Source organism: Terribacillus saccharophilus, from assembly GCF_002272745.1.
Lineage (GTDB): Bacteria > Bacillota > Bacilli > Bacillales > Amphibacillaceae > Terribacillus > Terribacillus saccharophilus_B.
Genome location: NZ_NPBD01000006.1, coordinates 1 through 57,671, shown reverse-complemented (window position 1 = coordinate 57,671; position 57,671 = coordinate 1). Strand labels below are relative to the sequence as shown.

Annotated in this window: 52 protein-coding genes, 1 pseudogene and 1 other annotated feature (1 of these 54 running past the window's edge); of the genes and pseudogenes, 43 read left to right on the top strand and 10 right to left on the bottom strand. The window is 43.4% G+C overall.

What is annotated here, in order from left to right; genetic code table 11:
* Positions 1–1,148, bottom strand: the 5' portion of a protein-coding gene (locus CHH58_RS07250; RefSeq protein ID WP_095262261.1) for a methyl-accepting chemotaxis protein. 1,015 nt of this gene lie to the left of the window's left edge; only the first 1,148 of its 2,163 coding nucleotides appear in the window; the start codon lies at positions 1,146–1,148; its stop codon lies beyond the left edge, outside the window.
* Between the two features lie 246 nt (positions 1,149–1,394).
* Between CHH58_RS07250 and CHH58_RS07245 the strand changes: the two genes are divergently transcribed.
* From CHH58_RS07245 to CHH58_RS18350, 9 genes and pseudogenes are all read left to right on the top strand, one after another.
* On the top strand, positions 1,395–1,712 hold the full coding sequence (locus CHH58_RS07245) for a thioredoxin family protein (protein ID WP_038562318.1): 318 nt from the start codon (positions 1,395–1,397) through the stop codon (positions 1,710–1,712).
* An 18-nt stretch (positions 1,713–1,730) separates the two neighbouring features.
* Complete coding sequence (locus CHH58_RS07240; RefSeq protein WP_095226565.1) at positions 1,731–2,552, top strand: DUF1444 domain-containing protein; 822 nt, start codon at positions 1,731–1,733, stop codon at positions 2,550–2,552.
* A gap of 1 nt (position 2,553) precedes the next feature.
* Positions 2,554–3,153: a YtpR family tRNA-binding protein gene (gene ytpR / locus CHH58_RS07235; protein WP_095226566.1), complete on the top strand. Its 600-nt coding sequence runs from the start codon at positions 2,554–2,556 to the stop codon at positions 3,151–3,153.
* A 178-nt stretch (positions 3,154–3,331) separates the two neighbouring features.
* Complete coding sequence (locus CHH58_RS07230; protein WP_249275060.1) at positions 3,332–6,070, top strand: DNA translocase FtsK; 2,739 nt, start codon at positions 3,332–3,334, stop codon at positions 6,068–6,070.
* Positions 6,071–6,313: 243 nt separating this feature from the next.
* A complete protein-coding gene (gene murC / locus CHH58_RS07225) occupies positions 6,314–7,618 on the top strand; it encodes a UDP-N-acetylmuramate--L-alanine ligase (RefSeq protein WP_095233763.1) in 1,305 nt (434 codons plus the stop codon).
* A 163-nt stretch (positions 7,619–7,781) separates the two neighbouring features.
* On the top strand, positions 7,782–8,264 hold the full coding sequence (locus tag CHH58_RS07220; protein WP_095226567.1) for a DUF948 domain-containing protein: 483 nt from the start codon (positions 7,782–7,784) through the stop codon (positions 8,262–8,264).
* 30 nt (positions 8,265–8,294) lie between these two features.
* Positions 8,295–8,729 carry a YtxH domain-containing protein gene (locus CHH58_RS07215; RefSeq protein ID WP_038562301.1) on the top strand — a complete coding sequence of 145 codons (435 nt, stop codon included), beginning with the start codon at positions 8,295–8,297 and terminating at the stop codon, positions 8,727–8,729.
* Positions 8,730–8,791: 62 nt separating this feature from the next.
* A complete protein-coding gene (gene ytxJ / locus CHH58_RS07210; protein WP_095226568.1) occupies positions 8,792–9,127 on the top strand; it encodes a bacillithiol system redox-active protein YtxJ in 336 nt (111 codons plus the stop codon).
* A gap of 8 nt (positions 9,128–9,135) precedes the next feature.
* Positions 9,136–9,249: pseudogene (locus tag CHH58_RS18350) on the top strand (YrhK family protein); the annotation flags it as partial.
* Positions 9,250–9,279: 30 nt separating this feature from the next.
* Here the strand turns inward: CHH58_RS18350 and pilM are convergent.
* On the bottom strand, positions 9,280–11,403 hold the full coding sequence (gene pilM, locus CHH58_RS07205) for a pilus assembly protein PilM (protein ID WP_095262260.1): 2,124 nt from the start codon (positions 11,401–11,403) through the stop codon (positions 9,280–9,282).
* Between the two features lie 187 nt (positions 11,404–11,590).
* Here pilM and CHH58_RS07200 point away from each other — a divergent pair, with 187 nt between their 5' ends.
* Complete coding sequence (locus CHH58_RS07200; protein WP_095226570.1) at positions 11,591–12,685, top strand: bifunctional 3-deoxy-7-phosphoheptulonate synthase/chorismate mutase; 1,095 nt, start codon at positions 11,591–11,593, stop codon at positions 12,683–12,685.
* A 171-nt stretch (positions 12,686–12,856) separates the two neighbouring features.
* Positions 12,857–13,852, top strand: coding sequence for a catabolite control protein A (gene ccpA, locus CHH58_RS07195; protein WP_095226571.1), 996 nt, complete (start codon positions 12,857–12,859; stop codon positions 13,850–13,852).
* 34 nt (positions 13,853–13,886) lie between these two features.
* On the opposite strand, the gene CHH58_RS07190 is transcribed toward ccpA, so the two are convergent.
* Complete coding sequence (locus CHH58_RS07190) at positions 13,887–16,595, bottom strand: transglycosylase domain-containing protein (protein WP_095262259.1); 2,709 nt, start codon at positions 16,593–16,595, stop codon at positions 13,887–13,889.
* Positions 16,596–16,713: 118 nt separating this feature from the next.
* Positions 16,714–16,919: a binding site (T-box leader), on the top strand.
* 52 nt (positions 16,920–16,971) lie between these two features.
* On the opposite strand from CHH58_RS07190, the gene tyrS reads away from it, so the two are divergent.
* The 11 genes from tyrS to CHH58_RS07140 all read left to right on the top strand — a co-directional run bounded on the left by tyrS (position 16,972) and on the right by CHH58_RS07140 (position 27,192).
* Positions 16,972–18,249, top strand: coding sequence for a tyrosine--tRNA ligase (gene tyrS, locus CHH58_RS07185; protein ID WP_095262258.1), 1,278 nt, complete (start codon positions 16,972–16,974; stop codon positions 18,247–18,249).
* Between the two features lie 123 nt (positions 18,250–18,372).
* Positions 18,373–18,882 carry a general stress protein gene (locus CHH58_RS07180; protein ID WP_095234741.1) on the top strand — a complete coding sequence of 170 codons (510 nt, stop codon included), beginning with the start codon at positions 18,373–18,375 and terminating at the stop codon, positions 18,880–18,882.
* A gap of 174 nt (positions 18,883–19,056) precedes the next feature.
* Positions 19,057–21,141, top strand: coding sequence for a BglG family transcription antiterminator (locus CHH58_RS07175; protein WP_095226575.1), 2,085 nt, complete (start codon positions 19,057–19,059; stop codon positions 21,139–21,141).
* Positions 21,134–21,622, top strand: a complete 489-nt coding sequence (locus CHH58_RS07170) for a PTS sugar transporter subunit IIA (RefSeq protein ID WP_095226576.1) — start codon at positions 21,134–21,136, stop codon at positions 21,620–21,622. The genes CHH58_RS07175 and CHH58_RS07170 overlap by 8 nt, the downstream gene beginning before the upstream one ends.
* The gene (locus tag CHH58_RS07165; RefSeq protein WP_095226577.1) at positions 21,622–21,906 is read left to right on the top strand and encodes a PTS sugar transporter subunit IIB; all 285 of its coding nucleotides are present in this window, start codon (positions 21,622–21,624) and stop codon (positions 21,904–21,906) included. The genes CHH58_RS07170 and CHH58_RS07165 overlap by 1 nt, the downstream gene beginning before the upstream one ends.
* A 64-nt stretch (positions 21,907–21,970) precedes the next feature.
* Positions 21,971–23,230 carry a galactitol-specific PTS transporter subunit IIC gene (locus CHH58_RS07160; RefSeq protein ID WP_095226578.1) on the top strand — a complete coding sequence of 420 codons (1,260 nt, stop codon included), beginning with the start codon at positions 21,971–21,973 and terminating at the stop codon, positions 23,228–23,230.
* Between the two features lie 20 nt (positions 23,231–23,250).
* A complete protein-coding gene (locus CHH58_RS07155) occupies positions 23,251–24,288 on the top strand; it encodes a zinc-binding dehydrogenase (protein ID WP_095233756.1) in 1,038 nt (345 codons plus the stop codon).
* Between the two features lie 6 nt (positions 24,289–24,294).
* Positions 24,295–24,525, top strand: coding sequence for a hypothetical protein (locus CHH58_RS18835; RefSeq protein ID WP_346426081.1), 231 nt, complete (start codon positions 24,295–24,297; stop codon positions 24,523–24,525).
* A 44-nt stretch (positions 24,526–24,569) separates the two neighbouring features.
* Positions 24,570–24,965, top strand: a complete 396-nt coding sequence (gene deoC / locus CHH58_RS18830; protein ID WP_346426080.1) for a deoxyribose-phosphate aldolase — start codon at positions 24,570–24,572, stop codon at positions 24,963–24,965.
* A 177-nt stretch (positions 24,966–25,142) separates the two neighbouring features.
* Positions 25,143–26,186, top strand: a complete 1,044-nt coding sequence (locus CHH58_RS07145; protein ID WP_095226581.1) for a galactitol-1-phosphate 5-dehydrogenase — start codon at positions 25,143–25,145, stop codon at positions 26,184–26,186.
* Between the two features lie 139 nt (positions 26,187–26,325).
* On the top strand, positions 26,326–27,192 hold the full coding sequence (locus tag CHH58_RS07140) for a DUF2382 domain-containing protein (protein WP_095262257.1): 867 nt from the start codon (positions 26,326–26,328) through the stop codon (positions 27,190–27,192).
* A 48-nt stretch (positions 27,193–27,240) separates the two neighbouring features.
* On the opposite strand, the gene CHH58_RS07135 is transcribed toward CHH58_RS07140, so the two are convergent.
* The gene (locus CHH58_RS07135; RefSeq protein ID WP_095226583.1) at positions 27,241–28,104 is read right to left on the bottom strand and encodes a manganese catalase family protein; all 864 of its coding nucleotides are present in this window, start codon (positions 28,102–28,104) and stop codon (positions 27,241–27,243) included.
* A gap of 191 nt (positions 28,105–28,295) precedes the next feature.
* Here CHH58_RS07135 and CHH58_RS18750 point away from each other — a divergent pair, with 191 nt between their 5' ends.
* Positions 28,296–29,132 (top strand): STAS domain-containing protein, encoded by an 837-nt coding sequence (locus tag CHH58_RS18750; protein WP_283162801.1) that lies wholly within the window; start codon positions 28,296–28,298, stop codon positions 29,130–29,132.
* 133 nt (positions 29,133–29,265) lie between these two features.
* A complete protein-coding gene (locus CHH58_RS07125; RefSeq protein ID WP_095226585.1) occupies positions 29,266–30,015 on the top strand; it encodes an SDR family NAD(P)-dependent oxidoreductase in 750 nt (249 codons plus the stop codon).
* 98 nt (positions 30,016–30,113) lie between these two features.
* Here CHH58_RS07125 and rpsD read toward each other — a convergent pair whose 3' ends face one another.
* A complete protein-coding gene (gene rpsD / locus CHH58_RS07120) occupies positions 30,114–30,716 on the bottom strand; it encodes a 30S ribosomal protein S4 (RefSeq protein WP_038562254.1) in 603 nt (200 codons plus the stop codon).
* Between the two features lie 387 nt (positions 30,717–31,103).
* Between rpsD and CHH58_RS07115 the strand changes: the two genes are divergently transcribed.
* On the top strand, positions 31,104–32,930 hold the full coding sequence (locus CHH58_RS07115) for a GGDEF domain-containing protein (protein WP_170937551.1): 1,827 nt from the start codon (positions 31,104–31,106) through the stop codon (positions 32,928–32,930).
* 33 nt (positions 32,931–32,963) lie between these two features.
* Here the strand turns inward: CHH58_RS07115 and CHH58_RS07110 are convergent, their stop codons facing one another.
* A complete protein-coding gene (locus CHH58_RS07110) occupies positions 32,964–33,449 on the bottom strand; it encodes a GAF domain-containing protein (protein ID WP_095226587.1) in 486 nt (161 codons plus the stop codon).
* A 119-nt stretch (positions 33,450–33,568) separates the two neighbouring features.
* Here CHH58_RS07110 and refZ point away from each other — a divergent pair, with 119 nt between their 5' ends.
* From refZ to CHH58_RS07065, 9 genes are all read left to right on the top strand, one after another.
* The gene (gene refZ, locus CHH58_RS07105; protein WP_095226588.1) at positions 33,569–34,207 is read left to right on the top strand and encodes a forespore capture DNA-binding protein RefZ; all 639 of its coding nucleotides are present in this window, start codon (positions 33,569–33,571) and stop codon (positions 34,205–34,207) included.
* 155 nt (positions 34,208–34,362) lie between these two features.
* The gene (gene ezrA, locus CHH58_RS07100; protein WP_095226589.1) at positions 34,363–36,054 is read left to right on the top strand and encodes a septation ring formation regulator EzrA; all 1,692 of its coding nucleotides are present in this window, start codon (positions 34,363–34,365) and stop codon (positions 36,052–36,054) included.
* Positions 36,055–36,134: 80 nt separating this feature from the next.
* Positions 36,135–37,274 carry a cysteine desulfurase family protein gene (locus CHH58_RS07095; protein ID WP_095262255.1) on the top strand — a complete coding sequence of 380 codons (1,140 nt, stop codon included), beginning with the start codon at positions 36,135–36,137 and terminating at the stop codon, positions 37,272–37,274.
* A 4-nt stretch (positions 37,275–37,278) separates the two neighbouring features.
* Entirely contained in the window at positions 37,279–38,478 is a 1,200-nt protein-coding gene (gene thiI, locus CHH58_RS07090; protein WP_095262254.1) for a tRNA uracil 4-sulfurtransferase ThiI, read from the top strand.
* Between the two features lie 75 nt (positions 38,479–38,553).
* A complete protein-coding gene (locus tag CHH58_RS07085) occupies positions 38,554–38,748 on the top strand; it encodes an alpha/beta-type small acid-soluble spore protein (protein WP_095217236.1) in 195 nt (64 codons plus the stop codon).
* Between the two features lie 98 nt (positions 38,749–38,846).
* Positions 38,847–39,383 (top strand): DUF2953 domain-containing protein, encoded by a 537-nt coding sequence (locus CHH58_RS07080; RefSeq protein ID WP_095262253.1) that lies wholly within the window; start codon positions 38,847–38,849, stop codon positions 39,381–39,383.
* A 10-nt stretch (positions 39,384–39,393) separates the two neighbouring features.
* The gene (ytfJ, locus tag CHH58_RS07075; RefSeq protein ID WP_095226593.1) at positions 39,394–39,831 is read left to right on the top strand and encodes a GerW family sporulation protein; all 438 of its coding nucleotides are present in this window, start codon (positions 39,394–39,396) and stop codon (positions 39,829–39,831) included.
* A 110-nt stretch (positions 39,832–39,941) separates the two neighbouring features.
* Entirely contained in the window at positions 39,942–41,540 is a 1,599-nt protein-coding gene (gene dcuS / locus CHH58_RS07070) for a DcuS/MalK family sensor histidine kinase (RefSeq protein ID WP_095234745.1), read from the top strand.
* Complete coding sequence (locus tag CHH58_RS07065) at positions 41,533–42,240, top strand: response regulator (RefSeq protein ID WP_038562230.1); 708 nt, start codon at positions 41,533–41,535, stop codon at positions 42,238–42,240. Before dcuS ends, CHH58_RS07065 begins: the two co-directional genes overlap by 8 nt.
* Before the next feature lie 30 nt (positions 42,241–42,270).
* Here CHH58_RS07065 and CHH58_RS07060 read toward each other — a convergent pair whose 3' ends face one another.
* Positions 42,271–43,245 carry an NAD(P)-dependent alcohol dehydrogenase gene (locus CHH58_RS07060; protein ID WP_095226595.1) on the bottom strand — a complete coding sequence of 325 codons (975 nt, stop codon included), beginning with the start codon at positions 43,243–43,245 and terminating at the stop codon, positions 42,271–42,273.
* A gap of 241 nt (positions 43,246–43,486) precedes the next feature.
* Between CHH58_RS07060 and CHH58_RS07055 the strand changes: the two genes are divergently transcribed.
* From CHH58_RS07055 to ald, 4 genes are all read left to right on the top strand, one after another.
* Positions 43,487–44,851 carry a 2-hydroxycarboxylate transporter family protein gene (locus tag CHH58_RS07055; protein ID WP_095262252.1) on the top strand — a complete coding sequence of 455 codons (1,365 nt, stop codon included), beginning with the start codon at positions 43,487–43,489 and terminating at the stop codon, positions 44,849–44,851.
* Positions 44,852–44,964: 113 nt separating this feature from the next.
* A complete protein-coding gene (locus CHH58_RS07050) occupies positions 44,965–45,960 on the top strand; it encodes a class I SAM-dependent methyltransferase (RefSeq protein ID WP_095262251.1) in 996 nt (331 codons plus the stop codon).
* 105 nt (positions 45,961–46,065) lie between these two features.
* Positions 46,066–47,265 (top strand): acetate kinase, encoded by a 1,200-nt coding sequence (locus CHH58_RS07045; protein WP_095220628.1) that lies wholly within the window; start codon positions 46,066–46,068, stop codon positions 47,263–47,265.
* A gap of 123 nt (positions 47,266–47,388) precedes the next feature.
* Entirely contained in the window at positions 47,389–48,507 is a 1,119-nt protein-coding gene (gene ald / locus CHH58_RS07040) for an alanine dehydrogenase (protein ID WP_095233745.1), read from the top strand.
* Positions 48,508–48,552: 45 nt separating this feature from the next.
* On the opposite strand, the gene CHH58_RS07035 is transcribed toward ald, so the two are convergent.
* A complete protein-coding gene (locus CHH58_RS07035; protein WP_095262250.1) occupies positions 48,553–49,650 on the bottom strand; it encodes a M24 family metallopeptidase in 1,098 nt (365 codons plus the stop codon).
* 102 nt (positions 49,651–49,752) lie between these two features.
* Here CHH58_RS07035 and CHH58_RS07030 point away from each other — a divergent pair, with 102 nt between their 5' ends.
* The 3 genes from CHH58_RS07030 (at position 49,753) to CHH58_RS07020 (ending at position 52,892) form a co-directional block, all read left to right on the top strand.
* Positions 49,753–50,430, top strand: a complete 678-nt coding sequence (locus CHH58_RS07030) for a metal-dependent hydrolase (protein WP_095233743.1) — start codon at positions 49,753–49,755, stop codon at positions 50,428–50,430.
* Positions 50,431–50,610: 180 nt separating this feature from the next.
* Entirely contained in the window at positions 50,611–51,927 is a 1,317-nt protein-coding gene (locus CHH58_RS07025) for a DRTGG domain-containing protein (RefSeq protein WP_095226601.1), read from the top strand.
* 23 nt (positions 51,928–51,950) lie between these two features.
* Positions 51,951–52,892, top strand: a complete 942-nt coding sequence (locus tag CHH58_RS07020; protein WP_095262249.1) for a DHH family phosphoesterase — start codon at positions 51,951–51,953, stop codon at positions 52,890–52,892.
* On the opposite strand, the gene ytrI is transcribed toward CHH58_RS07020, so the two are convergent.
* Complete coding sequence (gene ytrI / locus CHH58_RS07015; RefSeq protein ID WP_095226603.1) at positions 52,889–53,392, bottom strand: sporulation membrane protein YtrI; 504 nt, start codon at positions 53,390–53,392, stop codon at positions 52,889–52,891. The two genes, CHH58_RS07020 and ytrI, sit on opposite strands and share 4 nt — an antisense overlap.
* A complete protein-coding gene (locus CHH58_RS07010; RefSeq protein WP_038562204.1) occupies positions 53,392–53,724 on the bottom strand; it encodes a YtrH family sporulation protein in 333 nt (110 codons plus the stop codon). Before CHH58_RS07010 ends, ytrI begins: the two co-directional genes overlap by 1 nt.
* A gap of 126 nt (positions 53,725–53,850) precedes the next feature.
* Between CHH58_RS07010 and dnaE the strand changes: the two genes are divergently transcribed.
* Both dnaE and CHH58_RS07000 read left to right on the top strand, forming a co-directional pair.
* Positions 53,851–57,123 carry a DNA polymerase III subunit alpha gene (gene dnaE, locus CHH58_RS07005; protein ID WP_095262248.1) on the top strand — a complete coding sequence of 1,091 codons (3,273 nt, stop codon included), beginning with the start codon at positions 53,851–53,853 and terminating at the stop codon, positions 57,121–57,123.
* Between the two features lie 97 nt (positions 57,124–57,220).
* A partial coding sequence (locus CHH58_RS07000) for an NAD(P)-dependent malic enzyme (RefSeq protein ID WP_430980830.1) occupies positions 57,221–57,671 on the top strand: 451 nt, incomplete at its 3' end.

Below are 57,671 nucleotides of genomic sequence, written 5' to 3'. Positions count from 1 at the left end.
ACTTCTTCATATTGAGCTGCTGTCTGCTGGGAAGCTGCCGCCAGATAAGAAGATGAGTCATCTAACACTTCCGATGCCTCTTTTACTTTAATCATGGACTGCTCCATCTTACCTGCCATCTGATTAAATGTTTCACCCAAATCTGCCATCTCGTCCTTTGTCGTTATCGGTACACGGTAAGCTAGATTACCATTTCCGATAATCTCAGTAGCTTCTTTAAGCTGACGGATTGATTTCGCGATGGCGCGGATAAGCGGCCATCCGATACAAAGTACAAGCAGGAAACTAAGAATGATGACGGCAAGCAAGACAATGCCAAGAACTGTAGAAGTTCTTTCATTTGACTGTTTTAGATTGTCAGTCTGCTGAATTGCTGTTTCGCCGACACTGTCTACAGTCGTTGTTACTTCCAAAGCAGCTGTTTCGAAATTCGCTGCTAGCTCAGTAGCCTGGGTGCGTGTATTCGACAGCGTGGACATGGCGGATGTGTATTTTAAGAGACTGGAGTTTATATCACTAACCGCATCACTTTCTAAATCAGAATCGGAAATTGCCGTTTTGAATGCATCTACTGCTCCATCGAAAGCATCTTTATCTGGAGCAACGCCATTCGGAGGCTGGATGATAACTTGCTCGGTTCTTGTGACGTGCTCCAAAGCAGCAGATACGTCATCTCCGGCATTTTCGGCAATGCTGCGAAAATTTTCTGAAGCATCACTTATGATTTTTCGGAGTCCTTCATCAGAAGTGTAGCCGATTGTTTCATTCATACTCGTGACTTTCTCAAGTTCTTTTTCATAGGAAGCTGCACCTTCCTTGATTTGCGTAAAGTAAGCTTGCAAGTCGTTATTATCCTTGTATTTCTCTTCATATGTTGAAGCTTGTTTCTCAATTCCAGAAATAGCGCCTAGTACAGATTCGGCGTTAGATACAGAAGGCTGGGCAAAGTATGTCTCCTGCTTCTCAAGTGTATCGAGCATATCATCTTTGATATACTGACTTGACACATAGGCTTCTTGGTATCGCTGCGTTTCTTCTGACATTTGATTCTGCTGGTAGAAATAATAATAACTGAATGCTCCAAGTACCAGAATACTTGCCAGTGAAGAGAACATAATTAAACGGATTCTCTGTCGAATGGTGTGCATATATTTCCCCCTTATGCTATTGTGTGCTCCCTTATATTATAGGTATAACCTACCATATTTACAATAAATTAATAAAAGTTTGATAATTCAACTGAATGATTCGACCCATTCATAGGATTAGAACTGAATATTCCTAGGTACAAAGTGGAAGTGGCTTGCAAAGTGACAGCTACAAAGCGCAGTATATTCGCTTTTGGTTCTCTGCTTTGATAAAATGAAGAAAAAGATAAATGGGGGCATTTTAAATTGAAAAACCTAGAATCAGAAGCACAACTCAAAGAAATACTTCAAAATGGCAAAACAATCTTAATGTTTTCTGCTGACTGGTGTCCGGACTGCCGAATCATCGAGCCGGAACTGCCAGAAATCGAAGCGAAATACAGCGAATTCGAATTCATCCATGTAGACCGAGATCAGTTCATTGAAGTATGTCAGCAATATGATGTATTCGGTATTCCAAGTTTTGTTGCTTTTAATAAAGAAGAAGAAATTGGACGATTTGTTTCGAAGGATCGCAAGTCTAAAGAGGAAATCGAGTCTTTCATCGAATCCTTACCGCAATAACTGCAAGGAGTATAACTTATGAAAATGACTGCTTTGAAAATGAAGAAAAAATTAGAGGATCGTCTGCAGAATCCTGCATGGCGCACTTCCTATGACCGGGATAAGAGCAAATTCCGAGTAGAATGGCAGGATACGAAGGAAGGTGTGACGCTCGCACTTCCAAATATTATTGCAAAGTATGAGACGCGTGGCGAAAAAGCGCTGGATGAACTCGAACAGCATGTAAAAGAAGCTTTGCGTGTCATGCATGAAGAGCAGCACCTGGAAGGAAACGAACAGCATGTCTTTCCAGTTATACGAGCTACCTCTTTTCCATCTAAAACGAAAGCCGGACTGAAGATGGTATATTCGGAGCATACGGCAGAAACGAGAATTTATTACGCGCTTGACCTTGGTAAATCGTACCGTCTCATTGACGAACAAATGATGGAGGAGCAAGGCTGGACTATTGAACGTCTGCGGGAAATTGCTGCATTTAATGCTAGAAGGCTCTCTACAGAACTGAAAGAAGACAGGGTTGCAGATAATTCCTTTTACTTTATTGCGACACAGGATGGCTACGATGCCAGCCGCATATTGAACGAGTCACTTTTAGAAGGATTCCGTGCGAATGCAAAGGGGGATGTGCTTGTAGCTGTGCCTCACCAGGATGTGCTGATTATAGCGGATATTGAAAATAAGACTGGTTATGATATATTAGCACAGATAACCATGAAATATTTTGCAGAAGGCCGTGTACCAATCACATCTTTACCATTCATTTACGAAGATAAGAAATTGGAGCCAGTTTTCATTATGGCACGCAATAGACCAGAGTCTGCCAAGGGAGAGGAAAAGTAAGATGCAAGCATTTTATAACAAACAAGGAATCGGTGACGTATTGTTGCTCGCTATCAAGCAAGGAGATCGTCATTCCATTAAAGAAGAGAGATTCGGAGATGTTGTTCGGATTACAGATAAGGATGACCTAGTCGGTTATAATATTTTCCGCGCTTCTGAATACTTGAATATCACAACAGCAGGCAAAGTGCAGGTCGATGAGGAATTTGCCGGCAAAATTCGTGATATTTTCCGTCAGAACAACTTAGAAGATGCATTTGATGTAGACCTTACACCTAAATTCGTTGTCGGATTTGTTAAGGAAAAGGAAAAGCACAGCAACGCTGATAAACTGAGTGTCTGTCAAGTCGATCTTGGAGATGAGACAGTACAAATCGTTTGTGGTGCACCAAATGTCGATGCAGGTCAAAAAGTGGTAGTTGCGAAAGTGGGCGCCATCATGCCGAGCGGTTTGGAAATCAAAGCCGGCAATTTACGTGGTGAAGATAGTTTTGGTATGATTTGCTCACAAAAAGAGCTGGGTCTGCCAAACGCACCGGAAGAAAAAGGAATTTATGTGCTGGACGATTCCTATAAAGTCGGGCAGGTTTTTGAAGCTTAATAGGGAAATGAACACCGGATACAAACGTATCCGGTGTTTTTTTAGGTAATTGGCACTGAAATGCCGGAGAACCGCCGTATTTTTTAAGTTTTGATGGAATGTTTTTAGGGTAAAGCTATTCACGGTTTGTGAAAACCTGCTAAAATGAAGATATTATACTGAAAAAGGAAGTTTTACTATGTGGGAGCGTCTTAGGCAAGCTCTAAGCAACTTTTTTATGACCGAAGTAGTAGTGGAAGAAGAACCAGAGCTGAAATCACGGAACGCTTCTGAACAAAAAGTACAGAAACAGTATCAGACAAATCAGCAGCCACAAGCAAAAATGGCTTATACATACCCGAAAGAACGTGCTTTTCGGTTTCCAATGATACCGGATGAGTCTGGAAGTACAAAACCTCCAGCCTCAAATGTGCGGCCAGTACGTCATCGAGCTCAACCAGATCCAGATACAAAGATACCAGAAAAGCGGCAGCCACGGCAGCCTGAAAAACCGAAAGTGCAAGAGCGGCCTTCCAGCGTAAACTGGCAGCGCCAGCCAGAAAGAAAAGATCCGGAACCAAAGGCAGAAAAGAAACCTTTCCAACCGACTGAAGTTCCGTCTCCTGTATATGGTTTCCGCAAGCGGAAGGAAGAAGTCGCGGATATCGTAACTCTGGCATCCATTCAAGACCGGGCAGATTGGAAAAGAATCGCAGCATCTGCTACTACGGTTACTCCCGAAGTACAGGAAGAAAAAAAGTTCGATATTCATGTTGAACAGGCTCCAGTAGAAGATACCACGCTGGAATATCCTATATTGGAATCGAAAGAGAAAACGGATATTACGGCAGCAGAATTAGAATATAAAGAAACTCTTTTAGAAGAAACAAATACGAGTGTTGCAGAGGAAAAGATAATCGAGGAGATTTCGGTTTCCGAAACAGCGGAAGTTCCTCAACCTGAACCAATTCAGCTTGAGGAAGAGTCAGCTAGCATAGATGAAAAGACTGCATTGGACCAATCAGTTGATATAGAAGATGCTGCTTTGAATAAAGCAGCAGACATTACAGAAGAAATTGTTCTGGATCAATCGGTAGATAGGATAGAAGAAGACAATGCTCCGGACTTAGAAGAAGGCACCAAAGTAGAGGACGAAGTTGATGATCTCGCAGCAGAAGAGGCTATTCAAGACGAAGCAGTACACAGTGCAGCAGAAGAGACTGCTCCGAACAGAACAACTGAGATGGAAATAACCGACGACTCTGTCGTGCAAACTGATGCTTCCGAAGAAATAGCTCATTCAGCAGAACAAACAGAAGAGAAAGAATTGGTGCAAGCGAAGGAGAGCACGGAAATACCAAACGCCGGACTTCGTGAAACTAGCAGTCCAGTGAGGAAATCAGTACCTTTCAACGTATTCATGACACCAAGGGACAAACGAAGCAATTTGCAGGATAATAAGTTGTCCAGCCGCCAAGATTCGGAGAAGACGGAGCCAGTTGAACAGGAAATCCCTCAGCAGACAGAGCCGGTTTTTGCCAGACCTCCGATGCATCTTCTGAATGATCCTGTCGAACAAACGGTTGAAAATGATGCATGGGTTGATCAGCAAAGCCAGCTTTTAGAGACTACTTTAGAACATTTCAATGTGAACGCACACGTGGTCAATGCAATGCAAGGCCCATCTGTCACCCGTTTTGAGGTTCAGCCTGATCTTGGTGTGAAGGTTAGCAAGATCAAGAGCCTGACAGATGATATCAAGCTGAATATGGCAGCCAAAGACATCCGCATGGAAGCACCGATTCCTGGTAAGAATGCAATCGGAATCGAAGTGCCGAATGCCGTATCGAAGCAAGTTGGCTTACAGGAAATACTGGAGACAGAAGATTTTCAAGGAAACAATTCGCCGCTTTCAGTCGCCCTAGGTTTGAATATTTCCGGTAACCCGATTGTGACGAACCTGCAGAAGATGCCGCACGGTTTGATAGCCGGAGCAACAGGTTCCGGTAAAAGTGTATGTATCAATACTATTCTGCTAAGTCTATTGTATAAGGCAAATCATAAGCAGGTTAAATTCCTGTTGATCGATCCGAAGATGGTGGAGCTTGCTCCTTACAATGACTTGCCTCATCTAGTCTCACCAGTCATTACCGACACCAAAGCAGCCACTGCTGCTTTGAAGTGGGCAGTTAATGAAATGGAAGAACGATACATGAAGTTCGTCGGTGAAGGTGTCCGTGATATCGGACGGTACAACGAGAAACTCGATAAGCAAGGACGTTACGCTGATAAGATGCCATATTTGGTCATCGTTATCGACGAGTTGGCGGATCTTATGATGGTAGCCCCTCAGGACGTTGAGGATTCCATCTGCCGAATTGCTCAGAAAGCAAGAGCAGCCGGAATCCATCTGCTGCTGGCGACACAGCGTCCGTCCGTGGATGTCATTACAGGCTTGATCAAAGCCAATATCCCGACACGTATTGCTTTCAGTGTTTCCTCTGCAATCGATTCCCGGACAATCATCGATAATAACGGTGCAGAGAAATTACTTGGAAAAGGTGATATGCTCTTCGTCGAAAACGGAGCGCGGCAAGCCCAGCGTATCCAAGGTGCTTTTGTGTCCGATGAAGAGATAGAACGTGTTGTCCAATATGTGAAACAGACAGCACCGCCAGAGTACCTTTTCCAGCATGAGGATTTGCTCGAGCGACGAGAGTCCGAGGAGGACGAGGATGAGTTGTATCGGGAAGCAGTCGAGTTTGTTATCGAGCACAATAGTGCGAGTGCGAGCTTGCTGCAGCGTCGTTTCAAAATCGGTTATAACCGTGCTGCCAGATTGATTGATCATATGGAGATGAGAGGTGTCATCTCCGAACAGAAAGGGAGCAAGCCGCGTGATGTACTCGTCTCGCTGGCTCAACTCCAGTCGGAATGAATGACAGCCTGGATGTTGTCCTATGGACCGTCCAGGCTGTACTGTTATCCGAGACACCAACAATGGGTGCTATGTATATACTGTAAAAAGCGTAACGGAAGAGATTCTGCATTTATAAAATACCGACAAAATGCTATACTGTTGCTAGTATGCTTTTTTTCATGTATATGTGACACACGACGCTTTACATACTTATACTAACACCATACAAAAGCGACATATTATTATGTGGAGGTTCCTATTATGACAACTTACCATTTCGTTGGTATTAAAGGATCTGGTATGAGTGCATTGGCGCAGATCCTGCATGATGCAGGTGAGAAAGTCCAAGGCTCCGATGTGGAGAAGGTTTTCTTCACAGACCAGGCCCTGAAAGATAAAAATATTACAATACTGCCATTTACTAAAGATAATATCAAACCGAATTTGACAATCATTGCTGGGAATGCTTTCTCTGATGAACACGAGGAAATCCTTGAAGCAAAAAAACTTGGTCTTCCGATTTATCGCTATCATGACTTCCTGGGTGCATATGCGGATAAATTCCGCAGCATAGCAGTAACAGGTGCACATGGCAAAACATCGACGACTGGTCTCATGGCATATACGCTCAAGCAGTCTCACCCGATCTCTTATTTGATCGGAGACGGAACTGGAAGCGGACAGCCTAAGAGTGATTACTTTGTTTTTGAAGCATGTGAATACCGCCGCCACTTCCTAGCTTATAAACCGGATTATGCTGTCATGCTGAATATCGATTTCGATCATCCTGACTATTTCCAGAACATCGAGGATGTTTTCCAGGCTTTTCAGCAATTGGCCGATCAAGTTAAGCACGGTATCATTGCTTGCGGTGATGATCCATATTTGCGTGACCTTCAAGCAAATGTACCAATCCATTATTATGGATTCGATGCGTCTAATATGTACCAGGCAAAAAATGTACATGAAGAGCCGAATGGCACGACATTCGACGTATATATCGAAGGCAGCTTCTATCATACATTTACCATTCCTGGATACGGGAATCACCAGGTTCTCAATGCGCTGGCAGTGACTGCAGTATGTCATCAGGAAGGTATGACACCTGATCAAATCAAAGAAATGTATGGTTTCACTGGTGTGAAACGACGATTCTCTGAGAAGCAAGCCGGCAGCCAAGTATTGGTAGACGATTATGCTCATCATCCAAAAGAAATTGAAGTAACAATAGAATCAGCTCAGAAGAAATACCCGGATAAGCAGATTGTGGCTGTATTCCAGCCGCACACCTTCTCAAGGACAAAGACTTTCCTGCAAGAGTTCGCAGACAGTCTGAAAAATGCGGATAACGTTTATCTGTGTGATATTTTCGGTTCTGCTCGTGAAGCAAAGGGGAATCTGACAATCCAGGATTTGCAGGAGCTCATACCAGGCTGTGAAGTATTGCAGCTTGAAGATGTAAAAGTACTTAAGCAGTATGAAGACAGTGTCCTTCTATTCATGGGAGCCGGTGACATACAGAAATTCCAGGCCCGCTATGAAGAGTCGTTGCAAGCTGTCCAATAATCCATTACACTTAAAAAAGGGAGTATCACTCCCTTTTTTTATTTGTACTTTTATGTTTAACGACGTACACCAAGGGAATAACGTAGTTAGACAAAGGAGTATAAAGCATGAGATGTGCTTCAACTACTCATACTACATACCAAGAAGGAGCTGACTAATCATTATGGAAATTCTAGGGTACATCGCTGCATTGATTGCAGCAGTCGCATTCGCAGTCTTAGTAATCTACCTCGCAAAAACATTGAAAGCTGCTTCACGCACACTAAATGATGTAGCAAGCACATTGGAAGGTGTCGAAAAGCAAATGCAGGGTATTACGAGCGAAACAGCAGAGCTGCTCAGCAAGACAAATCACCTTGCAGAAGACATCGGAGAGAAAGCACAGAAGCTTAACACTCTTGTTGACGGAATTGAAGGCATCGGTGATACAGTACACAGCCTCAACAATTCTATCCGCAATGTGTCCAACAAAGTGGCTCTATCAGCAGAACAGCATACAGAACAAACTGGCCAAGTACTAAAATGGGGCTCAGTTATACTTGACTTATGGAAGAAAAAGAAGCAGAATGAAGCCAATGAGGTCGCTTCTGTACCTGCAGTGCAGCCAACAGAGCAGCCGCTACCAGTAAAAGAAACATCCCATTAAACCAAGCGACGCGATAGGAGGCAATGCAGTATGTCAACGAAAAAGACGAACGGAAGAGATTTTCTGATTGGTTCGATCATCGGCAGCGTAGTAGGAGCTGTGACTGCTCTTGTTCTTGCACCTAAATCCGGTAAAGAACTTCGCAGCGATATTACGGAACAGGCTAGCTCCCTGAAAGGGCGCGCGGGCGAAATGAAAACACAGTACAGTGAAAAAGGTGCACAATGGAAAGATGTTGTCACTGAAAAATCCCGTGTAGTAGCTGATAAGGTGAAAGAATCCTCTCAGACTGTACAGGACAAAGTCAAGAACCTAAAATCCAAAGACCAAGCAGATGACACAGCTTCAAACGATAAAGAAGCAGAAGATGCAGCGGAAGAAGTAGCGCGCGCAATCGAGGAAGCTGCTAGGGAATTGGAAATGGAACAGCAGAAATCCACGATTGAACGTAACAAGGATCTTTAATTATAAGACTCCTAAGCATCTTGCTTAGGAGTCTGTTTATTTTTGAAGGGAGTTTTGACAGAATGGAAGCTAAAGTCATTCAAAGCCAAGAGGAATTTCAGGATGTATTAAATAGGGATGCATCATTCTACTTGCTCAAGCATAGTTTGACCTGCCCGATCAGTGCAAGGGCGAAGCAGGAGTATGACCGCTATAGCCTTGATACACAGATACCAATGTACACGTTATATGTCCAAGAAGCACGGGAGCTATCTAATACGATTGCAGACCGTTATGAGGTAAGACACGAATCTCCGCAGGCATTGCTTTTTGAGAATAATCAAGTAATCTGGAATACATCACACCATGATATTACAGAGGCTGTTTTACGGGAGCAGGAAACTAGATTCAATAAATAGGTAGGTTTCTAAAGACAGCAGGCTGCCTGCTCTTTGCAGCTGGCAGTTTGCTTCTCTTGATCCGTCCGACAATCCTTCTTGTCCACGATATTCACTATAAACGATATAGGAAAAATCAATAAAAAAACTGTACGCATAAGCGTACAGTTTTTTTATGTGGTCAGTTCTATTTTATCGTGTGGAGACAAAGTATCATGGAAGGATGCTTTGTCTCCATTTTTATATAATTGGAAGTTTCCGCTAATCTTTGTCAAATCTATATCAACAAACCGGAAAATATCCTGGATAATGAATTGATCTGTGGCTACACGCATTTGAAGTCGGGCACCGCTAGGAATCCGCTCCTCATGTTCCAACGGTTTATCTCCACTATAAAGCTGTGCTGCGGGAGGAGTAAGCTTAAGTATTTTTCCATTGAACTCAACTATCAAACTCGTCTGATTATCCGTCTGAAGATGAGAAAGCAGCTCAGATGCAGTTGGTGATCTGCGTTCAGTGATACGGATACTATCTCCATCATTCACCTGATCACGTAATCGTGCTGGAATTTCATTGATGGTAAACACCTGACTAAACGAATCAATCGACATTAGCTTATCATTTATGTAGACTTCATATTCCATGTCATCTGGCAATGCCGGCAAAGGCAACTGCTGTTCATGTAAGAAATGTTCTATTGTTGTAGTTCGCTGTAAGATAATTCCATCTCTGTCTTTGAGCTGATATGTTGGGTGGACTGGCTGTCCATTTACGAGCAGCTGCTGTTTCACCTGATAAGATCGTCCATTATAGAAGACAGTAATCGGATCTAGATCTCCTGTTATATCGCTAACAGTCACTTGTGCAGGCAAACCATCGGCTCCCGCTTCAACATCCAGTTTGTCTCCATCTTTAATCAATGAATCAAGACTTGCCGTCTGCTGGTTTAGCCGTATAGTTGGAGCGTGTCCTAATGTGCCAGGAAGAGTGAGCTGTTTCCCTTGGAAAGTGATCATGCAAGCGGCTCCCGGTTTCCCGTAAAGACGTGCTACCTGTATCCCTGCTGCCAGTAATGCATCTCCAATAGTCAGTTTTTTCATATCGAATAAACGAATGACCCGTCCGTTGACAATTATACTGACATAATGGACAGGATTCTGTTTGGCTGCCAAGGCAATGCCGATGGGTGTAATAAAAGCAGGACCTGATGGTACGTTATCCGTTTTCACAAGCGGTTGGATGGCTTCTGTTCCACGAATAGCTACTCTATTCTCCGGCAGTTCAAGCCGTTTCGCCAAACGCATAGCCAGTCCAGGTGTCTGGCTGCCGCCTCCAACGAGCATAACAGCTTTTGGGGCAACTGCATTCAACTGAATAATAGTTACAGCAATTGCTTCTGCCAGCTGGTCGACTGCATGGCCTATGTCCTGTTCTACTTTGTCAGCTTCTAACTGCTGTTCAAAGCCGAGAATATCCATCGTCGTAATTGTCCCTATTTCAGCCCAGTCTCTTTTTGCCGCTTCGGCGACGTGAAAATCGAGCAAATAATGATCACTTATCGCTTCTGTGATTTCATCGCCGGCTTTTGGAACCATGCCATAAGCGGTAATTGTTCCTTCATTCGTGATGGCAATGTCACTTGTACCAGCACCGATATCAACCAATGCTACATTCAAACGACGCATTGATGGTGGTATAAGAACGCTGATTGCAGCAATTGGCTCCAATGTGAGTGCATCCATCTCCAAATCACTGCGCTTTAATGCCGATAATAAAGATTCTACAACGACTTTTGGAAGGAAAGTGGCAATAATCTCTACACTTGCTTCTTTGCCTTGCTGATCTATCAGCGAACCGATCTCCTGCTCGTCGAGCTGATAATGCAGAACAGAGTAACCGACACAATAATAATCGGTACTCTTATCCTTCGATTGAGCAATTTCATATTGTGCCTGCTGTACAGCACTGAGCTCCAGATGCTGCACTTGCTCTCGATCCAATACACCTCGCTCGGCTATCGAATGCTGCATTCGGATACGTTTTGTCTGCAGCGAACGTCCTGCAGCTGCGACACACACTTTATGCAGCTGACCGTGTTTTTCCTCAAGTTTAACTTTCACTTCCATGATAACCTGTGCGACAGCTACTACATCATGAATCTGGCCGTCAAGCATCGAACGCTCATCATGTTCAATTATCTCGTAATCTATCAATGTATAAATGCCAGCATCTTCTTCAAGAAGCATACCGACAACGGATCTAGTTCCAATATCCAAGGCGAAAATTCTTTCCTTCAAAACGATATTCCTTTCTGCATTGAACTCTTAGCTTCACTGAACGCTACAGCTTAATGAAACTTCTGGATTCATTTAAAGCTCCTACTGTCATTCTACACTATTTGTGGATGACAGCGCGTAAACTTTTAGCTATAATGATTGCTAATTACTTGAGCTGGATATACTAGATAGAGAGTGGGAGAGAGCGATGAATATGGATGAATTAACGGTACTGCGAAAGAAATTAGATGAAGTGAACCTTGAACTGCTTGCTTTGATAAATGAACGAGGCAAACTTGTTCAGGAAATCGGCGAAGTGAAAAAAAAGCAAGGAACGAAGCGCTTTGATCCGGTACGGGAAAGAGATATGCTGAATGTCATATCGGATAACAACAAAGGACCATTTCAGGATGCCACACTTCAGCATTTGTTCAAGGAAATCTTCAAAGCCAGCCTTGAACTGCAGGAAGATGATATGCATAAGGCACTGCTTGTATCACGGCGCCGCAAACCAGAAAACACGGTCATTACTATCAAAGGTACGGAAATAGGGAATGGAGAGCCGCAGTTTGTCTTTGGACCATGCTCTGTGGAAAGTTACCAACAGACAGCCATAGTAGCCGAATCACTGCAGGAAAAAGGCTTGAAGCTTCTGCGTGGCGGTGCTTTTAAGCCGCGCACCTCTCCTTATGATTTCCAAGGTTTAGGCGAGGAAGGGCTTCGGATCTTGAAAAAAATTGCTGATACGTACGATTTGGCCGTCATCAGTGAAATTGTAGCACCCGAGGATATCGAGAAGGCAGCCGAGTATTTGGATGTCATTCAGATTGGTGCTCGTAATATGCAGAACTTCGAATTGTTGAAAGCAGCTGGTGATGTAAAGAAGCCAATTCTTTTGAAACGCGGCATGAGCTCGACCATCTCCGAATTCATCCATGCAGCAGAATATATCAGCTCCCGCGGGAATAATGACATTATCCTATGTGAACGTGGAATCCGTACGTATGAAACTGCAACAAGGAACACGTTGGACATTACTGCTGTACCGATTTTAAAACAAGAAACACATCTTCCAGTTATGGTCGATGTTACGCATTCCACTGGCCGGCGTGATTTGCTGCTTCCGGCAGCAAAAGCAGCTCTTGCAATTGGTGCGGATGGTATTATGGCGGAAGTTCATCCGGATCCGGCTGTGGCCCTTTCTGATGCGGCGCAACAAATGGACTTGCCGCGATTTGATGCATTTTATCGTGATCTTATTGCCCACAGCAGTTATGCCAGTCGTGTCCCTTCCGGAAATTGACAACTGGTACCATAGCAATCCTATAGTATCAAGGGTTTTTTGAATCTCTTTCTACTGAAATGTTCTAAACTCTGGTATAATGGGTAGAGAATATGTGAATAAACATACAAATTATTATTATCATCTTTAGGTGATTGGAATCGTGTAAGGTATATAGGAGGAAATGACACAATGAATGTAACCATATACGACGTTGCCCGCGAAGCGAACGTATCGATGGCAACTGTCTCCCGTGTGGTAAACGGCAACCCGAACGTAAAACCTGCAACCCGGAAAAAAGTACTCGGCACTATTGAACAGCTCGGTTATCGACCGAATGCAGTAGCTAGGGGGCTTGCAAGCAAACGAACTACAACAGTCGGAGCAATTATACCGGATATCTCCAGTATCTTCTTCTCTGAGCTTGCGCGCGGGATTGAAGATATTGCAACCATGTATAAATACAATATGATCCTGAGCAATTCCGATCAAAATCCAGAAAAAGAATTAACACTCTTCAACAGCATGCTGGAGAAACAAGTGGACGGTATCGTTTTCATGGGCGGTAAAATCAGTGATGAGCTGCTGCAGCAGTTCGATAAATCTCCTGTACCAATCGTCATTGCAGCAACTGGACAAGGAACAAGCGAAATTCCTACTGTAGCTATCGACTATGAGCAAGCAGCTTATGAAGCAACTAAATTGCTTGTCGATCATAATCATAAGCATCCGGCTTTTGTTGCAGGAACGGCAGAAGCTGAAACAAATAACCAGAAATACAAAGGTTATCTTCGTGCTGTAACGGAAAATAATGCTGAAGTGAAACAGGAATACATCGTAAAAGCCAACAATACGTACAATTCTGGTCTTGATGCTGCGAAACAACTAACAGACTTGGCTGATCGTCCTACTGCTGTATTCGTATCTTCTGATGAAATGGCTCTAGGTGTCATCCATGGCTTCCAGGATAATGGACTGCGTGTGCCGGAGGATATTGAAGTGGTAGGATATGACAATACAAGACTTGCAACGATGGTTCGTCCGACACTTTCCACCGTTGTACAGCCTACTTACGATATCGGTGCTGTAGCAATGCGTCTATTGACGAAGCTGATGAATAAAGAGGATGTATCCGACAAGAACGTCATTCTTCCTCATCGCATCATCGAACGAAATTCTACAAAATAAAAACTAGCGTATCCAATCGGATACGCTAGTTTTTTTATAGTGTAATTGTTTCGGATTCTTTGTCGTCCTTACCAACAGCTTTAATTTGATAAGTGGAATCATTGTCAGGAAGATTGAATGAGGATTGATCGCTAAATCCGATCTGTTTGAAGCTATCTCCCTGCTTCTGCAGAATGCGATATCCTTTTATGTCCTCTGTTTTTGACTGCGACCACGTTAACTTGTCATCAGCTTTCTGTACATTTGTAGGCGGAAGCGGTGCACCGGAACTTGTCTTCACGGTGTCATTTTTATCATCTGACTTCTTTGCAGTACTGCCGCTTGCTGCTTTTCCAATCAGCTTTTGTACTTTCTCATTATTAGGGAAGAGCTGTTCAATGCTGACTCCCTCTAGTTCATTTGCTTTTACAAAGTCAGGATTGAGGACGACCTTGCCATTTTGTTTGATCAGACTATCATCTGCTTTTGTCGGCACATGATCCTTATCAAACAGATCGGTTTTCACCATACCCGCTTGTTTACAAAGATCAGTCGGTTTCCCGCCGCCAATTGCGCAATAAGACGCTTTCGTTAAACCGTCAGGCTGTTTGAATGACTCGCTAGGAGCCATTATGTCTGGATCGATTTTGGTTGCACTGTTCACCAACTGTGTCCAAAGCAGCTGATTTCGCTGGCTGTATCCCATTCCTGAAGTCTGGATGGAATCCTGTTTATCATAACCCATCCATACACCGACTGTTACATTTGGATTGGTAGCTACGAACCAAGAATCATGATAATCCTGGGATGTACCAGTTTTACCTGCCCAATCAACATTTTTATTGGACAACTGCGAATTCGCATAGGTAGCTGTACCACTATCTAGAACACCCCGCATCATATCGAGCATCAAATAGTTCGTTTGCGGGCTGAACACTTTATTCGATTTAGACTCATGTTTGTAGATTTCATTGCCGTCTTTTGTTGAGATGGAATCAATCATGTAGGCATCAGTGAACTCTCCGTTATTACCGAAGGTTGCATAAGCGTTAACGTCTTCTTCTACCGTTGTACCATATGCTATCCCACCTAAAGCTGCTGAGAGATTGTGATGATCACCCTCTGTTAAAGTGGTAATCCCCATCTTCTCCACATATTTGCTTGCAGGATCCAGATTCAATATATCCGCGTATGCTCTGGTTGCAGGAACGTTGTAAGATTGCTCCAGTGCTTTACGGGCCGTTACTAAACCATGATAAGTGCCGCCATAGTTACCAGGACTATAAGATTTCGATTGACCAGGTATGACGAAGCTTTTACTTACATCGGGAATGACACTTCCCGGCTGTAAAGTACCTTCTTCCATCGCTGGAGCATACACAAGCAACGGTTTCATCGTACTACCATTTGAGCGTTTTGTGTCAGTAGCATGGTTCACTTGGTTTTTCTCATAATCTCGTCCGCCAACAAAACTTAGTATTTTACCAGTACTGTTTTCAATCATGATGGAACCGGCTTCGATCGGCTCGGAAACAGTTTCTGTTTCTCCGTCACTATTTGTCCGTTCCACCCAATGATCTGGCTGGTAATACGCATAGTCTTTTGCGATTTTCTGCTGCGCAACATACATATCTTTGTTGATTGTCGTATGGATTTGATAACCTTTTTGACGAATATCGCGTTCTGCTTTTTCAAGATACTCGTTCTTCAGGTCATTATCTTTGTTCAGATCTTTCTCAGAATGGCCATCCTGTTCAGCGAGCTGAATCGCAATAATATCTGCCGCACGCTGCTCGACCTCGGTAGTTAAATAGCCGTAGTCATCAGTAGAAGCAGGTTTTGCTTCTGCAAAATCTTTTGTTATATCATAGCCAATTGCTTCATCGTATTCCTTTTGGTCGATATAGCCCTCATCAAACATCCGGTTAAGTACTTGCTTCATCCTATTTAAACCGGGCTGAAGGGCAGTTTCTTCCTTTAGCTCTCCGCTGTTTGTAAATGGCGAATAAGCTGTTGGACTTTGTGGTAATCCGGCTAGGAAAGCGGCTTGCGGTAAAGAGAGATCTTTCGCGTTTACACCGAAGATACCTTGAGCTGCAGTTTGTACACCGGCAATATTATTTCCGGAAACATTCCTTCCGAACGGAACGATATTCATGTAAGCTTCCAGAATTTCATCCTTATTCATCGCTTTTTCCAATCGCATCGCCAGGATGATTTCCTTTGCTTTCCGTTCGAAGGATACTTCATTGGTGAGTATCTGATTTTTGACAAGCTGCTGTGTCAGCGTACTCCCACCAGTTTTCGTTTCTGAATTCGTCGCTTCCTGCATAAGAGCCCGAAGAATAGATTTCGGTACAACACCATCATGTGTTTCGAAATTATCATCCTCGGTTGCGATGATTCCATTGACGACATATGGTGAAATGTCATCCAGTTTCACATCTTCCCGGTAAAGGTCAGTTTTGATATTACCGAGGAAGACATTATCAGCAAAGTAGATGGAAGAAGTCTCCTCATAATTATAAATATCTTCTTTCATAGAGTCATAGGAACGGACAGGCTCACTTTTCACAAGTGATGCAAAATATCCTGCACCAGCCCCAGCAGCAAAGAAAATCCCGACGCCAGCTATAAGCAGGAAAAAGAGGAATAAGTTCCAGATGACGTCATATGTGATACGAGAATTCCGCTGAATTCGGCCAGCCTTCCAAGCTTCCGCAATTCGTTTGCTAATTCTCGTCCATATTGCTTTGATTTGCATATTTCACCCCCGAATTGGTTTGTCTATTATACCATAATAGTCAATTTTCGTAGTGAGTCCAAAATCCTTGTTGCATTTTATCCATTCATATGGTAATAATGTAGGAACAGTCATAATAAATATTGCGTTGAAGGTTATAGTAGCGGAACGATTCCCTGTTGCAGAGAGCTGACGGCCGGTGCGAGTCAGTATACAGTTGTTTTGCCAATTACAAGCTGGAGCTTCTCCTGTTCGAGCAGGAGACGGATGTATATCCGTTAGCAAACCGAGTGGCAGTTTATACTGCAACAAGGGTGGTACCGCGAGTTATTCCTCGTCCCTTTTTTTAGGGATGGGGTTTTTTTTTGTTCTCAAATGTGAGTGAGGAGTGGTCAATTTGTCAATTTTACAGGATTTGAAAGACAGAGGTCTAATACAGCAGACGAGTGATGATGCAGGATTGGAGAAGCATCTATCCAGCCAGCAGGTGAGCTTGTACTGTGGGTTTGACCCAACAGCCGACAGCTTGCATATCGGGCATCTTGTGCCGATGCTGATGCTGAAACGATTCCAACAGGCAGGTCACCGTCCGATAGCGCTTATCGGCGGAGGAACAGGAATGATTGGGGATCCAAGCGGACGCTCTGATGAGCGTAACTTAAATGATGCTGGAACAGTAGAAAGCTTCAGTCGAGGCATACAAAAGCAGCTCGCTGGCATTTTGAATTTCGATGAAGGTGAAAATGCTGCCAAAGCGGTGAACAATGGAGAATGGCTCGGCTCGATGAGCATCATTGATTTCCTACGTGATATCGGAAAGCACTTTGGAGTCAATTATATGCTGGCGAAGGATTCTGTTGAGTCCAGGTTGGCAAATGGTATTTCCTTTACTGAATTCACGTACATGATCCTTCAGTCTCTGGATTACCTGCGTTTATACGAAAAAGAGAATGTAACGCTTCAAATTGGCGGAAGTGATCAATGGGGAAACATAACAGCTGGTATGGAATTGATTCGCCGGACTCATGCAGGCAATAATGAAGAAGCGCAGGATAAAGCCTTTGCTCTAACTGTGCCGCTTATTACAAAAGCTGATGGGACGAAATTCGGTAAAACAGCTGGTGGAGCAGTTTGGCTCAGCCCAGTACGAACGACTCCTTATGAATTCTACCAATTCTGGTTCAACACAGATGATCGCGATGTAATCAAGTTCATGAAATACTTTACTTTCATGTCCCTTGAAGAAATAGCAACATTCGAACAAAGTGTTGAGAATGAACCGGAAAAACGTCTTGCTCAAACAAAATTGGCAGAAGAAATGACAACTCTGGTACACGGTAAAGAAGCATTAGAGCAGGCAATCAAGATATCCGCAGCTCTATTCAGCGGCGATATCGCTTCCCTCAATGGTGCTGAAATCGAGCAAGGCTTCAAGGATGTACCGTCTCACACGGCAGCTGACGAAGACAAACCGCTTGTAGATATGTTGGTGGAAGCAGGAATCTCCCCTTCAAAACGACAGGCAAGAGAAGACATCACAAATGGTGCGATTCGTATCAATGGTGAAAAAGAAGAAGAAGTATCACGTGTTCTTACGAAAGCGGATCGAATTGATGAACGGTTCATTATCATCCGCCGCGGAAAGAAAAAATATACATTATTGAAATTTGCTTAATAAGAAAAGCACTGTCCGATCCGGACAGTGCTTTTTATGTTTCATTAAAATAATAGGGGGAAAGTAATAACCATCTAGTCCTTAGGAATTTACTAGAAAGTAAATCAATAGGAGGTAAAAACAATGGTTAATACAAATACAATCGAAACATTCATCAACGAAAGTGATGCAATCGTACGAGTGAACGAGTTAATCTCTGCAGGCGTACCAGAAGAAGATATAACAGTCATTGTAGACAAGAAACCTGATACGAGCATTCTCAGAGATAAGAGAGATGTTCATTACAAAGAAGCGAATGGCTCTTTCGGAACAAAGTTCGCCTCCTTCTTTTCCAGTGAGGAACCGGAAGAGAAAGTTCTTAATAACCTTAGTCTTTCAGAAACTGATAAGGATCGTTATGCAGATGAACTGAAGGCGGGGAAGGTACTGCTGTATGCAGAAAATAAACCAGCAAACCCTACTACTGCTGCCAGTACTGCAACTGCAAGAGACCGTAGTGATCATGCGACAGAAGGTGAAAAAGGTATGACGGCAGATGGTCTGTATGCAGCCGATAAACCGAATGACGGACTTCATGCGGAGCCGAATACGAAAGATCAGAATGCGAATGAATTGAATAAGACAAGAAGATAAAGAAACATATTCAAGCTTCATCAGCACTGCTGTGCTGATGAAGCTATTTTTGTGTGCGAAAACATAAATTGGTTCCGTCCCATGCTGTACATACATTCTTCAAACGATGGTAATGAAAGCGCATACAATAAAGGTATTTACGTGCTAAGATGAATTTAGAGAAAGGAGGATTTGATGAATCTTAATGAACGTAACTCCGCTATTCTTGATGCTTTATTAAGTAATCCGAGTATCTCCAGTGCTTTAATTGAAAAGAAATTTGGCCTATCGAAAAGGCAGCTCGGCTATTCCATTCAAAAGATAAACAGCTGGCTCAAACAACTAAGCTTACCGTTAATCGAACGAACGTCACAGGGGCAATTTCTCATCGATGAAAAAGTTTTTACAGCACTGAATCATGTGAAAGAAACGGCGGAACAGAATCATTCTTCCATTTTGACAGTTCGTCAAAGAACGCATCTCCTTCTTTGTATGCTGATAAGCAAAGATTATCTTACATTGGATCATTTCTCGATTGCACTGCGTATCAGCAGAAATACAATATTGCGTGATCTGAAGATTTTGCAGAGACAGCTTGAACCATTCCAGTTGCATATACGATATGGCCGAAAGCTCGGCTATTATATTGAAGGAAACGAATTTCAGCTCAGGAAGGCCCTTATGTCTACATTAATAGAATTTCTAGAGTCGGATAACATACTTCCAGAATTGATAGATGTTTTAGAGTTGAAAGAAGATTGTTTGTATTCCTTCCATGACAGAATTGAACAGGTAGAGAAAAAGCTGTCTATCAAATTTACGGATGAAAAAATGAAAACAATGCCACTCACCTTATTCCTGATTTTGCAGCGAATTCGGAAAGGGGCGCACTTAACAAATCCACCGATAAGCTATAAAGAACTTGCTGGTACGAAAGAATATCAAGCTGCAGAGGAATTATTATTTGACCAGGAAGGACTGCCGGAAGCGGAAAAGCTTTTTATCACATTGCATTTACTGTCTGCAAATGTGGTAACGACGGATGTGAAGGAGGAAGATGCAATACCAGACCTATATCCAGCGGTTGACAGCATGCTCAGTCTTTTTGAGAAAGTTACCTGTATTCGTATGCAAGAACGGAAGCAGCTGCTCCATAAATTGATGCAGCATATCAAACCAGCTTATTACCGAATTAAATACAATCTTACTGACACTACATCGGTTCCAGGAGTATTAAACGGAGAATTTCGATCCTTGCACCAATTGGTCAAACGCTCTCTCGAACCATTGGAACTCTTTATTGAAAGTGAGGTTCCAGAAAATGAACAGATCTATATCACCTTGCTTATCGGAGGGTGGATCAGGCAGCAGGGAGAAAGTATCGGAGAAAAAGTGAAAGCAATTGTCGTATGTCCGCAAGGTGTATCTGTCTCCAAGCTGATGTTCCATGAGTTAAGCGGACTTTTCCCGGAATTTATATTTTTGGACAGTATGTCTGTCCGTGAATTCATTACTTATGACCTGGAGTATGACATTGTCTTCTCACCAGTATTACTAGAAACTTCGCGGAAGCTGTTCATTACGAAGACAGTGCTGGATACACACGAAAAAAGGCTTCTCCGAAAACAGGTCTTATCTTATATCCATGGATTTGTATCAAAAGAAGTCAGGACAAGCGATATCATTCAAATTATTAGTAATCACGCAACAGTGAAAAACAAGGAAGCTCTTGAAAAAGAACTGCAGGCATATCTCACTCAAGTCGACCAGCACGTAGTTAAAACAACATCGGAAGAGACGCAGCAGCAACAACTGTGTGACTTCTTGATAAATCAGCATTTAAAAATGGCGTATCAGATTGGATCATGGGAAGATGCTGTGCGCTCTTGTGCCAGCAGCCTGCTTGATAAAGGGAATATTGAGGCGAGATATATCGACGCAATGATTAAAAGCTGTGAGAAAGATCCATATATCGTGATAGGGCCTGGTATAGCAATTCCGCATGCTTCACCAGAAGATGGTGTCGTCCGAACCGGAATGAGCCTACTTAAAATTAAAAACGGGGTTCAGTATTTAGGGCATCGTATTCATATTTTGGTAGTCATCGCTGCGAAGGATAAAAAAGAACATATTCATGCCCTGATGCAGCTTTTGAAGCTATCTAAGTCCGAAGCCGATTTGAAAAAACTGATAGATGCTTCCGGCATACCAGATATGAGGCGGATCATTCAACAATATTCCGATGATGTAGTAAAGGAGAAGGAGTTCTATTATGGCTGAATTTTACCTGGATGAAACACTGGTATTTCTGCAAATGACTGGAACAAGGGAAGAGATGTTACGTGAGATGGCGGAAAACCTTGTAAAAGAGAATCTTGTCGAAGCAAGCTTTGTGTCAGGCATTATCGAACGTGAGAAGGAATATCCGACTGGCTTACCGACTGCTTCATCGATATCAGTTGCCATCCCGCATACGGATATCGAACATGTAAAAAAGAATGCGATCAGTATTGCGTTGCTGCAGGAGCCGGCAGCCTTCCAGGTGATGGGAGAAGCTTCCATGGTAACGCCCGTCAGTATTATATTCATGCTGGCGATGCAGCAGTCACATGCGCAACTGAGACTATTAAGAGATCTAATGAACTTCTTTCAAGATGAAACGACGCTGCAAGTACTGTATGAATCCAAAACAAAAGAGGATGTAGTCAAGCTGATAGACAGAAAGCTTAGCTTGTCCGCCAGTAAAGGAGGTGACAGATAATGGCCAAAAAACAAGTGTTGGTTGCCTGTGGTGCTGGTATTGCCACTTCCACTGTCGTAAACAGTGCAATTGAAGAGATGGCAAAGGAACATAAAATTGATGTTAACCTGATCCAAATCAAAATAGCAGAAGTCAATGCCTATGTAGACACAGCTGACTTGTTAGTTACGACAGCAATGGTAAAGACATCCTATCCTTTCCCAGTGATTAATGCACGATCATTCTTGACCGGAATCGGTTTGGAAGAGACGAAGGATCAAATCTTGGATGAATTAAAAAAATGAGATTTGAGAGTCGGTTTCAAGTTTCTTGGAATCGACCTCATTTTCTAGAAGTGGGGACTGCATGATGGATTCATTTGTAGGTTTCTTACAAGGTTTTCTGGACTTAGGTGCAACTGTTATTTTACCGGTAGCTATCTTCCTTCTTGGACTATTATTCGGTCAGAAGCCCGGCAAGGCATTCCGTTCCGGGCTTACAATCGGGGTCGCTTTTGTCGGTATATTCCTCGTCGTCGACTTGCTGACACTGAACCTAGGACCTGCTGCACAACAGATGGTTGATCGCTTGGGTGTAGATCTTAATGTAATCGATGTCGGATGGCCAGCCACGTCTTCCATAGCCTGGGCATCTGTCGTGGCTGCTTTTATCATACCGCTTGGCCTTGTTGTCAATGTCATCATGCTCGTAACGAAGACAACAAAAACCATGAACGTGGACATTTGGAATTATTGGCACTATACATTTATGGCTGCTGTTGTATATACCGTTTCTGGAAGTGTAATACAAGGGCTAATAGCAGCTGTTATTTTTCAGATTGTCTGTTTGAAAGTGGCTGATTGGACACAGCCGATGGTAGAGGATTTCTATGAGATGCCAGGCGTGACTGTTGCGACAGGAAGTACGATTTCTTATGCTCCGGGGATACTCATTGTTAAGCTGATTGAGAAGATACCGGGCTTGAATAAGATACATGCCGATCCTGAAACAATCCAAAAGAGATTCGGTATTTTCGGAGACTCGATGGTAATTGGATTATTACTAGGTGCTGCTATAGGTGCATTAGCGGGTTATGGAGTTGGAGATATTATTGAAATAGGAATGGCGATGGCAGCTGTCATGGTTCTGATGCCCCGAATGGTGAAAATTCTAATGGAAGGGCTGATGCCAGTATCGGAGTCTGCCAGAAACTGGCTTAGTAAACGATTCGGTAACAGTGAAATCAATATTGGCTTGGATGCAGCAGTCTTATTGGGGCATCCAGCAGTTATCTCGACAGCTCTGATCTTGACGCCGATTACTGTCCTGCTGGCAGTTATCCTGCCTGGAAATGCCGTTTTGCCTTTTGCGGATTTAGCCACTATACCATTCATCGTTGCTTTCATCGTTGGAGCAGCCAAGGGAAACATTATCCATTCTGTAATAACCGGAACGATCATGATTGCCTTATCTCTGTATATGGCAACAGATATAGCTCCTATTTTCACGGATATGACGACTGCTGCCAATATTGAGATGCCAGAAGGTTCGGCGATGGTATCTAGCATTGATCAGGGCGGCAACTTAGTCAACTGGATTATATGGAAGGTTTTCGCAATATTCAATTAATAAATCAGGAGGAGCTCTATATGTATGCTTTAGTGAAAAAGGAGTTGGGTTACGGCAACCTTGTTATTGAAAACAAACCAGAGCCTTATCCAGAAGATGATCAAGTGAAAATAAAGGTTACCTATGCAGGTATATGCGGATCTGATATCCACACGTATGAAGGTAGCTACCGAGTAGCTGCTCCTGTCACATTAGGACATGAATTTGCTGGAGTCGTAGTCGATGTTGGGAGGAATGTCAGTCATCTGAAGCCTGGAGATCGGGTTACTTCCGAGACGACTTTCTATATATGCGAGCAATGCAGCTATTGTCAGCAGAAGGATTTTAACTTATGCAAGTATCGAAAAGGACTTGGAACACAGCAGGATGGCGGCTTTGCAACTTATGTGATTGCAAGGGCTGAAAGCATCCACCGCATCCCGGATAATGTTGATGATCAGTCAGCAGCAATGACAGAAGCGCTCGCGTGCACATATCATGCGGTAGCTAAAACAGCGATTAGGCCGAATGACATAGCAGTCGTAATAGGACCAGGGCCTATTGGTCTTTTGACCGCACAAGTTGCTAAAAGTAAAGGTGCTACGGTAGTTATCACCGGCCTGTCATCTGATACAGTTCGTTTGGAAAAAGCAAAGGAGCTTGGGATTGACTATGTGGTCAATGTACAGAAAGAATCGCTGGAAGAGATCATTTCAGGATTGACAGATGGATATGGAGCGGATGTTATTTTCGAATGTTCGGGAGCAATTCCAGCTGCGCGCCAGGGTTTGTCACTTCTTCGAAAAAAGGGACAGTACGCTCAAGTTGGTTTGTTTGCCAAAGCAGCCATTCCGTTTGATATGGAGCAGGTTATTCAAAAGGAATTGAAAATTATTGGCAGTAGGAGCCAGAAGCCTGCTGACTGGGAACCTTCGCTGCATCTGATGGAAAGCGGTGCCGTTGATGCAGCTGCACTAGTCACCCATATTTTCGAAATAACAGAATGGGAGAAGGCTTATCAATTAATTAAATCAGGAGAAGCAATCAAAGTCCTTCTGACACCAAAGAAAGAAAGGTGAAAAACGATGGAAAAAGAAAATCTGATTAAGTTGATCGATTACACGATGCTGTCTCCAGTTGCCAGTAAAGAGGTCATAAAATCATTTTGTCTAGAAGCGATAACTCATGGATTCCGGACAGTCTTCGTAAATCCATGGTATGTCCCCTATGCTTATACAATCCTGTCACTCCATGGCATTAAAGTAGGAGCACCTATTGGCTTTTCGCTAGGCGGTGCCACTACGAGAGTTAAGTAGAGGAAACGAAGACGGCGATTGAAGATGGAGCTTCGGAGATCGATATGCTAGTGAACTTGGGAGCGGTGAAATCCAGAGAATTCAATGCTGTCTATCAGGATATCTATGCTGTGGTTAGAGCTGCCGGAGGACTGACAACGAAAGTCATCCTCGAAACCTCTTTGTTGAACCAAGCTGAGAAACGAGAAGTGACGGAAATAGTCATATCAGCAGGAGCGGATTTTGTTAAAACAGCTACCGGATTCAACGGTGGAGGTGCGACAGTAGAGGATATTGAACTTATATCCAACATTTCACAAGGTAAAATAGGCGTAAAGGCTGCGGGAGGCATAAGAACCTATGAAGATGCAGTCAAGATGATTGAGGCTGGCGCAACACGAATAGGTGCAAGCGGGGCTGTAGCAATTATCCAGAACAGAAAATCAAATGCCAACTACTAATTTGGAGGTGTAATGATGGTAGATATGATGCTTGATTTTATGCTCGGCTCTTTAAGGGAAGTAAGCGCCTTCTATTTTGCACATCAAATGATTTTCAATAGCCTAATTATAGGCGGTGTATGCCTGAAGCTGTTCACGAGGAAGAGAACGAAGCAGACATAAAAGGAAGGGACATAAATGAAGACATTGAACTTGTATGGAGTTGAAGATATAAGATATGAACAATCTCCGCGCCCAACGATCGAAGCGCAAAACGATGTAATCATAAAAATCACTGCTGCAGGTATTTGCGGTTCCGATCTGTCGCGGTATAAAAAGCTTGGACCCTATAGAGCGGGGATGACATTCGGTCATGAATTCTCAGGGGTGGTTGAGGAAACGGGAGAGGGCGTAACTAATGTTAAAAGGGGAGATAGAGTAGCAGCCTGTCCGACACATGCATGTGGAAACTGCTACTATTGCAAAGGCGGTCAGCCTTCGCAATGTGAGGAATTAATGGTCATCGGATCTAAAGTGCCGGGTGCTTTTGCAGAGTATGTGAGGTTACCAGCTGTGCATGTGATACCACTTCCTCCTGAAGTGAATGATGAGACGGCAGCACTTATTGAGCCTGCTGCTGTTGTAGCACATGGTTTCTATCGGACACAAATTAAACCTGGAGCAACTGTTGCTGTAATGGGGGCCGGAAGTATCGGGCTGCTTGCGATACAATGGGCTAGAATCTTCGGAGCGAAGACAGTCATTGCCATCGATATTGACAAAAGAAAATTAGATATTGCTTTGGAAGTTGGTGCCGATCATGTAATTGATAGTTCGACAGCTAAAGCTAATGAAGCGATATTGGCATACACAGATGGTACTGGAGTCGACCTAGCAATTGAATCAGCCGGTTCACCAGTGACATCTGCACAAGTGTTAGCACTTCCTAAAAAAGGCGGAGAGGTTGTCTATTTGGGTATTCCATACGCTGATATACGAATAGAAAGATTTTATTTTGAGAAAATCGTCAGAAATGAGCTTACAATTCACGGTTCTTGGAATGCTTTATCTACTCCGTTTCCTGGTAAAGAGTGGACAAACGCTATTCATTATATGAAAACAGGTCAAATAAATGGAGAGAAAATGATAAGTCATCACATACCTTTAAGTGAGGGTCCGGCAATTTTTAAACAGCTTACCGATAGAAGTATTGATGCTGTGAAGGTGCTGTTTCATCCGTAATATTTCCAAGAAGATGTATGAGAATACATCTTCTTTTTTGTGCAATGAGGTCTAAAAATTAAAGAACATGTTTACAGATTGTTATGCCGGGAATACAAAAACCATGAAACACTTCAAAACAATTTAGGAGGCATACAACATGTTAGCACAAAATAAAATCGAAACCTTCCAAAATGAAAATGATGTGATCGTAAGAGTAAACGAATTGAAATCTAAAGGTATCCAAGAAAACAAAGTAACAGTAATTACAGACAAGAAACCTGAATCCTCTATTCTGGCAGACAGATTGAGCGTGAATTATAAGGAAGCTAAAGGCTCCTTAGGTGATAAGGTATCTGCTTTGTTTTCCGGAGATGACCCAGAAGAAAAGGCATTAGAAGATCTTAACTTAAACCAAAAAGAAACTGACCGTTATGTAGATGAATTGAAGAGCGGTAAAATCTTGTTGTTTGTACATCCATCAGCACAGCAGAAATTACAGGCGGATACTTCAGCAACAAATAGTGATACATTACGAGCAGAGGAAAACCATGTAACACCTGGAAATAAGACGGCACAAACTGGCAACACTGCTTTTGCAGATTTGAATAAAAATAAAATAGAACAACCTAACACATCTCAAACAGAACAAATGGAACTCCATGAAGAAGTAGTGGATGTAGATACTAATTCTGTAAAATCCGGTGAAGTAAACATTGATAAACGCACGGTGACAGATCAAGAAGAATTCGATGTTCCTGTTACAAAACAGGAAGTGAATATTGAGCGCCGCCCAGTCAACAAAGTAAGTGAAAAAGGTAAAACGGCTGGAGCTTATACAGAAAAAGATGAGATCCACGTTCCAGTATTTGAAGAAAAAGTAGATGTGGATAAGAAAGATGTCATCAAAGAAGAGATTGTCGTCAATAAGAAAGATGTTACAGAGAATGTCCATGTTCGTGAAAATGTAAGACGTGAAGAAGCGGAAATAAAAGACAGCACAAAAAAGAATAACGGTCTAAAATAAGCAAAAAGCTCACCAGCTCATGCTGGTGAGTTTTTTGTGTTTATTGTTTTATTGATTCAAATCACTTAAGCCAGGGCTGTGCTCATTCGGTAATTCTGGCATTTCAGGTACCGGGAAGCCGGCAGGGGGCTGAGATACAGTAAATTCTCCACCGTTTCTGCTTGGTACGGTCCCTTTGATGATTTCGGCGATACGGGTCGGATCCAGACGGAAATTAAACTGTGTATTATGGTAGCCCATTTCTACATATTTTCGGCATTCTGGATATTTATTGATATCATAATTCGGAATTGGGAAGGTTTTGCCCCAATCGACTCCGAGTGTTTCCAATGCTTTAGCAAAAGCATTTTGATGGGCATTGTCGCGAACGATAAGGAAAGCTAGCGTTTCTCGGAAAGTAGCATTAGAACTCATTTCATAAATACGCGTCTTCTGCAAAACCCCAGTCGATTCCAGCACGACATTGTTTAGCAAATCAGCAACAAGGTTTCCGTGGCTGTAAACCCAAGAGCCATTCCATGGATTTCCTGCAGCATCGAACGGGATAGATGACTGTGCACCGATTATATAATGGTGCGGATTCACATTCGGTGTGTGTTCGATTGGTCCATCAAGCGGTGCTCCATCAGGCGCAGTGTTTCCTGCACCTCCTTCACCAGACTCGTCAAGAAGGGCATTGATGGTACTTTGAACTAACTCGACATGCGCAATTTCTTCCAGGAAAACACCGCGAAGAAGGTCGCGAAACTGCTTATCCTTCCCACGGAAGTTAGAGCCTTGGAAGAAGTATTGCATCATGGTACGCATTTCTCCGTAGTGACCGCCTAAGATTTCCTGCAGTGCTTTTGCTGCGGCTGGATCTGGCTTATCCGGCTTTATGACATTAATCAGTTCTTCTTTGTAGTAATACATAGATGAGCACCCCATTTTCCTGCAATTTGCTTTTATAATCTGTAGAACAGTACCTGTTTATGCATTTTTATTTAGGAAAATGGTATTGTTTTTTCCGTGTTTTGCTTGTACTTATAGAAAATGATTAATTAAAGATGCTATAGTAAAAAGTAATCATACATTATTTGAAGCTAGGAATGAGGAGCAGAGAAATGCTATATCAACAGGAATTACATCAGCACTATCTGGAAAATATAGATCAAATAGTAGAGAAGTGGTATGCAGCTGCTGACAAAACGAGCGGCGTATATGCGGTAACAGAACCGGAGGCTATCGCAAAGCTGAAAGCGCAGAATAGGGGATTTCATGAACAATTTTGTGAAGTTTTGAATCAGGATTCTGACGTGTCGTGTGATGCATTTGAGGATTGGATCGTTTCCATTGCTAAGGATGATCGGCATTTGGATACACCGATCGAAGCAATCATCAATGAGTTTCATCGAAATCAAACATTGTATCTTGATGTACTGCGGGACTTCTGCAGAGAAAAGAAAGTAGATGCACAGTCAGCCTTGGACTATTATCAGAAAATCACCGATTCGTTCAATCAGGTGATCGTCTGGTTCATCCGCGAAAATGCTAAACAATCTCTATTCAAATTACAGGCACAGCAGGACATGATTTTGGAACTGAGTACCCCAGTTATCTCGTTGACGCCTACTGTGGCACTTCTGCCGCTGGTTGGAGAAATAGATACAAACCGTGCTCAATATATGATGGAAAACGTACTTCATAGCTGCTCAAAGCTTGAAGTCGATCATCTGTTTATTGATATGTCAGGTGTTGTAGTCATTGATACAATGGTGGCTCATAGGATATTCTCAATCGTCGAGTCGTTAAAACTGCTCGGTGTAGAGACGATTATTTCCGGTATGCGGCCCGAAATTGCGCAAACTTCGACACAGCTAGGTATTCCATTCAGCAAGCTGAAGACAACGCATTCCTTGAAGAATGCAGTGGAAAAAATTATGCTTCAGAAAATAACTTGATTGTAATAAGAGCTTTTTTTAAGCTCTTATTTTTTATTCCTTCGACAAAAGTCGACTTTCTTCATAATTTCAGAAGAAAGTAGTACAATAACATACGTATAGTTCAAACTATCTACTATCGGAGGGGTTACATATGAGTAAAGTTGCAATCATCACAGGGGCGGGCAGCGGTTTAGGACAAGCTACAGCAGTCCGACTTGCAGAAGAAGGCGTAAATATCGCAGTAGTTGACGTTAGTGAAAAGGGAGCTAGCGAAACTGTTGAATTAGTAAAACAAGCTGGAGCGGAAGCGATTTTCATCCAGGCAGACGTATCCAAAGAAGCAGATGTTAAGAATTATGTAGATAAAACTGTTGAGCATTTCGGTTCTATCGATTATTTCTTCAATAATGCTGGGATTTCAGGCAGCGGCAAATACTTCCTTGATTCTGATGTTGCAGAAATTGAACGTATCGTTGCGATCAATTTGTTAGGCGCGCTTTATGGTGTCCGTTATGTAGCGGAAGTAATGGTGAAAAACGGAGAAGGTTCCATTGTTAATACATCCTCCAGTGCTGGCGTAATAGGGCAGGATTCTGTTGTGGCATATGCAGCTACAAAACATGCGATTGTCGGTATGACAAAAAGCTTGGTTGCTGAGTATGCGAAGGATGGTCTGCGTGTAAACGCAATTGCACCTGGTCCTACAGAAACGAAGATGGTGGCTGAGTTTTATGCAGCCAATCCGAAAATGAAAGAAAATGCAACTGGCGGTATTCCGCAGAAACGTCTTGGAACACCAGAAGAAGTAGCAGAACTTGTTACATTCCTTCTTACTTCAAAAGCACAATACATCAATGGTGAAGTTATCCGTATTGATGGCGGATTTACAAATACGAAGTAATTTCATGATAGAGAAGGCGTCTTGCTAATAGTGAGGCGTCTTTTTTAGTATAAAAAAACTCCGGAGATGCCAAGTGGCAATCCGGAGTTTTTAAGCAATTAACGGGAGTAGAACTCTACGATAAGTGCTTCGTTGATTTCAGCAGGAAGTTCAGAACGCTCTGGGTAACGAGAGTAAGTTCCTTGCAAGCTGCTTGCATCGAACGTCATGTAATCTGGTACGAAGTTGTTCGCTTCAACAGAAGTAGCAATGATATCAAGTTTAAGTGATTTCTCACGAACACCGATAACTTGACCAGGTTTTACGCGGTAAGATGGGATATCTACGCGTTTACCGTCTACAGTGATGTGGCCGTGGCCAACGATCTGACGAGCTTGTCTGCGAGTACGAGCCAAGCCTAGACGATATACAAGGTTATCAAGACGAGATTCAAGAAGAGTCATGAAGTTCTCACCATGGATACCTTTCATTTTACCAGCTTCCTCGAATGCACGACGGAATTGGCGCTCGTTCATGTTATACATGTAACGAAGTTTTTGTTTCTCTGCTTGCTGCAAGCCGTATTCGGATTGCTTTCTGCGTTGGTTTGGACCGTGTTGTCCTGGTGGGTAAGGGCGTTTGTCAAGCTCTTTACCTGTTCCGCTTAGGGAGATACCAAGACGACGGGATTTTTTCCATAATGGACCTGTATAACGTGCCATGGATAAATTCCACCTTTATTATTTTATTTGCATAAAATAAAAACAGAGTGTGCTCGGTTCACCTGTTGATTATGTTTTCATGTACCATCGCTCCGACAGCAGAGAGTTACACGATACACCTTCTGAAACAAGGAGAAACGAAGATTCGTCTCTTTATACGCCTTGCCAAGAAAGGAACAAAATCAGACAAATGGGAGTTCACATAGGCCGCCATTTATTTTACACAAAGAGTATTATAAGCTTTCCGTCTGGTTAAAGTCAAGACAATTAGGCAAAGGAGATATTATGAACACAATTGTAAGTAAAAAGAACTAGGATATCAATTGAGAATTGAGTCTATTATCTTATATAATAGAATAAAACTACCAAAATGTAGGTGAGATGCAGATGGAGCGGCTAACGGACAGCAATCTTGAGCAAGCAAAGCTTTATTTCTATCAGCTCCTTGTATCGAGAGAAAGCTATAGTTACAGAGAGATACTTGCACTTATGACCGAAAATATGAAGAATCTACTGCAGGCAGATAGTGTGGCGCTATACATATATGATGAATGGCAGCAGCGATTAGAGCGTATAAGCTATGCAGGGATGAGACAGAGCGGATTCCGTCTGTCTATCGATTATATTCACCAAGATGTTTGTATGCCCGATATGTTAAGGGAATTTCCGCATGTATTGGATAGAGTCTTACCTTTACAGCGTCAGAATGAAAGTGTAATCGGATTCCTTTATATAGGAGGAGGCGGAGAGATGATTCCTGATTGCAGGGAACTGGCCTGGGAAATCGGGAATTGTGTTACCCACCTTATTCTCACCCACCAAGTGAAAGAAGATGAGCAGCACACTGCCCAGTTATATGAAGCAGCGACAAATCTGCATGCTTCTATCGATATGCATGATGTTCTCAGAGTGTTGATTACCACTTTGCAACGGACTTATCCGCAATTCGCTTATGCACTTTTGCTCGCACAAGACTATCACGGAGATACGGATTTGCCAATCAAAAACTTAGTTTATGATTATTCTGTCCATGAAGCTAGTACGCGGGCATATATGACAGGTGAAGTACAAGTAGAAGAAAGTGCAAAGGGACAAGTAATCAATCGCTATGTGCCGCTGAACGGCAAGCAAGGCATTTATGGTGTATTACATGTCTCAATTCCGTCCGCCATGAAATACACGAAAGCGGATCATAGTTTTATTACAAAACTAGCCGATTCCGCAGGAAATGCACTTGAGAATGCCCGACTGTATCAGCACTCCAAGAAACTAATCAGTGATCTGCAGCTAATTAATGAGACATCGAAGAAAATGAATGCCAACCTGCGTCTGTCAGATACAATCACCTTGATGCATCAGCAAATCCGAGATACGTTCGGCGGGGAAGAAATTGGATTCATCCTATACAGAGGAGATCAAGACGGAGGTGACATACTGAACGGCAGTACAGGTTTTTTCTTTGAACAGAATTCCCATATCTTCTTAGAATGGATTGCGCGGCATTGCCGAGATGCACACGGAGAGGCAATGTTTATCAGCAACTTCCAGGAAAGATATCCGGATGTACCGCTTCCTTATCGGTCTTTACTGGTGATTCCGATGGTAAGGTCGGAACAGCTGCAAGGTGTTGTGCTAGTGCTGCATCGCAATCCCAGCTTTTTTACTTTTGAATCATTCCGGCTTATCGAATCGCTTGTACAGCATTCGTCGTTGTCGATCGTTAATTCCATGCTTCGTGAGAGACTTGAAAATTTGGTGATCACAGATTACCTTACGAATCTATTTTCAAGAAGTTATCTGGATGAAAAGATGCGTGAGCACATACAGGAAGATGTACAAGGCGGATTCATTCTGATTGATGTGGATGACTTTAAAAAGGTGAATGATACGTATGGGCATAATACAGGTGATTATCTTTTGATCCAAGTGGCCAATCTTATTAAAGAGTTGCTTGGCCCGTCAGATGTAGCAGCCAGATGGGGCGGAGAAGAGCTGGCAATTTACCTGCCGCATGCGTCCTTTGATCAGACAATAAAGAAAGCAGAAAGAATTGTTCAAAGTATTGCGGGCTCGACTCGTCCTGCAGTTACAGTTTCATGCGGGGTATCCACATGGACAGCCGCAGACCGTCCGGCCGTGCATAATCTGTTCTCCAGAGCAGACCGTAAGCTCTATGATGCCAAACGACTTGGGAAAAACAGATATTGTATCTAAAAAAAACAGCTTCCATTAGCGGAAGCTGTTTTTTTATTTAGTCAAATGCTTGACGAGAACCTCGATGAATTTTTCTAAGTACTTCTGATCTGTTTCATCGAATCGATTTTTGGACGGACTATCGATATCAAGCACACCGTAGGATTTACCGTTAACGACAATAGGAACAACAATTTCAGACTGACTTGCTGCGTCACATGCGATGTGTCCAGGGAATTGATGTACATCGGCTACTAGCTGTGTTTTATTTTCTGCTACAGCAGTTCCGCATACACCTTTGCCAATTTTGATACGCACACACGCTGGAAGGCCTTGGAATGGACCGAGAATCAATTCTTCCTCTTTATGAAGATAAAAACCGACCCAGTTCACATCATCCAAGAACTGATTCAAAAGAGCAGAAGCATTTGCCAGATGAGAGATTTCGTCTTCTTCGCCAGTTAGCAATGCATCTAGCTGTTTAACAAGCAATTCATAGTCCTTTTCACGGGAACCACTATAAGCTTTTGTTTCGAACATATTATTTCCCCCATATAATGGATTTCTGTAATTCGACAGAAGGCGCGAGATTTGGCGAGCGAAATATGCAGGGATGCATCTTTCGCTGTCGTATACAACAGATAAAGGAGCTGAGAAGATTGAAAAAAAATGACACGAAACAGAAAGTGATGGACGCCGCTTGTCAATTGTTCTACACAAAAGGCTACCATGGGACATCCGTCCGCGATATTGCGGGAAAAGCTTCGGTCAATGTCTCCTTGATTAACTATTATTATAAGAGCAAGCAAGGACTTCTGGAAGCATCCGTCGTGCTGTATTACGAGGAATATCTTGCTGTTCTGGAGAAAACAGCCCAAAAACGCGGGCAGGACTCTTCCAGTACCTATCTGAAACAATTAATTGAAGCAATTATACATTATAAACTCTCGCGGAATCAATTCACGGCTTTCATCCAAAGGGAGCTTATGCTGGATTCCGTCTTTGTCAGGGAAATGGCAGTGACGTATTTGGCGAAGGAGAATCATACGCTGAAACAAGCCTTTCGTGATTACCTGGAGTCGAATGGAATACGAGAACGAGAAGGAGTCTATCTTTACATGCAGCTTTCCGGAATGCTGTCTGCACCATTTACGATGAACAAAGAGATGAAAGGGATGCTGCTGACAGAGGAGTCACGTCGCTATTTTTGCAGCATGTATACATCAAGTATCCACCATTGGATCGATACGTTGACAACGGTTTCCTCTGCTGCATTACGTGCAGTATCAGCCAATTGATGCATCACCTCGGGAAAAACATGGAAAATAACAGAGAAATTTGAAAAAATTTAGCCATATTTGCGGTTTACATGGTATCATATTAGTATTAAAAATAGATAACGATTATTAGGGTATTACTCCTTTTTCCCGAGTATTGGTTAGGAGGCTGGACATTGCCGTACATCATCGGAGGTATTATTTTAATCATTGCCCTGATCATCTTGGGCTTGATTATGAGAAAGCGAGTTTATGATGAAGTGGACCGGCTTGAGAGCTGGAAAATGGATATATCGAACCGCAACGTATCAGAAGAATTAGCGAAAGTGAAAGCGTTGAACCTGTCTGGAGAAACACAGGAAAAATTTGAATCGTGGAAGGAACGCTGGGATCATATCGTAACCAAAGAGCTTCCAGATACAGAAGAGGCTCTTTTTGATGCGGAGGAAGGTGCTGACCGCTATCGTTTCAACAAAGCGAAGCAGCATCTGCAGCGAGTAGAAGCGACACTATCCCAAGTGGAGGATAAGATTGAAGCTATGTTCCGTGAGCTGGATGAGCTGCTTGCATCAGAAGAAGAAGCGCGAAAGCAGGCGGAGGCTTTACAGCCTGCACTTCAGACGCTGAAGCGTACGATTTCGCAGCATCGCCATCAATACGGAAAAGCAGATGTGCGTTTTGAGACAGCGATTGCTGAGCAAATCACACAGCTGGCTACCTATCATTCACTCATTGAATCTGGCAACTACTTCGAAGCCAACCAACTCATTACAGACGTGAAGATGAAAACAGAGTCACTGGAAGCAGAGATTGAGGCATTCCCTCAAGCTTACAAACAGGTGAAGCAAGATCTTCCGTCACAAGTTACTGATCTGCTTGGCGGCATCCGAGAGATGAAACAGGATGGCTACCGGATTCATCATCTTGGTTTCGAAGACGAGCTGAAGGCTGAGAAGGAACGATTGGATCTTCTTATCAAACAGCTGGAAGCAGGCGATACAGAAGAGACGAATTTAGTTATCCCTGCTTTGGAGAGCCGTATAAAAGAAATGTATCAGCTTCTTGAGAATGAGGCTGTTGCAAAGAATTATGTGGATTCCAAATTCGAGCAATACGTTCATGCTGTCGAGAAGAAAACAGAGGTCTATATCAAGACGAAAGAAGAAGTTGATCTGCTTCGGGAGTCTTATTTCTTTACTGATAATGATGTCGAATTCCATCTGAAGCTTGAGACAAAGATCTCCAGACTTATCAAACAGCTTGAAACGCTGCAGCAAGAGATCGATGATGAGCTTGTATCACATGCAAAACTGAAGGAAGAGCTGGAAGCGGGCTTCCGTGAACTGAGTGCCATAGAAGAAGAACACGAGGCAATCCGTGAAAAGATCAAGACATTGCGTAAAGATGAATTAGAAGCAAAAGAGAAAATTGCTGACATGCGGCAAAAGCTATACGATGTAAATCGTAAACTGCAAAAGAGTAATATCCCAGGTGTACAGCAGGAAGTTTGGCAGATGGTAGAAGAGAGCCAGGAGAAAACTTCCCGCACAATGGAGGTGCTCGAAGCACATCCGCTAGATATGGCTGAGGTGCGCACACATCTGCAGCAAGCAGAGGAAGTCACCAATGCAACCATTGAACAAATTGAGCATTTACTGGAACAAGCTTATTTGGCAGAAGTAGTGATTCAGTATTCCAACCGTTACCGCAGCCAATATCCGTTGCTTGCAGCCGAAATGGCTGAATCAGAGAAGCTGTTCCGTGAATATCAATATGAACAAGCCTTGGAGCGGGCTGCTCGTGCATTACAAGATATAGAACCGAAAGCGCTGGAACGCCTGGAAAAACATATCAAGGTTCCCAGCTGATAAATAAAGCAATCCCTTGCCACACGCGAGGGATTGCTTTATTTTAGTAAAAGACAGTTTGAACAGTGGGGGACGGATACATGATTTACTTTGATAATAGTGCAACAACGAAGCCGCACCCAGATGTGCTTACCAGTTACACGGAGGCAGCACAAACGTATTTTGCTAATCCTTCTTCTTTGCATCGATTGGGCGGCAGTGCAGAACAGCTGTTGACTGCATGCCGGAAACAGGCGGCACAGCTTTTACATGTCGGGGAAAATGAGATTCTTTTCACATCCGGCGGAACAGAAGGAAATAATCTAGCAATAAAAGGAACGGCATTACAGAAAAAACGTTTAGGGAATCATATTATCACGACGACCGTAGAACATCCTTCTGTCTTGGAGACTTGTGCGGAATTAGAGAACCAGGGCTTTATGGTGACATATGTTGATGTGGATAAGTACGGCTATGTGACGGCTGAAAAGATAAAAGCAGCCATAACAGATCAAACCATTCTTGTAAGTGTGATGCATGTGAATAATGAACTTGGTACCATCCAACCAATTAAGACGATTGGTCAGATGCTGACCGAATTTCCTCATATTACGTTTCATGTCGACCATGTCCAAGGAGCCGGGAAAGTGGCACTCGATATCAAGAAGAGTAATATTCATCTTTGTACGCTTTCAGCTCATAAATTTCATGGGATGAAAGGCAGCGGTATTCTGTATAAAGCTGCTGATACGCGTATAGTCCCACAGCTGTCCGGTGGAGGACAGGAACAGGCGCTTCGTTCCGGAACAGAAAATGTACCTGGAATAACAGCTATGGTCAAAGCGTTGCGTTTGGCAATGGAAGAGCTTCAGGTTCATCCTGCTAAGCTTTTTGAACTGAGAGAGAGACTTTGGGCAGGCCTTGGGAAAATGGATGATGTGGTACTTCATTCTCCGCCTGCGGGTGCTCCGCATATCGTGAACTTTTCCGTACCAGGATTGAAGCCTGAGGTGTTGGTGCATGCTCTTGGAGAAAAAGATATTTATGTATCGACCAAATCAGCTTGCTCTTCCAAAAACAGTGATGCAAGTGCCGTTCTGCTTGCTTGCGGGGTGCCGGATACACAGGCAGAATCCGCTATCCGAGTGAGTTTTTCTTATGATAATACACAGCAAGAAGTCGACTACTTCCTGCAGATTCTGGAAAAGACATTAACACATTTAAAGAAAGTGATGAGGTAAGCATATGCAGTATGATCATATATTGATACGTTATGGAGAAATGGCACTGAAAGGAAAGAATCGGAAGCATTTTACCAAACAACTGGAAAATAATGTGAAAGACCAAATCAGACCTTACCCGAAAGCGAAAATAGAGCGTACACGTGACCGGATGTATATTCATCTTCACGGAGAGAAACATGAACCGATTGTAGAAGCGTGTCGGAACATTTTCGGTATCCATAGCTTCAGTCTGGCTATTCGAACTGAAAATGAAGAGCTGGCAATTAAACAGGCTGCATTGAAGCTTTTACTAGATAATCCAGCTGGAACATCTTTCAAAATATCATGCCGCCGAACAAACAAACAATTCCCGATTGACTCACAGGAGATGAACCAGCGCATTGGCGCTTATGTTCTTCAGAACAGTGAAGGCTATCCTGTTGATGTAAGAAAACCAGGTGTCGATATCATGGTAGAGATACGTGAACGAGCGACATATGTTACAGGCCAAAAAATCAAGGGACCGGGCGGCTTGCCTGCAGGCAGCTCAGGTAAGACATTATTGATGCTTTCAGGCGGTATTGACAGTCCTGTAGCAGGGTACCTGGCAATGAAGCGTGGAGTGGAGATAGAAGCAATCCATTTCCATTCTCCTCCTTATACGAATGAACGTGCAAAACAGAAAGTGATTGATTTGGCACAAACATTATCGAAATTCGGTGCTAAAGTGAAAATTCATGTTGTTCCATTCACTGATTTACAGGTGAAGGTGCATCAAGAGATACCTTTCGGCTATAGCATGACGGTCATGCGTCGGATGATGCTGCGTATCAGTGAACGAATTGCAGAAAAACACGGCATCATGTCACTTACTTCCGGAGAAAGCCTTGGTCAGGTTGCAAGTCAGACGATGGAGAGTATGTTTGCAATTAACGAAGTGACGAACTATCCAGTTTTGCGCCCGTTGATTACGATGGACAAGTCTGACATCATCGATATTGCAAAACAAATTGACACGTATGAGATTTCAACGCGTCCATATGATGACTGCTGTACAGTCTTTGTACCGGAAGCACCTAAAACAAAGCCTCGCCGTGAAAAGGTCCACTTGTATGAAGGTACAATCGACTTCTCGGCTGAATTCGAACGAGCTATCGAAGGTACAGAAATTATCACTGCATTGCCAGATGAAAACAATGCGCCATTTGCTGACTTATTGTAAGAACTTCCCATCTAAATAATCTGTATGTTTACCTCCTTGTCGGCGCATCCTACTTGTACAAGGAGGTGACACAAAATGGCTAACAACAACTCAAGCAACCAGCTAGTAGTACCTCAAGCGCAACAAGCTCTAGATCAAATGAAATATGAGATCGCACAAGAATTCGGTGTACAGCTTGGCGGAAACGAAACTTCTCGTGCCAACGGATCTGTTGGAGGAGAAATCACAAAACGTCTTGTACGCACAGCACAAGAGCAATTAAGCAGATAATTTCATAAGTATGGCATAAAGGGGCAGCATACGCTGCTCCTTTTCTGTGTAAAAACAAAATGAAATGCTTATCCTATTGCTGAAGGGGGCTGGAGAATATGTGGATAATCATTAGTTTTGTGGTTGGAGTACTGCTGTTAATTGCAGTGGCACTTGTTGCTAAAGTGACGGTACATATTTGTTACGATAAAAAACAGTGGAATATCCGGATTCTGGTTTTCGGCATCTGCGTGCATAAGCGGCAATTCAAACAGCAATCATCTATTGAACACACGTCTGCCGATAATATAAAACAGCAGCTATCCAATCTCTTTACTGATCTCCAGAGGATTTGGAGCTCCTTCCCCTATCTGCTTCAGATTACAAAAAGTGCAGAGCTGCAGCAATTACGCTGGCATACAACGATTGGAATGTCCGATGCAGCATTGGCGGGCACGATGGTTGGTTTGGTGTGGACTATAAAAGGAATAGCCAATCAAATAATCCGGTCGAATTTCCAGATCAGACAGCCCTTTGACATTCAGGTACAGCCGATTTTTCAAACTTCCTTCTTTGATACTAGCTTTCAATGCATAGTGTCTATTCGTACCGGGAAAGCTATGCAGGCTATTATATCCAATGCCAGAGGAAGATAGGAGGAGCAGTATGGCAGATCATCCAATTCAAGGCTTAATGAAGACTGCAATGGAAAACCTAAAGGAAATGATTGATGTTAATACGATAGTTGGCGATCCGGTGGAAACACCTGATGGGAGCATCATTTTGACGGTGTCCCGGGTTGGTTTCGGATTTGCTGCTGGAGGCAGCGAGTTTGACGCAGCTTCCCAAGGTAAGAGTGATCAGAAAGAGCTGCCTTTTGGAGGGGGAAGCGGTGGCGGCGTGTCCATCACCCCGATAGCCTTTCTCATTGTAGGCCATAAAGGTGTCAAAATGATTCATCTGGATGAACAGACACATTTGTATGAAAAGCTTATTGAAGCAGCACCAGCAGCAGTAGAAAAAATCCAAGAAATACTCAAACAAAATCCGAAGCAGAAAAAGCAGCAAAAATCACAAGGATTTGATGATGAGACGATATATTGACTAAAAGGCCGCCTGTTGGTGGTTTTTTTAGTTTATAATCCGACATTATTCCGCTATAATTTAAAGATACTGAGCTTGAAACGGGAAAGCGCAAAGAGAGAAGGTTATACTTGAAACAGAAGATAAATCTGCGGACGCAGATGACTGCACTGGTATTCATTGTCGTAATCTTGGCTGTGACGACGACATTCGTCATGATTGGGATTGAGACGAGTAATAATATCAAATCCCAAGAGCGGGACCGTGTGCTGCAAACTGCCAAGCTGATAGCTGTTGACCCGGTAGTCAAGCAGGCGACAGATGAGCAGGATTCCGCTACACTGCAGAAGTTTACTACCCAGGCAATGGGGATTACGGATGCAGATTTCGTTGTGGTAATGAACATGGATAGCGTTCGGCTGAGCCACCCGGATCCAGCTGAGATCGGAAAACGTTTTGCCGGCGGAGATGAAACTCCAGCGATACAAGGGAAAGAATTTGTATCCAAGGCAAAGGGGACACTGGGATTAAGTTTGCGGGCATTTGCCCCGGTCTATAATGAACAAGGAGATCAAGTCGGAGTTGTTGCGGTCGGAATAACGATGAATGAGTTGAATGAAATCATTCGAAACAATCGGTTACCATTATATTTGGCTACAGTACTTAGTTTAGTAATTGGTTTAATTGGAGCTGTCCTGCTGGCACGTAAAATAAAACAGATCATGCACGGGATGGAACCGGATGAAATTGCTGCACTTTTGAGTGAGCGAATTGCAATGCTGGAATCAATCAAAGACGGGATGTTAGCTGTTGACACGAATGGGAAGATTCAGATGGTCAACACAGAAGGAAAAAGATTGCTGGAAGAGATGGGGATCAAGGGAGAGCTGAAGAACCGTCATGTCGATGATGTGCTCCCAGTTACCAAACTTCATCAAGTTATAGCATGGAATAAACCGTTGATTGGCCGTCAAGTGGAGCATAATGGATTGACGCTCGTCATGAATGAAATCCCGATTCAGATCAAAGGAAAAACCGAAGGGGCAATTGCAACATTCCTTGACCGAACTGAATATAACCATCTGAACGAAAAGCTGACAGATACAATGCTGTACGCGGACGCTCTTAGGGCGCAAACACATGATTTCATGAACAAGCTGCATGTGATTCTTGGTCTGTTGGAATTGGAGGATTACGATCAGCTGGAACGCTATGTGAAAAATGTTGCCGGTAAAGAGAGATCTGCTACGATTGCTATGATTCACCATCTTAAGAATCCAATCCTTGCCGGTTTTCTGCTTGGGAAGAAAAGCTATATGGCGGAAAATGGAGTTCAGCTGGAAGTGGATTGCAGAGATACGATACCTAATACATCTGAAAAAATGAATCAGATGCTAATTACTATTTTAGGTAATTTAATGAACAATGCAGTGGATGCTGTTGATCAGCAGCCAGAAAAGCGTGTCCAGCTATCCATGAAGTACAACGATAGACAGCTCTTCTTAGAGCTGACGGACACTGGAAAAGGGATCAGTAAAGAGCAGCAGGAGAAAATTTTCACGCAAGGTTATTCCACAAAAGGAAACGACCGTGGCTTTGGCCTTTATCAAGTGGAAGACTATGTGCACAAGCTGGGCGGCTATCTTGTCCTTACAAGTGAGCCAGGTGAAGGAACTACCTTCAGCGTCCAGCTGCCGTATGATATACAGGAGGATGTAACAAATGATTAAAGTACTGATTGTGGAAGACGATCCGATGGTTAGCGAATTGAATAAACGATATGTTAAACAAATGAGTGGATTTGCAGCTGTCGGAGCTGCTCAGAATTATAAGGAAGCCCTTGAATTCATTCAACAAAATGAAGTCGACCTTCTACTTTTGGATGTATATATGAAAGGTAAGAACGGAATAGAGTTGCTTAAAGAAATTCGTAAACGCGACCAGAAAGTGGACGCTATCATCATTTCTGCGGCAAGTGAGAAACCGATGATTCGGGAAGCACTCCAATACGGAGCTGTCGATTACTTGATTAAACCTTTCGAATTCGACCGATTCCAGAACGCTTTAAGCGGCTATCGGAAGCGTCAGCTTATCTTCAGCAATAAAGAAGAGATGACGCAGCAGGAATTAGACAGCCAGCTTCTGCAGCTTCCTGAGCAGGAGCAAATGATGCAGCTGCCAAAAGGTCTTACAAGAAGTACTCTAAAGGTTGTATGGAACAGTATTCTTACTTTCCGTTACAATTTCTTCACAACAGAGGATATTGCGAAGGAAACCGAAATGTCGCAAGTATCTGTACGAAAATATCTGAAATTCCTGGAAGATGTGCAGCTGCTTGAAGTGGAAATGCATTATGGCAGCATTGGGCGTCCGGTTTTCAAATATCGCGTTAACGCAAATACTTCCCATCATATCAGCCAATATATCTGACAAAAAAGAAGCCTTTTATAGGCTTCTTTTTTAATTTGGAATTGTGATGATGACCTTGCCGTAGGCGTGGTGCTGATCGAGGTAGGTGAAGGCCTCTTTAAACTCTTGGAATGGATATACTCGATCTACTAAAGGACGGATTTTATCTGCTTCTATTAAATTTGTCAGCTCTACCAAGTCATCAGTATTATGTTTTTTTAAGATGTTGCCAAGCTTTTTGCCGCTTCCCAACGTCAAGATAGGACCAAGCAGCATCGCCTCGAACATTTGAGAAGAAGATCCGCCGACCATCACATACACGCCATTCTTAGTCAGTAATTTCTTGTAGGTAGCAAGACGCTGATAACCGTTAATGGCAAGAATTGCGTCAAAGGAGCCATAATACTTGGTTAAATTGGAGTTTTGATAATCTAATACATAATCAGCACCTAATAACTTCATATTCTCCATATGTTTCTTACTGCAAACAGCGGTAACGGTCGCTCCGAAAGCTTTGGCAATTTGGACAGCGAAAGTTCCGACACCTCCTGATGATCCATAAATCATGATACGTTGTCCAGGCTGTACACGAACTGCGTCACGTAATGCTTGTAATGATGTTAAAGAAGCTAGTGGAACAGCTGCGGCTTGAAGATGTGAAAGGTTGGCCGGTTTCAAGGCAAGTGCCTTTTCTGGAACAGCAACATATTCAGCCAAAGAGCCGAATCCGTAATTGGACAAATCAGCATATACTTCATCGCCTGGTTTGAAGCGTTTTACTTGTTTTCCAGCAGCTTTCACGACACCTGAAATATCGCTTCCTGGTATTATATGCTTTGGTTTGAATACCCCGTAAGCAAAACGAGCGAGAAAGGGTTTGCCCTTCAGCAGGACTAAATTAGCTTGGTTAAGTGAGACGGCATGTACTTTAATAAGCAGTTCATCGTCTTTTGGCACAGGATCAGGGACTTCTTCTGCTTTAAGTATTGAAGGGGAACCATAACTCCGTGTCGTTATTGCCTTCATAATCAGCACACTCCTTTCTGACTGTTTATGACGCTATTGTATTCCGGTAATATTGCTTACATGCTAGAAACCCTGGACAAAAAAGGTATGAATACACTATTGATTTACAAGACATTCTAAGAAAAACTAGACGCCGTTTTTTAATTATAAAAGTTATATTTTATTTAGTTTAGTTAAAAAATAACACAGTTAATTTTGGTTAAATTAGAATAGTCGTATCTACTTAGGGGGTGCATTACTTATGGAAATGAAATCGCATACAAGCGATCAACAATCCAACAACCAAAAGCCATCAGGCTTTAACAAAATTATGGAATGGAAAGTCGGTGTTATGCCGCTTCCGGTGTATATCGTATTAGCAATCATTGTTCTTATTGCTGCATACACCAACCAATTACCTACTGACATGATCGGCGGCTTCGCAGTCATCATGGTACTAGGTGTGCTGCTAGGGGATATCGGACAGCGCATACCTTACTTCAACAGCATCGGGGGACCAGCAATTCTATCCTTGTTCGTTCCGTCCATGCTTGTGTTCTTTGACACTTTGAGTTCATCAACTTTGGAAGCAGTCGATCAGCTGATGACGTCAGATGGATCCAACTTCCTTTACTTCTACATCGCGTGTTTGGTTGTAGGTAGTATTCTTGGTATGAACCGGACAGTCCTTATCCAAGGCTTCATCCGTATGTTCATCCCATTGGTAACTGGTACGATTGCTGCGGTAACAGTTGGTACTTTAGTTGGTATGCTGTTTGGCTACAGTATGCACCATACTTTCTTCTATATTGTTGTTCCAATTATCGCTGGCGGTATCGGTGAAGGTATTCTTCCATTGTCTGCAGGTTATGCAGGTGTTCTTGGCGGAGATGCTTCAACTTATATCTCTCAATTGGTTCCAGCTGCTATCATCGGTAACGTTTGTGCCATCATCATCGCTGGACTAATGAAAAAACTTGGTGAAAAACGTCCAGAGCTTGCAGGACATGATAAACTAGTTCGCTCTAACAAGGGCGATAAAGTATTGGAAGCTGCAAAAGAAAGCTCAACTAAAGCAATTGATTTCAGTTTGATGGGAGCAGGTCTCCTTGTTGCAATGAGTTTGTTCGTTCTTGGACGAGTTGTCGAGCATTGGATCCACGTTGTGGCTGGCTTTACATTGTCCGGCGCAATCATCATGATCATCGCTGCAACAATCATCAAGTCTGGTAACTTGCTGCCTGCTAAACTTCAAACTGGTGCGCAGCAGCTGTACAAATTCGTTTCCACTGCGTTCACATGGCCTTTAATGGTCGGTTTGGGTATTGTTTTCATCCCGCTTGAGGATGTAGCAAGTGTATTCACAATCGGCTTTGCAGTAACTTGTGCGTCTGTTGTAATCGCAATGGCTGCTACTGGTTACTTTGTAGGTAAATTGATGAATATGTATCCTGTTGAAGCTTGTATCGTTACTGCTTGTCACAGCGGTCTTGGCGGTACAGGGGACGTTGCAATCCTTTCTGCTTCCGGCCGTATGGCGTTGATGCCTTTCGCGCAGATCTCCACTCGTCTTGGTGGTGCTGCTACTGTTATCGGTGCAACAGCATTGATGCATTTCTTCGGATAAAGAGAAAAGCTCAGCTTCGGCTGGGCTTTTTGCTTGCATCAGAGCCTGTTCTCGCTTCTGTCCGCCGCTTTTGATACAATAAGGCAGATGCAGTGAAATGGAGGAAATGATACGTGGAACAACAGAATGTAGAAAAGGTTTACCAAGCACTTGACCAGATGGCTGAGGCATTGGAAACACGTGAAAACATACCTTATCTTGATGCACTTGGTGCAGCAATGGAATATATATTGGATCGCGATACAGAAATAACAGAACAGCCATTATTAAAACAACAGCTGGAGAAGCATGCGGCTGTGTTCGACGATCAGAGCTACCAAAAAGAGGAGATTCGAAAAGGTATCCAGTTGTCTATCCTGAAAGGTATGAAAGGTGCTACGCAGCAGCAGCACATGCTGACGCCTGACACCGTTGCAATGCTTATTGGATACTTAACAAATAAGCTTATTGGGAAAAATGAAGATTTTCGTATTTTCGACCCAGCTGTTGGTACAGGGAATTTGCTTACAGCAGTTTTGAATCAAGTTGAGCGGGAAGGGCATGCTTATGGCAGTGATGTGGATCCGACTTTAATTCAGCTTGCTGTCATGAATGCCAATATGCAGGAAAGACAAATTGAATTTTTCCATCAAGACAGCCTGCGCCCGTTCCTTTTGGAGCCGGTAGATCTTGTCGTAAGTGATTTGCCAGTCGGTTATTATCCTGATGATATCCAAGCAGCACAATTCGAACTTAATGCAGAAGAGGGTCATTCTTATTCTCATCATCTGTTCATTGAACAAAGTCTTCATTATACAAAAGAAGGCGGTTACCTGCTATTTGTCGTGCCAAACTTCCTGTTTGAAAGCGATCAAGCTCGCTCGCTGCATACATTCCTGCAGCAGCATGCGCATATCTTAGGATTACTTCAATTGCCGGAGAGCATGTTTAAAAATGAATCTCAGGCGAAAAGTGTTTTGATTCTGCAGAAAAAGGGGACGCTAACTACAGCGCCGAAGCAAGCGTTACTCGTACAGCTTCCTTCCTTTAAGAATCCAAATGCGATGGCAAATGTTCTGAAACAGATCAATGATTGGTTCGATAATGAGTTATCTGGTTTAAAAAACTAAAAAAATTAATGAAAACTAAAACAAGTCCTCGACATATCTTGCAATGAGCTTGTCGAGACAGGTAAAATAGGGAAGTACGTAAAAGTTTACAAGGGGCTGAACATGTTGAGTAATATTTTAGCAATCAACGCTGGTAGTTCTTCATTAAAATTCCAGCTAATCCACATGCCTGAGGAAGATGTAAAGGCAGTGGGTCTCGTAGAACGTATCGGACTAAATGATTCCATCTTCACTATCAAATTCAATGGTGAAAAAGATGAAACAACTAAAGATATTGAAAACCATGAAGAAGCAGTAAAAATGTTGCTTGAAAAGCTGACTTCCACAGGCGTCATTTCTTCTTTAGATGAAATTGACGGCGTTGGTCACCGTGTTGTACACGGCGGAGAGAAATTCAGTGACTCTGTTCTTATCACAGACCAAGTGATGGAAGAGATTGCAGAAGTATCTGAGCTAGCACCATTACACAACCCAGCAAACCTGACAGGAATCCGTGCATTCAAGGAAATTCTGCCGAACATTCCGGCTGTTGCTGTTTTCGATACAGCTTTCCATCAAACAATGCCGCCTGAGTCTTATCTATACAGTCTTCCATATGATTATTATGAAAAATACGGCATCCGTAAATATGGTTTCCACGGAACAAGCCATAAGTACGTTTCCCAGCGTGCTGCTGAATTGATGGACCGTCCAGTTGAACAGCTTCGCTTGATCTCCTGCCACCTAGGTAACGGGGCAAGTATTGCTGCTATCGAAGGCGGAAAATCAGTTGATACATCCATGGGCTTCACTCCACTTGCTGGTGTAACAATGGGTACTCGTTCTGGTAACATCGACCCTGCACTTATTCCATTCATCATGCGTAAAACAGGCAAGACTGCTGATGAAGTTCTGCATGTATTGAACAAAGAAAGCGGAATGCTAGCGCTATCTGGTTTTTCCAGTGACTTGCGTGACATCGAAAGCAAATCAGAAGCAGGCGATGAGCGTGCTGAGCTTGCACTTGATGTCTTTGCAGAAAGAATCCACAAATACCTTGGATCCTACGCTGCGCGCATGAGCGGAGTAGATGCAATCATCTTCACTGCTGGTGTTGGTGAAAATAGTACGACTGTCCGTGAGCGTGTCCTTAAAGGACTTGAATTCATGGGTGTCTATTATGATCCATCCTTGAATAATGTACGCGGTAAAGAACAATTCCTGACTTACCCACACTCTCCAGTGAAGGTTATTGTTATCCCAACAAACGAAGAAGTTATGATTGCAAGAGACACTGTTCGTCTTGCTGAAACTGTAACGAAATAATTTAGCAGAAAAGCTAGTCCCGAACCTAATGGGACTGGCTTTTTTTACGTTTTCAAGGGTGGAAACAATGGTATACTTGGGACGAAAGCAAGTCTTGTTACATACGAAATGGAGGCAAGCAGAATGAAGATTGGTGTACCTAAGGAAATAAAGAATAACGAAAACCGTGTTGCTATGGCCCCGTCTGGCGTGACGCTCTTGCATGAAGCAGGGCATGATGTGTTTATCGAGACAGGAGCTGGCTTTGGCTCGGGCTTTACAGATGAACAATATGAACAAGCTGGTGCAGTTATAGTACCGACCGCAGCGGATGCCTGGAGTAAAGAAATGGTTATGAAAGTCAAGGAGCCGCTTCCGGAAGAATACAATTATTTCTATGAAGGTCTCATTCTTTTCACATATCTGCACCTTGCGGCGGAAGGTTCTTTGACGAATGCCTTGATTGAGAAGAAGGTTGTTGGTATCGCTTATGAGACAGTCCAGCTGGAAGATCGATCCCTTCCACTTCTTACGCCGATGAGTGAAGTTGCAGGCCGCATGGCATCCCAAATAGGTGCACAATTCCTGGAAAAACCCTATGGCGGCAGTGGTATCTTGATGTCAGGTATACCAGGTGTGAAGCGTGGCAAAGTCACGATTATCGGCGGCGGTGTTGTTGGAACGAATGCAGCGAAGATTGCGGTTGGTCTTGGTGCTGACGTAACGATAGTCGACTTGAGTCCGCAGCGTCTGCGAGAGCTAGATGATTTGTTCGGCAGCTCGATCAATACGGTTGTCTCCAACCCGCTTAACATAGCGGAAGCTGTAAAAGAATCCGATTTGGTTATTGGAGCTGTTCTCATACCTGGGGCCAAAGCGCCCAAGCTGGTAACAGAGGAGATGATCGCAAGTATGAAGCCTGGATCTGTCGTCGTTGATGTCGCAATTGACCAGGGTGGTATTTTTGCAACATCAGATAAAATTACTACACATGATAACCCGACGTATACAAAGCATGATGTACTGCATTATGCAGTTGCCAATATGCCGGGGGCAGTTCCGCGTACTTCAACAATCGGGCTGACAAATGTGACTGTTCCTTATGCACTGCAGCTAGCGAATAAAGGGTATCAGCAAGCTTGTCTGAACAATCCATCCTTGGCAAAGGGAATAAACACATTGGATGGGTTTGTAACTTATCAAGCAGTAGCGGAAGCCCATGATTTGACGTTTGAAGCAGCTGACAATCTGCTGCAGAGATAATAAAAATAAAACGAGCATCTGCCAGAAGCAGATGCTCGTTTTATTTTAACCGATAATTTGTAGATCGCGTGGATAAGCAGTAAGAACGTCAGGGCCATTCTTTGTAAGGAAAATATCATCCTCAATGCGTACGCCGCCGACACCAGGCAAATAAATACCGGGCTCAATTGTGTAGCACATGCCTTCCTGTAATGCTTGTGTATTGTTGCTGGACAATGACGGGAATTCATGTACGCCAATTCCCAAACCGTGGCCGACACGGTGTGTGAAATACTCGCCAAAGCCAGCTTGTTCGATATGGCCGCGGGCCGCTCTGTCGATTTCAGAAATAGCAGTACCTACTTGTGATGCTGCTGTTGCTTTCTCGAGGGCGATTCGCACTGTATCATGAATATGCTGCTGGTCAGCTGTTACATGCTTATAAGCAACAGTCCGGGTAATATCTGAGCAGTAGCCTTCAAAGATGACTCCCAAATCAAATAAGACAAGATCTCCTGCTGCGATCTGTTTACCGTCTGGAGTTCCGTGCGGAGAAGCGGTCTTCGGTCCGGACAAAACGGTTGTCGCAAAGGACATGCTCTGTACACCTTCTTGCTTCAGTGCATATTCTAACTCCGCTGTAATTTGTAATTCACTTTTTCCAGCTGCAATTGCCTCAATGCCTTTTTTGACACCATAATCAGCAAGTACTGCTGCTTGTTTCAACAAAGTGTATTCTTTTTTGTCTTTGATGTTTCGTTGTTTCTGCAGTAGTTCCGTTGCATTCGTGAATGCCGTATCTGGCAGAATATGCTGCAGCATCTCTAAACGCAGTACCGACATATGGTCCTTTTCAATTCCCATAGAAGCAGGAATACGACCTCGTTCTTTTAGGTAATCCTTGAAAAGCTGCCAGACATCTTCATGGTCGTGGTATGTAAGCATTTCTTCCTTCCAGCCGGCTTGTAGGGCGTCTTCTTTTTCCATTGCCGGCAAGATAAGCAGTGGAGCATCTTTTTGATCTGCAAAAACAGCTACGAGTCGCTCATGCGGATCTGTATAATAATTGCTCACATAATACACGTTCTCCATGGAGGTGATGAACACGCTGTCTGCTTGGTCACCTTTTAGCTGTTGTAATAATGTATCGATTCTGTGTTGCATGATAAAACCTCCTTTCCCCCAGTATAGCAAAAAACGTATTGCGTTTCTTCCAAATACAACTGTGGTAAACTAAATGCGAAAAAATGAAAAGGGGTTGTAAACTTGAAAATCTCATTCCACGGACAAGCTGTTGTGCAAATTGTGACAGAAAAGCATACGATATTAATCGACCCGTTCATCACTGGAAATGGTACTTGTGATTTGAATGCAGACGATGTGCAACCAGATGTGATTCTACTGACACACGGCCACAATGACCATGTCGGAGATACTATTTCAATAGCTAAACGCACTGGTGCGCTTGTTGTCGCACCGAACGAATTGGCAGTCTACTTGGAGAGCAAAGGATTGAACACACATCCAATGGGTATCGGCGGTGCGCATGAATTCGAATTTGGTCGTGTAAAGCTGACGCAGGCGTTTCACAGCAGTGCTATAACGGATGAAGACGGCACCCACTACATGGGAATGCCGACAGGAATTTTGTTCACAGCAGAAGGCAAGACGATCTATCACGCGGGCGATACAGGATTATTCTCAGATATGAAACTTATTGGAGATACGAACTCTATCGACGTTGCTCTTCTTCCAATCGGAGATAATTTCACGATGGGACCGGAAGATGCGCTGATTGCTGCTGAGTGGGTAAAAGCTAAACAGATCATTCCAATTCATTACAACACATTCCCGTTGATTGAACAGGATGGCGCAGCATTTGCAGAAAAAGTGAAACCTGGTCAAGGTGTCCACCTGGAACCCGGCCAATCTATTACAATCTAAAGAAAACAGCATCCTGTCACAGGGTGCTGTTTTTATCTGTTATAGTAAATGAATTGATTTTATAGATTGATATTTAGGGCTATGCAGCAATTTTTCTTCTGAAATTGAAACCTCTGCCTAAAAACTGTACAATAACAATAGATAAATAAAGACTAGTACAGATGAGGGCATGGTGAAGGAATGTCGACTAAACATGATCAGATCATTAAATATATTGAGAACCTTCCGGTTGGCGGGAAGATATCCGTACGTGCTATCGCCAAGGAATTGAATGTAAGTGAAGGAACTGCATATCGTGCCATCAAGGAGGCGGAGAATAAAGGTCTAGTCAGCACGATTGAGCGTGTTGGGACTGTGAGGATCGAAACGAAGATTAAGGATAATTTTGATCGCTTATCTTTCGCAGAAATCATCGGTATTGTGGATGGTCAAGTACTTGGAGGCCGTGACGGCTTGCATAAGACGCTTAATAAATTTGTTATCGGCGCGATGGAACTTGATGCTATGATGCGCTATACCCAAAAGGATGCTTTGCTCATCGTCGGTAACCGTATTGAAGCGCATGAACTGGCAATCAAGGAAGGGGCTGCCGTGCTCATCACTGGTGGTTTCGACACGGATGACCGTATCAAGCGGCTGGCAGATGAAAAGGAGCTTCCGGTCATTTCCACGAGTTATGATACGTTTACGGTAGCAGAACTGATCAACCGGGCGATCTACGATCAGATGATCAAGAAAGAGATAATCGTCGTAGAGGATATTTATACATCATTGCAGCAAACATACCATCTGCAGGAAACAGATACGCTCGAAAAATGGTATATGTTCAATGCGGAAACTACTCATACACGTTATCCAGTAACTAATGCGGCACAGAAGGTAACTGGAATGGTCACCTCGAAGGATATCATCAACAAAGACAGACAGCTGTCTGTTGTGAAAGCGATGACGAAGAATCCGCTTACCGTTCAAAAGCATACAACCCTTGCATATGCTGCTCATATGATGGTTTGGGAAGGTATTGAGATTATTCCAGTTGTCGATCAGCAGCATAAATTGCAGGGATTGATTTCCAGACAGGATGTTTTAAAAGCGCTTCAACAAATCCAGCTGCAGCCACAAATTGGCGAAACAATCGAAGATCTGGTAACAAGAGAGATCGATTTGCTGGAAGATGAGACGCCGGACGTCGTTTTTCAAGGGAAAGTGACACCGCAGATGACGAATCAGCTTGGCAGTCTCTCTACCGGAGTTCTGACAACGTTTGTCACGGAAGCAAGCCGTCGTTTCGTTCGGAAAATGAAGAAGGGGGATATGGTAGTCGATAACATATCCGTCTATTTCCTGCGTCCCATTCAGCTGGACAGCACAATCCTGATCAAGCCGCGTATTCTGGAGGTTGGGCGGAAGCTGGCGAAAATGGACGTGGAAGTGTATAGTAACAAGAAAACATTAGTTGCAAAAGCGTTGCTTATGGCACAGCTATTGGATCGCTGAGGCACAACATAGAGGGGGATACGATGCACGATAAAATCCTGGAAAGAATCAAAGTATATGAAACAATTATCATTCAGCGCCATGTCCGGCCTGATCCGGATGCGTATGGCTCACAGGTCGGACTGAGTGAAATTATAAAAGCGTCATTCCCGGATAAGCAGGTGTGGGTTGTAGGTGATGCTGATCCGTTGCTAACATTCCTGGCAGAGATGGATACGATAGCTGACAGCGTATTTGAACAGGCGCTTGTCATAATTTGTGATGCTGCTAATCAGCCGCGTATATCTGACCAGCGGTATAAGTTGGCCAAAGAAATTATTAAAATCGACCATCATCCGGAAGTTGATCGATATGGCGACATACAGTGGGTTGTTCCAACAGCCAGTTCTACAAGTGAAATGATTTACGAATTGTATGCAGCGCATCCAGAGTTACAGCTGACGACTCGGGGCGCCATGTTGTTATATGCTGGTATTGTCGGTGACACGGGACGTTTTCTTTTCCCCTCAACAAGTGAGAAAACATTCCACTTTGCAGGTGAATTGATAAAGTATTCATTCGATCGGACAGTGCTTTATGAAAAATTATATGCGTCAAGGCTTGATGTCGCCAGACTTCAGGGATATATACTGCAGCAACTCAAGCTGGACGAGACCGGTGTTTGCGCGATCCGGATTACGAAGGATATTCTTGCATCCTACGGAGTGACTTCTTTGGAGACAAGTCAGCTTGTCGGGACAATTGCCAGTATTGAAGGTGTCAAAGCATGGCTCTTTTTCGTCGAAGAGGAAGAACAGATTCGAGTGCGAATCCGTTCGAAAGGTCCTGTAATCAATGGTCTAGCCGGGAAATACAATGGCGGCGGCCATGCGTTTGCTTCTGGTGCTACGGTGTACAGCTGGGATGAAGCTACCAAGCTCGAACAGGAATTACAAGATATCTGCCGTGAGTTTGAATTAAATTAAGTGTCTGTCTCCACTATTACTGTCAAGTAGAGGATTTCGGAAATGATCAGCTGCTTGACAGTGACTTTATAACGAAACCCATCCAGCTCATAGACTTTATTTTCAATCGCGCCGAGCAATAATGGAGTACTTTGTACAGCTCCATTGACACTACGGCCAATCATATGGCGCGCTTCCTCCTTAATCGCTTCCTTCAGTTCGTGCTCAATTAATTTATCGAGCTCCAGGCTGTCATCATTTTCGATAGCTATTGTGATTTCATCAATAAGAAGACCTTCCTGCTGCAATTCATTCATTTCTTCATTGTTGTCCTTCAATACCTCGATATCCCGTTCCAAGTCGTGTATAGTACCTTCCATTTCTACTTTTTCTTTCACCCATTCCTCAAATAGCGTTCCATACATGAACAGATAAACAAAATAGGAAATAATGCCGCCAAGGAAAAATCCAACCAAAAATCGCTGCCAGCCAGTCTGCTTATAAATCGGCGGTATATGCATCAGGAGACATCCTCCTGGATGAACCAGCCGATGATCAAGAGTGCAGTTTTTACTCCTCCCATCGCAGCGATGATGATAAGAATTTGTTTAATAACATCAAAGGTCGCTCCTTGATAGATGCCTTTCTCAAAATTAGTGATAGCATCGAAAGTTCCGCCGATTGCAGCAATGATGGCCCAAATCCGAATACCGCTGGAGATACGCTTGATGGCGGTCAGTGGCGGTTCGCCTGTAGCAAAAGCACCGATACTGCCGATGAAACAGCCCCCGATCATAACGCCGAGTGCGATGAAATAACAATGCATCATTGAAATGATAACTCGTTCTTCCATGCTGAAACTCCTTTACATAGTCTTTTTCTACCCTATGGCAGCAGGGGACAAGTTATGTTAGTCATTTCATTGTCTGCGACATTTCGTATATAATGGAGAGAGTGTAAAAAAGGGCGGTAATGATGTATGGAGTTCTCGCATCTGCAAATCAGAAGCAGCTATAGCTTCTATCAGAGTACAATTAAAATTCCTCAATTAGTGAAGAAAGCCAAGGAAGCAGGTTTTGAAGCCTTGGCGCTGACGGATGACGTGGTAATGTATGGTGTTGTGCCGTTTTATCAGGCTTGTTTAGAGGCAGGCATAAAACCGATTATCGGAATCCATGTCCCAATCGAGGCGGAAGGGCAAATGACGAAAGTTCTTATGCTTGCGGAAAATGATACTGGTTATCAGCAGCTAGCAGAATTAAGTACATATCTGCAAACGAATGAAACAAATTATTTGCCGATTTCATCATTGGATGCATATGCGAATGGAGTCATTGCAATAATTCCGACGCACACATTGATTCAGCTTCAAATCGATCCATGGAGATCCATATTTGGTGATCGGCTGTATGCTGGTATCAGTCCGGAAGAAGTGCGTTATCTGGATGATCAGACCTTGGCCAATTGGCAGCAGCAGTACAATCTCCGATTTGCGGCAACAGGAGATGTGCGTTATGTGCAGGAAGATGATATCGATGCATATCATTGTCTGCTTGCAATAGAAGAAGGAGCTACCTGGGAGCCGCTGGTGTACGATGCGCAGTCGACGCATCATTTGCGTACAGGAGCAGAAATGGAAGGTCTTTCGGATAGTGTATTGTGGCGGGAAGCATTGGCTGAGGCTGGTTCCATTGCAGAGCGCTGTACAATTCAGCTGCAGCTTGGCGGTCGACATTTACCTGCATATCAAGTTCCTCAAGAAGAACAAGCTGATACATATTTGAGTCAAATATGCAGTGAACGGCTTCAGGAGCTGTATGGAGATAGAAAGGATGCACAAGAAAGGCTGACATATGAGCTAAATGTAATCAAGGAAATGGGCTTTAGTGATTATTTTCTCATTGTTTGGGATTTCGTGCGTTATGCAAAGGAACATGGAATCCGTGTCGGTCCTGGCCGGGGTTCGGCTGCTGGTTCACTCGTTGCCTATGTGCTGGGCATTACAGCGGTGGATCCGTTGGCTTATGGTCTTTTATTTGAACGTTTCCTTAATCCGGAACGGATCTCGATGCCAGATATAGATATTGACTTCTCTGACTACCGCAGGGATGAGGTCATCCGATATGTACGAAATAAATATGGTGCAGATCATGTAGCGCAAATCATTACGTTTGGTACCTTTGCTGCCCGCTCCCTTTTGCGAGAGCTGGTCAAGACGATGGAAATACCGCAATCCGATGCTGCCTATCTTCTTAAGATGATTCCGAATAACGCAGCATCTTTATCTGCAGGCTTAAAGGCTTCCGAGGAACTCACTGCCTATGTCAAGGAATCAGAACAGCTGAAGCGCTTATTCCGAATTGGCGTCAAGCTGGAGGGATTGCCGCGTCATGCATCAACGCATGCAGCTGGTATCGTCATTAGTGCTGATCCGCTCGTGAAAACCGTTCCGCTCGCTTCGGGGCACGATGAGGTAGCGTTGACTCAGTTTGCCATGAAGGAACTGGAACAGCTGGGTCTGTTGAAAATGGATTTTCTAGGATTACGCAACCTGACCTTGATGGATCATGTTTTGAACAGTTTGCAGAAACAACCGGATATAGAATCTGTTCCGCTGGATGACGAAGCTACTTTCCGTTTATTCCGGGAAGGACGTACGAACGGTGTGTTCCAATTTGAATCAAGCGGTATGAAGCAAGTACTGCGGCAGCTGAAGCCATCATCATTTGAAGATATTGTCGCTGTCAATGCGTTGTATCGACCAGGTCCAATGAATTATATTCCTGTCTTTGTCCGTCGTAAACACGGAGAAGAAACTGTCAGCTATCCGCATGCTAAGCTGGCGCCGATTCTGGAGAAGACATATGGTGTACTTGTCTACCAAGAACAAATCATGCAGATAGCAGCTTCTATGGCTGGCTACAAGCTAGGGGAAGCAGATTTACTGCGCCGAGCAGTTAGTAAAAAAGATGCTAGCGTACTAGAGAAAGAAGAGAGCCGCTTCTTAACTGGCTGTATAGAAAATGGGTACAGCACCGAAACTGCCAAGGAAGTATTTTCCTGGATCGTGAAATTTGCTAACTACGGATTCAACCGCAGTCATGCAGTCGCATACAGCTACCTAGCGTATCAGCTTGCATACTTAAAAGCGCATTTTCCTGCAAATTTTTTTGCTGAATTAATGAGCGGAGTTGCGAATCAGCCAGATAAAATCCGGCAATATATCCGCGAAGCAGCTGACAGCGGGATTGAAATCCTGGCTCCTTCCATCAATAAAAGTTTCGGCAAGTATACAGTAGAAAACAGGAATATAAGAATAGGGTTGCTGGCAATCAAAGGGATTGGTGCCCAAGTGGTCAGGCAGATTATTGATGCGCGGAAGGATGGACCATTCAAGCATCTTTTCGATTTCTGTGTTCGAGTGTCCATCAGTAAATCTGCATTGGAGCAGCTCATTTTAGCCGGGGCTTTCGATAATATCCATAATAACCGAGCCGCAGTATTGGCTACGATAGATAAAGCAATGGAGCAGGCGGAATTGTTCAGGGAATTGTACGATCAGCCATCGCTGCTGGGAGAAGTCGAATTCGAAGCTACATATGAGAAGCAGGAGCCTTTTTCATCGATGGCTATCTTGAAGTACGAAAAAGAAGTGCTTGGATTGTATATTTCCAGTCATCCGCTCGCAAGCTATCGGGGTGATCTCCGCAGCAGTGGTTATATTGCAGTTCAGCAGCTCGAGGCACTGCCGCCTAAGAAGCAGGTGCGCTTGGTTGCTGTTGTACTACAGCAGCGGACGATCCGGACGAAAAAAGGCCAGCCTATGGCATTCCTGACAATCGGGGATGAGACTGGTGAAGTCGAAGCCGTCGTATTTCCAGATTTACATCGGCAAATCGGTCGATTTCTGGAAGAGGAGACACTGCTCGACCTTGTTGGTAAGATCGAGGAAAGAAACGGTGAAAGACAACTTATTCTGCAAGAGGCACAACTCTTCCAGGAAGATAAGCTCGAGCCAAGTAAAGAACGGTTATTCATCCGATATGATACTATCGCTGAAGAAGAAGTTCTCGACATTGTCCGCGAATGTGCTGCACAGTATCCTGGAAATGTACCTGTCATTGTTGTACACAAGGAGACGCGGAAAAGCTATCAGCTGTCCAGTTCGTATTACCTTGAGCTAAGCCAGAAAAGTCTGGGTATCTTAAGAAAACATTTTGGGAAAGAAAACGTTGCCGTGTCGGGGCAGTGACGATTCAACTTTCTTTACACCATGGTGACATATGCCTATAATGTATAGTCGTCTGTACCGACCGTCATGTTATAAAATACACAAAGGATGATAAAATATGTCCAACTTAAGAGAAGATGCACTGAAAATACACCGTGAAAATAAAGGGAAACTGACGATGAAGTCGAAGATCCCTGTCCGTAATGCAACAGATTTGAGTCTTGCTTATTCACCTGGTGTAGCTGAGCCTTGTAAAGAAATTCACCAAAACAAGGATGACGTCTACGAATACACGATGAAAGGCAACATGGTTGCGGTTGTCAGTGACGGCTCTGCCGTACTTGGCCTTGGAAACATCGGTCCGGAAGCGTCTCTTCCGGTAATGGAAGGTAAATCTGTGCTTTTCCAGAGCTTCGCGGGCGTTGACAGCTTCCCAATCGTGCTTGATACGAACGATGTGGACGAAATCGTTCGCACTGTTAAGTTAATGGCACCAACATTCGGCGGTGTGAACTTGGAGGATATCTCTGCTCCTCGCTGCTTCGAAATTGAAGAGCGTTTGAAAGAAG

Bases quoted from the DNA above. Each gene is read 5' to 3' on its own strand.
- CHH58_RS07240 (WP_095226565.1), top strand. From the start codon at position 1,731: ATGAAAATGACTGCTTTGAAAATGAAGAAAAAATTAGAGGATCGTCTG.
- ytpR (WP_095226566.1), top strand. From the start codon at position 2,554: ATGCAAGCATTTTATAACAAACAAGGAATCGGTGACGTATTGTTGCTC.
- CHH58_RS07230 (WP_249275060.1), top strand. From the start codon at position 3,332: ATGTGGGAGCGTCTTAGGCAAGCTCTAAGCAACTTTTTTATGACCGAA.
- murC (WP_095233763.1), top strand. From the start codon at position 6,314: ATGACAACTTACCATTTCGTTGGTATTAAAGGATCTGGTATGAGTGCA.
- CHH58_RS07220 (WP_095226567.1), top strand. From the start codon at position 7,782: ATGGAAATTCTAGGGTACATCGCTGCATTGATTGCAGCAGTCGCATTC.
- CHH58_RS07215 (WP_038562301.1), top strand. From the start codon at position 8,295: ATGTCAACGAAAAAGACGAACGGAAGAGATTTTCTGATTGGTTCGATC.
- ytxJ (WP_095226568.1), top strand. From the start codon at position 8,792: ATGGAAGCTAAAGTCATTCAAAGCCAAGAGGAATTTCAGGATGTATTA.
- CHH58_RS07200 (WP_095226570.1), top strand. From the start codon at position 11,591: ATGAATATGGATGAATTAACGGTACTGCGAAAGAAATTAGATGAAGTG.
- ccpA (WP_095226571.1), top strand. From the start codon at position 12,857: ATGAATGTAACCATATACGACGTTGCCCGCGAAGCGAACGTATCGATG.
- CHH58_RS07190 (WP_095262259.1), bottom strand. From the start codon at position 16,595: ATGCAAATCAAAGCAATATGGACGAGAATTAGCAAACGAATTGCGGAA.
- CHH58_RS07180 (WP_095234741.1), top strand. From the start codon at position 18,373: ATGGTTAATACAAATACAATCGAAACATTCATCAACGAAAGTGATGCA.
- CHH58_RS07175 (WP_095226575.1), top strand. From the start codon at position 19,057: ATGAATCTTAATGAACGTAACTCCGCTATTCTTGATGCTTTATTAAGT.
- CHH58_RS07170 (WP_095226576.1), top strand. From the start codon at position 21,134: ATGGCTGAATTTTACCTGGATGAAACACTGGTATTTCTGCAAATGACT.
- CHH58_RS07165 (WP_095226577.1), top strand. From the start codon at position 21,622: ATGGCCAAAAAACAAGTGTTGGTTGCCTGTGGTGCTGGTATTGCCACT.
- CHH58_RS07160 (WP_095226578.1), top strand. From the start codon at position 21,971: ATGGATTCATTTGTAGGTTTCTTACAAGGTTTTCTGGACTTAGGTGCA.
- CHH58_RS07155 (WP_095233756.1), top strand. From the start codon at position 23,251: ATGTATGCTTTAGTGAAAAAGGAGTTGGGTTACGGCAACCTTGTTATT.
- CHH58_RS18835 (WP_346426081.1), top strand. From the start codon at position 24,295: ATGGAAAAAGAAAATCTGATTAAGTTGATCGATTACACGATGCTGTCT.
- deoC (WP_346426080.1), top strand. From the start codon at position 24,570: ATGCTAGTGAACTTGGGAGCGGTGAAATCCAGAGAATTCAATGCTGTC.
- CHH58_RS07145 (WP_095226581.1), top strand. From the start codon at position 25,143: ATGAAGACATTGAACTTGTATGGAGTTGAAGATATAAGATATGAACAA.
- CHH58_RS07140 (WP_095262257.1), top strand. From the start codon at position 26,326: ATGTTAGCACAAAATAAAATCGAAACCTTCCAAAATGAAAATGATGTG.
- CHH58_RS07135 (WP_095226583.1), bottom strand. From the start codon at position 28,104: ATGTATTACTACAAAGAAGAACTGATTAATGTCATAAAGCCGGATAAG.
- CHH58_RS18750 (WP_283162801.1), top strand. From the start codon at position 28,296: ATGCTATATCAACAGGAATTACATCAGCACTATCTGGAAAATATAGAT.
- CHH58_RS07125 (WP_095226585.1), top strand. From the start codon at position 29,266: ATGAGTAAAGTTGCAATCATCACAGGGGCGGGCAGCGGTTTAGGACAA.
- rpsD (WP_038562254.1), bottom strand. From the start codon at position 30,716: ATGGCACGTTATACAGGTCCATTATGGAAAAAATCCCGTCGTCTTGGT.
- CHH58_RS07115 (WP_170937551.1), top strand. From the start codon at position 31,104: ATGGAGCGGCTAACGGACAGCAATCTTGAGCAAGCAAAGCTTTATTTC.
- CHH58_RS07110 (WP_095226587.1), bottom strand. From the start codon at position 33,449: ATGTTCGAAACAAAAGCTTATAGTGGTTCCCGTGAAAAGGACTATGAA.
- CHH58_RS07095 (WP_095262255.1), top strand. From the start codon at position 36,135: ATGATTTACTTTGATAATAGTGCAACAACGAAGCCGCACCCAGATGTG.
- thiI (WP_095262254.1), top strand. From the start codon at position 37,279: ATGCAGTATGATCATATATTGATACGTTATGGAGAAATGGCACTGAAA.
- CHH58_RS07085 (WP_095217236.1), top strand. From the start codon at position 38,554: ATGGCTAACAACAACTCAAGCAACCAGCTAGTAGTACCTCAAGCGCAA.
- CHH58_RS07080 (WP_095262253.1), top strand. From the start codon at position 38,847: ATGTGGATAATCATTAGTTTTGTGGTTGGAGTACTGCTGTTAATTGCA.
- ytfJ (WP_095226593.1), top strand. From the start codon at position 39,394: ATGGCAGATCATCCAATTCAAGGCTTAATGAAGACTGCAATGGAAAAC.
- CHH58_RS07065 (WP_038562230.1), top strand. From the start codon at position 41,533: ATGATTAAAGTACTGATTGTGGAAGACGATCCGATGGTTAGCGAATTG.
- CHH58_RS07060 (WP_095226595.1), bottom strand. From the start codon at position 43,245: ATGAAGGCAATAACGACACGGAGTTATGGTTCCCCTTCAATACTTAAA.
- CHH58_RS07055 (WP_095262252.1), top strand. From the start codon at position 43,487: ATGGAAATGAAATCGCATACAAGCGATCAACAATCCAACAACCAAAAG.
- ald (WP_095233745.1), top strand. From the start codon at position 47,389: ATGAAGATTGGTGTACCTAAGGAAATAAAGAATAACGAAAACCGTGTT.
- CHH58_RS07035 (WP_095262250.1), bottom strand. From the start codon at position 49,650: ATGCAACACAGAATCGATACATTATTACAACAGCTAAAAGGTGACCAA.
- CHH58_RS07025 (WP_095226601.1), top strand. From the start codon at position 50,611: ATGTCGACTAAACATGATCAGATCATTAAATATATTGAGAACCTTCCG.
- CHH58_RS07020 (WP_095262249.1), top strand. From the start codon at position 51,951: ATGCACGATAAAATCCTGGAAAGAATCAAAGTATATGAAACAATTATC.
- ytrI (WP_095226603.1), bottom strand. From the start codon at position 53,392: ATGCATATACCGCCGATTTATAAGCAGACTGGCTGGCAGCGATTTTTG.
- CHH58_RS07010 (WP_038562204.1), bottom strand. From the start codon at position 53,724: ATGGAAGAACGAGTTATCATTTCAATGATGCATTGTTATTTCATCGCA.
- dnaE (WP_095262248.1), top strand. From the start codon at position 53,851: ATGGAGTTCTCGCATCTGCAAATCAGAAGCAGCTATAGCTTCTATCAG.